This is a genomic window from Mycobacterium sp., assembly GCF_050701515.1.
In the GTDB taxonomy this organism is placed as follows: domain Bacteria; phylum Actinomycetota; class Actinomycetes; order Mycobacteriales; family Mycobacteriaceae; genus Mycobacterium.
In genome coordinates, this window is the sequence record NZ_JBOGDB010000045.1 from 1 (window position 1) to 56,601 (window position 56,601).

Genomic DNA, 56,601 nt, shown 5'->3' on the forward strand with positions numbered 1-56,601 from the left:
ACCATGCCGGTCGGGTGGAACTGCACGAACTCCATGTTGATCAGGTTGGCGCCCGCGCGCAGGGCGAGCGCGTGCCCGTCGCCGGTGTACTCCCAGGAGTTGGACGTCACTTTGTAGGACTTGCCGATGCCTCCGGTGGCCAGCACCACGGCGGGCGTCTCGAAGAGGATGAAATTGCCGTTCTCCCGCCAGTAGCCGAAGGCGCCGGCGATCCGGCTCTGCCCATCCGGGGCACCCGGACCCGAGCGATCCTTGATCAGGTCGGTGATGGTGCATTCGTGGAACACCCGGATACGGGCCTCGTAGTCGCCGAGCTCGGCCTTGTCCTCTTGCTGCAGCGAGACGATCTTCTGCTGCAGCGTGCGGATGATCTCCAGGCCGGTGCGGTCACCGACGTGGGCCAGCCGCGGGTACTCGTGGCCGCCGAAGTTGCGCTGCGAGATGCGGCCGTCCTTCGTACGGTCGAACAGCGCGCCATACGTCTCCAGCTCCCAGACCCGTTCCGGGGCCTCCTTGGCGTGCAGCTCGGCCATCCGGTAGTTGTTCAGGAACTTGCCGCCGCGCATGGTGTCGCGAAAGTGGACTTTCCAGTTGTCCTTCGGGTTGGTGTTGCCCATCGCCGCCGCGCAGCCGCCCTCGGCCATTACCGTGTGGGCCTTACCGAATAGTGACTTGCTGACGACAGCGACCTTCTGGCCGCGTTCGCGCGCCTCGATGACCGCCCGCAAACCAGCGCCGCCGGCACCGATGACGACGACGTCGTATTGGTGCCGTTCGACCTCAGCCATATACTCTCACTTGCCTTTTCACTAGAAGATTCGTTAACGGCCTTCTCAGCCAATGAATCTCAAGTCAGAGATGGTCCCGCTTGCCACCAGCATGATGTAGAAGTCGGTCAGCATCAGGGTGCCGAGCGTGATCCATGCCCACAGCATGTGCCGGGTGTTGAGCACGCTGACCTGCGTCCAGAACCAGTACTTGATGGGATGTTTGGAGAAGTGCTTGAGCCGTCCGCCGACGATGTGCCGGCAGGAGTGGCAGGACAGGGTGTAGATCCACAACAGGATGACGTTGACGGTCAATACGACGTTGCCCAGACCGAAGCCGAAGCCCGACGGCGAATGAAACGCCACTATGGCGTCGTAGGTGTTGATCACCGAAATGATGAGCGCGGCATAGAAGAAGTATCGATGGCTGTTCTGAATGATCAGAGGCAGCCGGGTTTCACCGGTATAGCGCGAATGTGGTTCGGCCACAGCGCATCCCGGTGGGGACTGCCACACCGAGCGGTAGTAGGCCTTGCGGTAGTAGTAACACGTCACACGGAACGCCAGCAGGAACGGCAGCGTGATGATCGCCAGTGGAATCAACGGCGGGAACTCGCCGAACCACACACCCAGGTGGCTGGACCCCGGTACGCAGGATGCGCTGATACAAGGCGAATAAAACGGCGTCAGGTAGTGGTAGTCCTCGACCCAATAGGCACTCTGCCAGGACGCCCGGACAAGGCCGTAGATCAGGAATGCGGCGAATCCGAGATTCGTCCAGACCGTTGGCGTCCACCACCGGTCGGTGCGAAGCGTGCGTTCGGGTATCCGTGGGCGGTTCGGGGCGAAAACGCCGTTGGCCTGACGGTCAGCGGTGGGTGCGCTCACAGTTCCCTTTCCTGTTGTGCTCCGGGCTGTGACAGAGACTAGATCACCCTCGGCTCTGGCCTCCCACGCCCTCGTCATCGACGTCTCGCCAGAAGTCGGTGTCGTACTGGGTGTCCGGGATCGGGATCTTCTCGCCCCCCTGCCGGTGCCGGGTCATCCCGCGGGTGAGTTCCAGCTCCTCGGCGTCGATGTCGAGGCGGTCGAGGTCATTCAGAATGCGCTCTGCATCATTGACAATTCGACGCATCGCGTAGGTGTCGCCGTACCTTGACGCCAGCGATGTCACGCACCGCCGGAGGCCACCGATCAGCTCGTGAAGCTCGGCAAATTCGGTAGTGCTGGACATCTGACCTCCTTGGGCTGAAGGTGTCTCGAATCACAGTACGACACCCGGTGCCAGCCACATCATGGAGTTCGAGGTGAGACAGATCACGTCAGGAAGAGGAGGCCCGAATTGGCCGAAAAGCAGGTACTTCAGGAGCGGGCCGCGGCGCTGCTCGCATTGCACCAACCCGGCAATCCGGTGGTGCTGCCGACGGTGTGGGACGCGTGGTCGGCCAGGCTGGCCGTCGACGCCGGATTCGGCGCGCTGACCGTGGGCAGCCATCCGGTCGCCGACTCGATCGGCAAACCGGACAACGAGGGCATGACGTTCGACGACCTGCTCACCCGGGTGGTACAGATCACCGACGCGGTGGACGTTCCGGTCTCGGTCGACATCGAATCCGGATATGGCGAGGCGCCCGGCCGCCTCATCGACGGCTTGTTGGGTGTCGGGGCGGTGGGCCTGAACATCGAGGACACCGTGCACGGCGAGGGCGGGCGGCTGCGCCCGTCGACCGAACATGCCGAACTGGTCGGCGCGTTGCGGGCCGCCGCCGACGCCGCCGGGGTGCACGTGGTGGTCAACGCCCGGACGGATCTGTTCCTGCGTCAGGACGGCGACGAAGCCGACCGCGTCGATCGGGCCATCGCGCGGTTGACCGAAGCGGCGAACGCCGGCGCCGATGTGCTGTATCCGGTCGGACGCCACGATCCGGATACGCTGCGGCGCCTGGCCGCCGAGTTGCCGCTGCCGATCAACGCGATCGCGCTGCCTGATCGGTCGGACCCCGGTTTGTACGGTCCGCTCGGGGTCGCGCGGATCAGCTTCGGGCCCTTCCTGCAGGCAGCCCTGGCGGCGCATGCTAAGGGGATCTTGGGGAGGTGGTCATGACCGAGGACATGTGGGGAACGGGCGACTACAAGGCCGTCGCGGACAAGGTGTCGTCCATCGGCGACGTCCTGGTGCCGACGGCCGGCATCGAACCGGGCGTGGAGGTACTCGACGTCGCCTGCGGAACAGGCAACGCAACGATCCCGGCCGCCAAACTGGGAGCGCGCGTGACCGGAGTGGACTTGTCCCCGGGCTTGGTCGCGATTGCGCGGGAACGCGGAGCCGAGGCCGGCGTCGATGTCAGCTGGCTCGAGGGTGATGCGCAGTCGCTCCCGTTCGAAGATGACACCTTCGACCGGGTCATCTCCGCGATCGGGCACATGTTCGCTCCCGACCACCAGCGAAGTGCGGGTGAGTTGCGCCGCGTCTGCCGCCCCGACGGGCGCATCGCTATCGCATGCTGGACCCCTGAGGGGGCCATCGGGAGCATGTTCGCGGCCCTGGGCGGAATCTCACCGGCGCCACCGGAGGGCTTCCAGTCGCCGCTGCTCTGGGGAACCGAAGAACATGTCCGCCGACTGCTCGGCGACGCCGTCGAATTCGAGCGACACAACGTCGAGTTCAACGAGCCATCGCCGCAGAGCTATGCAGATTTCATGTGTAGTCGCTTTCCCCCGCTGATCGCCGCCCGCGGAGAGCTCGGCGACGAGCTCGTCCATGAGACCTTCTTGCGCTGGGTCAACGACTCGAATGAGGCGGCCGACGGGACGTTGCGTTACCGCGGCGAGTATCTGGTCTCGGTGATCTGACGGAGGATCCTGGCGGCCCATGCCAACGAGATGCCACGCCCGAAGTTGCGATCGTCACTTATGGTGGTGGTAATGAGTATTTCGACGCGCTTCGTAACAGTCGTTATGGCCGCGGTATCGTTGATCGGCTTCGGCACCGGATCTGCCGCCGCCGAAGCCGGTAATGGCGACATGGTGCCGCTCAGCAGCATCTTGAGGGCCTGCGATTCCAGCGAGACGGAGTATGTATCGGCGACCGGCTTCGGTTCCGGCCAAGCGTTCATCGGCACCGGCGGCTCGAACACCGTGACCGCGGAGGTGCGCCTGGGGATAGGCAAGCCGAACACCCCGTACAACGTCAGGGTGATCCAGGTGCCCCGGCCAAGGTCGCAGCCGTGCAATGCCGGTGACCCCGGCGTCTTGGCGGGCGTGCTGAACACCGACGGCAACGGGACCGGCTCCGTGACCCTGCGGGGCAGTCTTCGTCCCGGCGCGACCGGCGCATGGGCGTTCGTCGAGGGATCACCGGATCCCGGCCAGATCCGCGGTGAGTTCTACACTTCAGACGTCGTCACCAGTCTGACGTAGCAGAAATCCGGTGGAATCCCAAGGGCTCCACCGGATTCGGTGTCGTGGGTGCCACTTGATGTCGATGCGCTGGGCCTCGGCGGCCGGCGGCCGCTAGCCGTTAAAACTTGAGTCGAGGGCACTTAAGTTCCACCCGCCGTTCGCCCTCGGTGAACGGCTCACAGGCGGCCGGCGGCGATGGTGAGCACACCGTCATGGGCGCTTCACACGACGCGACATTGCGGCAATATCGGCTTTCTAGCCTCGCAACATGCAGTCAGAACGGGCCAGGCATGTGGTGGTGGTGGGCCACGGCATGGTCGGTCACCGCTTCGTCGAAGCCCTGCGGGCCCGTGACACCGACGGAGCCTGGCGGGTCACGGTGCTGGCCGAGGAAGCCGACGCCGCCTATGACCGGGTCGGGCTCACCGGCTACACCACGCACTGGGATCGGGGCCGGCTCGCGCTGCCGGGCAATGACTACAGCGGTGACGACAAGGTTCGGCTGCGGCTGGGTGCCCGGGTCACCGAGATCGATCGGACCGCCAGGTGCGTGCTGACGGCCGACGGTGAGCGGTTGGCCTATGACGCGCTGGTGCTGGCCACCGGCTCGTACGCCTTCGTGCCGCCGGTGCCGGGGCACGACCTGCCGGCCTGCCATGTGTACCGCACCCTCGACGACCTCGACGCCATCCGGGCCGACGTGGCGCGCACCCTCGACGCCGGACAAGCACCGTCGGGCGTCGTCATCGGCGGCGGGCTGCTCGGCCTGGAGGCCGCCAACGCGCTGCGCGGTTTCGGATTGGCCACCCATGTCGTTGAACTGGCACCCCAGCTGATGGCCCAGCAGATCGACAAAGCCGGCGGTGCGCTGCTGGCCCGGATGATCGGCGATCTCGGCATCACCGTGCACACCGGCGTCGGCACCGACGCGATCCAGCCGGCACAACGCAATCGTCCCGTCCGGCGGTCCGCCGAGGACGACTCGGTGCGGGTGGCGCTGAGCGACGGGGCGTTCATCGATGCCGGGCTGGTGGTCTTCGCCACCGGCGTGCGGCCGCGGGACGAGCTGGCCGTGAGTGCGGGGCTGGCGACGACCCCGCGTGGCGGCGTGCTGACCGATCTGTCCTGCGCCACAGCGGATCCCAACATCTATGCGGTCGGTGAGGTCGCCGCGATCGAGGGACGATGCTACGGCCTCGTCGGCCCGGGCTACACCAGCGCCGAAGTGGTGGCGGACCGGCTGCTGGGCGGCGCCGCGGAATTCCCCGGCGCCGATATGTCCACCAAACTGAAGCTGCTCGGCGTGGACGTCGCGAGCTTCGGCGACGCGATGGGCACCACACCGGACTGCCTGGAAGTCGCGGTCAACGACGCGGTCAACCAGACTTACGCCAAGCTGGTGCTCTCCGACGACGCCAAGACGCTGCTCGGTGGCGTGCTGGTTGGCGATGCCTCCGCATACGGCGTGCTCCGGCCGATGGTCGGCGAGCCGCTGCCCGGTGACCCGCTGGCGCTCATCGCCCCGGCCGGACCGGACAACGGGGGCGCCTCGCTCGGAGTCGGCGCGCTGCCGGCAGGCGCGCAGATCTGCTCGTGCAACAACGTCACCAAGGGCGATCTCACCCACGCCATCGCGGACGGCTGCACCGATGTGCCCGCGCTGAAGGGCTGCACCGCCGCGGGCACGTCGTGCGGGTCCTGCGTGCCGCTGCTCAAGCAACTGCTCGAGGCAGAGGGCGTCGAGCAGTCCAAGGCGTTGTGTGAGCACTTCGCGCAGTCCCGGGCGGAGTTGTTCGAGATCGTCACCGCCACCTCGATCCGAACCTTCTCCGCTCTGCTTGAGCGCTTCGGCACCGGAAAGGGCTGCGACATCTGCAAACCCGCCGTCGCCTCGATCCTGGCGTCCACCAGTTCCGAGCACATCCTCGACGGCGAGCAGGCGTCGCTGCAGGACTCGAACGACCACTTTCTGGCCAACATCCAGCGCAACGGCAGTTACTCCGTGGTGCCACGGGTACCCGGCGGCGACATCACGCCCGAGCAGCTCATTCTGATCGGCGAGATCGCGCGCGACTTCAACCTGTACACCAAGATCACCGGCGGACAGCGCATCGACCTGTTCGGGGCGCGGGTCGATCAGCTGCCGGAGATCTGGCGACGGCTGGTCGAGGGTGGGATGGAGTCGGGTCACGCCTACGGCAAGGCGCTGCGGACGGTGAAGAGTTGTGTGGGCAGCGATTGGTGCCGCTACGGGCAGCAGGATTCGGTGCAGATGGCCATCAACCTCGAGCTGCGGTATCGCGGCCTACGGGCCCCGCACAAGATCAAGATGGCCGTCTCGGGGTGCGCCCGAGAATGCGCAGAGGCCCGTGGCAAGGACGTCGGTGTGATCGCCACCGAGAACGGCTGGAACCTCTACGTCGGCGGCAACGGCGGCATGACGCCCAAGCACGCGCAGCTGCTGGCCGGTGATCTCGACGACGAAACGCTGATCCGCTACATCGACCGGTTCCTGATGTTCTACATCCACACCGCCGACCGGCTGCAGCGCACCGCACCGTGGGTCGAGCAACTCGACGGCGGACTCGAGCACCTGCGCGACGTGGTGTGCAACGACTCGCTCGGGCTGGCGGCGGAGTTCGAGGAAACGATTGAGCGCCACGTCGCCGGCTATGCGTGCGAGTGGAAGGGCGTGCTGGAGGACCCGGACAAGCTGTCGCGGTTCGTATCGTTCGTCAACGCACCCGACGTCGCCGACCCGACCGTCACGTTCACCGAACGGTCCGGTCGCAAAGTCCCCGCCGCGCACGCGAGGAGCAAGACAGACATTGGTATGCCGAAGGTACGGGGGTAACCGAAACATGACTCTTCTCACCGACATCCGGGTGTGGACCACGGCGTGCGAATACGACCGCCTCATCCCCTGCCGAGGGGTCGGGGTGCTGCTTGCCGACGGTGCTCAAGTGGCGCTGTTCCGGCTCGACGACGGTTCATTGCGGGCGGTTGGCAATATCGATCCGTTTTCCGGTGCGGCGGTGATGTCCCGCGGGATCGTCGGCGACCGCGGTGGTAGGGCCACCGTGCAGTCACCGATCAAGAAGCAGGCGTTCGCCCTTGACGACGGCAGCTGCCTCGACGACCCGGCGGTCACCCTGCCGGTGTACCAGACGCGAATAACCGCCGAAGGCTACGTCGAAGTGGGTTGCTAGGCCGCGACGGGTAGGCGGGCCCGGCGGAACCGGTTGGCGATCAGGCGGACCGTGCCCGGGTGGCTGCCCAGCGGCGGGGTGACGACGTCGGCGCCGCTGGCCCGCAGACGATCGGCAAAAAGCCCGTCGGACAACAGGTACGACGCCACCACCACGCGACGAGCACCACGGCGTCGAAACGCGGACACCGCCTCGGCCACCCGCGGTCGCCCGGTCCCGGCGAATGCCAGCTCGACCCGTGAGCCCGTGATCGCCGAAAGCCACGTCGCAGCGGTGTGCAGATCGCGGAGGGCGACTGGGTCTGAGGTGCCCGCAGCGGCCAGGATCACCGAATCGTCACGCCGCCAACTGGATTCGACAAGTCGATGGACCAGCACCCGCATGATCTCCGGGCTGGGCCCCAGCGGCTGCGTGACGACGACGTCGGTGTGGCCGCTGGAGGTCACGTGCGCAGGGATGTCGACGTTGACGTGATAGCCACACGACAGGAACGCGGGCACGACGATCGTCGATCCGGCGCGGAGCACCTCCTTGGGCGTCGGGCCGAGCACGTCGACGAACGCGACAAGTACCTGCCTGTCGAGCAGTCCCGACACTCGCCGCGCCAGGTCGCCAACCATTGCGACTCCTTGCGGCTTGCGGGTGCCGTGTGCCACCAGCAGGTTCATTGGATGGCCAGCCGATAGCCGCGTTTCACCACGGTCGAAACAATGTTCTTGTCGCCCAATGCTGTTCGCAGCCGCAGCACCGCGGTTTCCACCGCATGGGTGTCGGTACCGCTGCCGGGAAGCGCGCGCAGCAGGTCGGCGCGTGACACCACGTCGCCGGGACGGTGTGCCAGCGCGCGGATCGTCGCCATTCCCGCCGGGGCCAGCTCTTTGACCGCACCGTCCACCAGCACGCAGGTGCCGCGGATCTCCAGCAGGCGTCCGGCCACATTCATGGTGCGCGACTGCAGCAGGGGCAGTTTGTCGGTGATGTGACGGGCCAACGCGCCCAACCGCATCCGCTCCGGCGCCGAGGTGGGCACGCCCAGCCGGACCAGCGGCCGCGCGGTCACCGGGCCGACACACATGGCGTGCACGCCGGTCCGCATCGCGGTGAGCACCCGGTCCTCGATGCCCATCTCCGAGGCTCGCATCAGCACCGCAGCGACCGCGGGTGCGGACGTGAAGCTGACCGCGTCGAACTTCTGCTCGGCGATGCCCGCCACCAGCTGGTCGAAATCCCCGTTTCGCTCGACCGGATGCCACCGGTACACCCGGATCGGCACCACGTCGGCGCCGGCGGCGCGCAGCTCGTCGAGGAACTCGGGGAAGGGATCCCACTCGGCGGTGGCGCCGTGCAGCTGGACCGCGATGCGCTGGCCGGCGATGCCGCCCTCGACGAGGTAGTGCAGCAGCTCGCGGGATGACTCGGAATCCGGCGACCATTCCTCCGGCAGGCCCGCGGCCCGCAACGCGCCCGTCGCCTTCGGGCCGCGTGACACGATGCGGGCCTTGCTCAGCGAGGAAATCAGGTCGTTGGCCAGACCCCAGCCGTCAGCGGCGGCCACCCAGCCGCGGAAGCCGATGCCTGTGGTGGCGATCACGATGTCGGGGTGCAGATCGGTCAGCGCTTCGGTGTGGGCGCGCAGCTCGTCGTCGTCGGGCAGCGGAACCATGGCGATGGCCGCCGCGCTGGTGACGCTGGCTCCGCGCCTGGTCAGCAGCGCAGCCAGCTCGTCGGCGCGGCGGGCGGAGGTCACCGCTACCCGGAACCCGGTGAGCGGCGCCGAGTCGGGCTCACTCATGACATCTGTGTATGCATTCCGTGTTTCAGAGCCATTAACCGACCATTGCCGCGACATATCGGTGCCGGTGTTCGCCGTGAACTTCGTCTCACCGGGTGGGCGTGTCCCTGTGAGATGGGCTTTTAGTCCACCCGATGCGCGTGCACGACGGTGAACGGCAGGTACACCCGGTCGTCATCGATCAGCTCCGCGACCCGGGCGAACCGGGCCGCGACCTCGCGCATCTGGTCCAGCGCCTCGGGTGGCAGCTGCTCGGCCATCATCTTCGGGATGTCGTCGGCGCCGCCGCCGAATCCGGCGGCATTGCCCAAATATGTGGTGGGCCCCAGGAACTCGATGCGCCAGCCGTTGGCGGTCAGCGTGTCGCGAATGTTCGACTCGGGTACGGAGCCCATCGGCGCGACGAGGCCGTTGACGTTGCCCTCGGAGAAGCAGTAGAGGTGCCATCGTGCGCCGGGGCGCGTCGCGCGATACAACCCGGCCGCATAGGCGACCCGGCCGTCGTCATCGAGGCAGTGATACAGCGCGCTGTCGACGACGGTGTCGAACCGGCCGTCGTAGCCGGTCAGGTTGGTGGCGTCGGCGACGTCGAACGTGACCGTCACTCCGGCCTGCGCGGCGCGGCTGCGGGCCTCTTCGATCGCCGCCGGAGAACCGTCGAGCCCGGTCACCGGGTGCCCGCGGGAGGCAAGGAAGATGCTGTTGTCGCCAAGCCCGCAGCCGATATCCAGCACGTCGCCGGTGATTCCGCCGAGCGCCTCGAGTTCCATCAGGCGGGGCTGCGCCTGGCGGACATCCCATGGGACCGCGGTGGGTGCCGGCCCGCCCTCGTACGTCGGCTCGCCACGATAGAGCTTGTCGAACGTTTCCGGCGCCGGCGTAAAGGGCTGAAAGGACTGCGGACTCGTCACCTGATCCAACGTACGCCGAGCGTCACCAGACGTCGCCGTCTCGCCAGTCGCAGGTGATCGATTCGTCGGCGTCGAGCTCGACGGAGATGGGCAGCACGAACACCGACCCGTCGTCGTCGGGGGTGGGCAGTACCCCGGTCGGCGCCAGCACCGACGTCGGCCCGCGCCAGGGCAGCCAGCCGCGCGAGGTGTACATGTGTCGGCCGGCTTCCGACGAGCTCAGCGCTCCGAGTTGATAGCCGCCACGCAGCACCTGTTCGACGGCGTCCATCAACGCGCGAGCCAACCCCTGGCCGCGCCAGTCCTCGTGCACCGCCAGCCCTTCGACGTAGCCGCAGCGCAGCGCGGCGTTGCGGTACAGCAGCCGACGTTGCACCACCGCGGCGTGCGCGATCAGAGCGCCGTGGTGGCTGATCATGGCATGCATCCCGCCGAGCGCATGCTCCCAGTCGGCATCGGTGAACTCGCCGCCGAATGCGTCGATGACCATTCGGCGCGCGTCTTCGCGGGTCTCGTTGTCGAGGTCGGCGGTGTGGACCAGGCGTGCGGTGTGAACCGCGCGCACGCGAGGAGCAGAAACGTCGTGCGTGTGCACACTGCCGTTCTACCAGCTTCAGGAACCGTTGTGGAAGGGCCTGCGGGGTCGCGACCAGTGCAGCCGTACCGTCTGTCCGGGCCGGATCTGCGCCAGCGTGTCGATATCGTCATCGATCACCACACCGATCACCGGATAGCCGCCGGTGACCGGGTGGTCCGGTCCGAGAATCACCGGAAACCCGTTCGGCGGCACCTGAATTGCGCCGCGAGTGGCCCCTTCGCTGGGCAGCTGGCGGTCTGGCCAGCGGTATTCCAGCGGCATGCCGACCAGCCGCATGCCGACCCGATCGCTGCGGTCGGTGACCAGCCAGTTGGTGCGGATCATAATGTCGGGGTCGGTGAACCAGTCGTCCCGCGGTCCCGGCACCACCGACAGCTCGACGACGTCGTCCTCGATCGCGGCCACCGGTGCCTGCTCGAGCTCGGGAAACTCCTCGGTGTGCTCGCCGATCGGCAGCACATCGCCCGGCTGCAGCGGCAGCGGGCCGATCGCCGACATCACGTCATAGCTACGGGAGCCGAGCACGGGTGCGACGTCGATGCCACCGCGCACGGCCAGATATGTCCGCAGCCCGGAATGCGGCGCGCCCAGCGAGATCACCTGGCCGTCGTGGGCATGGTGAATGCTGTTGGTGCCGAACGGGACTCCGTTCACAGCCGGATCGGTGTCGGCGCCCGTTACCGCGATCGCGATATCGCCGCCACGGACCCGCGCGGTGAACCCGCCGAACGTCACCTCGATGGCGGCCCGGTCACCGGGGTTGGCCACCAGCCGATTGGCCAGCGTGTGTGCGCTGCGGTCGGCGGCGCCGGACCGGGAGACCCCGAGGTGAGCGAGTCCGGCCCGGCCGAGGTCTTCGATCAGCGCCATCGGGCCGGTGCGCAGAACCTCCAATGTGGTGGTCACGACGACACCTCCCGGAACTGCACCCACAGGCCCGGCGTCAGCAGCGCGGGCGGGTCGCCGTCGACATCCCACAGCTCCGCGTCGGTATGACCGATCAGCTGCCATCCGCCCGGCGACTCCCGGGGATACACGCCGCTGAATTCGCCGGCAAGGCCGACCGAGCCGGCCGGCACCTTGGTTCGCGGCTCTTCCCGACGGGGAACATCGAGCCGTTCATCGCCTCCGATCAGGTACGCGAAACCCGGTGCGAAACCACCGAATCCGACGCGCCACGGAGTCTCGGTGTGGGCCGACACCACCTGCGCGGGCTGCAGGCCGGTGAGCCGCGCCACGTCATCGAGGTCGGCACCGTCGTAGACGACGTCGATCACGACGTCGGCGCGGCGGTCTAGTGGTGTGGTGGTGTCGGCGACAGCATCGGAGGCCAGGTGGAGCTTGCTCAGTCGTTGCCGGGTGGGCGCCTGGTACCGCGGATTGTCCAGCTTGATCAGCACCGTGCGTGATGCCGGGACGATGTCGACCACACCGAGCAGATCGGCCTCGTGCAAGGCATCGGTCCAGGCCAATACCTCAGCGGTGCCGTCGAACTGGAGCAGCAGCGCCTGATCGCCGTAGTCGAGGACGGAGCCGATCATGATCACATCCGGTGCCACGCTCATGAATCAAACCTACCGCCGAGTAGGTTGCCTGGGCACAGATCTATGAGCCTTGCCAGAGCTGCCTTACCGAAGGCTCAGACGACGGGCTGATAGGTGGGTTCGCGGCGTTTGAGGACCGCGATGACCCGGTAGGTGATGGGGAGCACCAGGACTTCGACCGCGGTCTTGTACAGCCAGCCCAGTGCCACGTAGGTGATAAAGTCGCCGACGGTGCTGATGCCGATCGCCGGCGCGGCGATGCTGCAGAACACCACGGTGTCGGCCAGCTGCCCGACGACGGTCGAGCCGAGCAGCCGGGCCCACAGGTGCTTCTCCTTGGTGTGCGCCTTGATCCGCACGACGGTCCACGCGTTGACGATCTGGCCGACGACGAATCCGGCCAACCCGGCGATGATGAGCTGGGTGAAGGGTTTGACCACCGCCTCGAAGGCGGCTTGATTGGTATAGAAGTCCGCCGCCGGCAGGTACGCCGTCACCCAGAACGCGATTGCCGCCAGCACCTCCATGGTGAACCCGATGAAGATGGCGCGGCGGGTGGCCGCGAAGCCGTACACCTCCGACAGCACGTCGCCGATCACATAGGTGAGTGGGAAGACGATGAATCCGCCGTCGGTGATGATCGACCAGTCCCCCATGATCGGTCCGAACGCGACGCCCTTGGTCGCGGTCACATTGGAGATCAGCACCAGCCCGGTGAAGACCGCGACCAGCGTCGGATAGTAGGGGGATCCGGTGGTCGCGAACCCGGGATGGGTCGCCCTCGAATCGGTGCTGGTCACCCGGTCATCAAACCGTCAGGCGAGCGCTTTGGCCAATGCGGGTGGCAGGTGGTCGGCCACCACCGGGTAGGACAGCGGCGACGCGAAGGCGATGGCGCCGGCCAGGTCCTTGCCGGTGAAGACGTTGCGTTCCGCCGCGGTCGCCTTCAACTCCTGGAACGTCGGATCCGCGACCAGCCGGCCCTCGTCCTCGTCGGACTCGGTGGTCCAGATCAGCACGTCGGCGGTGTCGAGTACCGACACCATCCGGTCGCGCGGGATATAGGCCCGGTGATCACGGGCGAAGGCGTTGATGGTGTCGGGCACCGCGAATCCCATCTGGGTGAGGAAGTCGGTGCGCCAGCCGGCCAGGGTGGCCACCGCGCGGTCGTCGACGAACGTGCCCCGCAGCAGGAGGACCTTCTTTCCGGAGAACTGCGGATTGTTCGTTCCCGCAGTGGCGAACCTGTCGTCGACGCCCTTGATCAGCGCCGTCATCTCGTCGAACTTGAACACCGCCGCGCCGATGGTGACGGCCTGCTCCTTCCACGGCTCGAAGAACGCGTCCTGTCCCGACTGCGGGATGGTCGGCGCGATCGCCGACAGCTTGGTGTAGGTGTCCTGGTCGACGCCGGCATTGGTGGCGACGATGAGGTCGGGTTTCAGCGCGCCGATCCGGTCGACCTGGATGCCGTCGGCGAGGCTGAGCACCTCCGGCTGCGCCGATCCGAGTCTCGGTTGTGCCCACGGCCATACGCCGAACGGCTGCTCGCCCCACCAGTCCGTCACCGCGATGGGCACGACGCCGAGCGCCAGCAGGTCGTCCTGCTCGGTGAATCCCGCGCTCACCACCCGCTTCGGTGGCGCCGGAACCTTGGTCTCGCCGAACGCGTGCTTGACGGTGACGGACCCGTCCTCGGCCACCGTCCCGGGCTGGTCGGAGCCGCAGGCGGCGACGAGCGCCACGCCCGCAGTCATGGCGAGAAAACTCCGCCGGGACCACCGGATGGTCATGTCAGGAGTGTGCCAGTCGCTTGTTGACCAACCGCGTCAGCCACGCGGGCGAGAATCGGGAACCGGCCGCCATCGCCTTGGTCTGGGACCCGACCGGGAAGTGCACCTGATGAAGGGCCCGGCGCAGCCAGGACGGCTCGACCGCCGCGACGATGGCGTCGGCGACGTCCTGGGCGGTCAGCCGGATGCCGAGTGACTCCGTCGTGCCGGTGCTGATGTTGTCGGTCATCGCGGTCTGCACGTACAGCGGCCATATCGCGATCACCCGGATGCCGTAGCGGTTCCATTCGATGTCCAGTGCTTCGGTGATGCCGCGCACGAAGAACTTGGTCGCGCTGTAGTTGGCGAGCTCGGCCTGACCGTAAATCGCCGACGCGGAAGCAAGGTTCACCACAACGGACTTCGGCGTGGATCGCAGGTAGGGGAATGCGGCGTGCAATCCGTTGACCACGCCCTTGGTGTTGATGTCGATCTCTTTGAGGTGCGTGCGGACGTCGATCTCCTCGAAGCGGCCGGCTCGCAGTATCCCCGCGTTGTTGATCATCACGTCGAGGCGGTCCCCCGCCGACTGCGCGAATTCCGTCACCCTGGTTGCCATTTCGTCGCTATCGGTGACGTCGAGATGTCCGGTGATGACCGTGCCGCCATGGTGGTCGATCTCGTCGGCCAGCGATTTGAGGCCGACCTCGTCGATGTCGTAGCCGCCGATCGTGTAACCCTTGGCGGCGAACGAGAGTGCGGTCGCGCGGCCGATCCCTGCGGCGGCGCCGGTAATGAACACGGTCTTGCTGTTAGCCATACACCATGATGGCTCACGCCACCAGCATGGCGCGAACTAGCTGGCAGGCTGCGAACGTGTTTCAAGAATCTAACGGTTGTGTCGTGTCTCGGCGTCGACGCTCGCAGAACCTAGATAGCCGCGGTCTGGTGGAATCTGATGTCGTCGAACGGGCTTTCGGCCAACCGCCTCGCTGCCGGCGCGGTGGTGTGTTCGGTGCTGCTCGCTTTCGGTGTGGCGTCGGCCAGCGCAGCGCCAGCGTCCGACGGCCAGGGTTACGTTAACTCCACCGCGCGGTGTGCCCCGCCGAACGCGGCTGTCGCTTTCGGCAGCACGGAGACCTCGCGCGTGGCGATCTGCAGGACTGCGGGCGATCAGTATGAGTACCGCGGCGTGCGGGTACGCGATGGCGCCAAACTGATCGTCCCCGCCACCCAGTCCGGCGACGGCGAATTCGTCGCGGACAACAATGGGATCGCTTACCCGGTGACGGCGAGCGCCTTGGTCGTCAGCGCAGGCGAGCAGGTGATCCGCGAGGAACGGATGCTGGACTTCCACGCGCCGCCGACGCCCCAAGCGCCCGAAGCGCCCGCTGCGCCGCCGACGACGTCGACGATGCCGTTGCCGCCTCCGTTGCCCGCCGAGGAGGGCGGTGGCGGCCGCTAGCTCGACCACACAGTTCAGATCTGTATGGTGATGCTCCGTCGTCCGATCAGGAGCAACTTAGTGACCCTCAGCACCATCGCCCTCGAGCTCGTGCCGCCGAACGTGGAACGCGGTCCGCAGTACGCGCGGGAGGAGGCGCACAAAGTGCTGCGCTTCTCCTCCGAATCGGGCCTGGACGGCCGCATCGGGCACGTGATGATCCCCGGGATGATCGCCGAGGAGGACGACCGGCCCGTCGAGATGAAGCCCAAGCTGGACGTGCTGGACTTCTGGTCGATCATCAAACCGGAGTTGCCCGGGGTGAGCGGGCTGTGCACCCAGGTCACCGCCTTTCTGGATGAGCCGGCACTGCGCCGGCGGCTGACCGAGCTGAACGCTGCCGGGTTCGAGGGCATGGTCTTCGTCGGCGTACCGCGCACCATGAACGACGGCGAAGGTACCGGCGTCGCGCCGACCGACGCCCTGTCGATCTATGACCAATTAGTGGAGAACCGCGGCGTGATCCTGATCCCCACCCGGGACGGTGAACGGGGGCGGTTCGAGTTCAAGTGCAATCGGGGTGCGACCTTCGGCATGACCCAGCTGTTGTACTCCGATGCAATCGTGGGATTCCTGACCGAATTCGCCAAGGACACCGATCATCGGCCCGAGCTCCTGCTGTCATTCGGATTCGTGCCGAAGGTCGAGAACCGAATTGGCTTGATCAACTGGCTAATCCAGGACCCGGGAAACGCCGCCGTCGCCGACGAGCAGGCATTCGTCAGAAAGTTGGCCGGTAGCGAAACAGAGCAGAAGCGCAAACTGATGGTCGACCTGTACAAGCGGGTGATCGATGGTGTCGCAGATCTCGGCTACCCGCTCAGCATCCATCTCGAGGCGACATACGGCGTGTCCGGGGCGGCGTTCGATACCTTCGCCGAAATGCTCGCCTACTGGTCGCCGGGGAGCGCGTCGAGTGGCTGACGGACCTTGTGCCGACCGTGCAGGAAGAATGCCAGCCATCGAACATCGATTAACACTTGTGGGTGGCCTTTCCGTTAGGCGGTCTTGGTGAGCAGCGGAAGCAGCCGACGGCGTTCGCCGATGCCGTCCGCGAAGTGGTGGAGGGCCTCGGGCACGGAGGCCACCGTCGGGAATGTGGCGCCGTCGCCGGCAACGCGCAGTGCCCGCAGCACGGGTTGACTGGCGATCAGAGACCACTCCACCCCGGCGTTGAAGCACGCTTCATCGACGCTGTACAGCAGCGAAACACACGGCGCGGAGAAAGCGTTCACACCGCTCAGATCGAGGACAAACGGCTTCTCCGCGAGGATGAAGCGCTTGGTATATGCGCTGATGCGATCCACGTTGTTGGCATCGACATCACCGCTGATGGTCACCACGGTGGCCAGCTGACGACACACCGCGCGCAGCTGAACGCCATCGCAGTCCAACGCCGGGTTGCCGTACATGACCTCAAAGCTAGGCCGCCGATTTAAGGCGGTCGGGAGTAACCGCTAATACTTCGCTAAGAACACCCTCATGGCGCTGCCAGCAAGCTCAGCCGCCGCGGAACTGCGCTCCGGAGTAGTTCTCCCACGGGTTGTAGTCAGCGAGCAACGGCTCTTGCGGCGGTCGCTGGGCTTCCGGCACGTGCTGCAGGTTGATTCGGATGCGATACCAGATGGAACTCGGGCCACGCATGCCGTCGACCAGAATATCGGCCGGCTCCAGCTTGTCGGCCGCCGTCGGGTGCTTGTCGCGCCAGCTGTCCAGCGCCGCCATCGCCTCGTCGTTGGTCTTGGTACGGGCGATTTCGATCAATGGCATCACCGATTGACGCCGGCCCGTTCCCTTCTTGGCCCCTTTCGGTGCCTTCTCCGCGGGGCCGAGCCGGTCGGCGAGGTCGAGCAGCTCGTCCAGGCTGCCGGCCGCGTCATCGATGCCCTCCCACGGGTCGCCGTGGTCGGAGAAGCGGTTGGGCACCGTCGCGATCGTGAAGGCTTCGGGGCGGCAGTCGGCTACCTCGTCCCAGAGCAGGGGTGTGGACACCCGAGCGTCGGGAGTGGCCCGCACCGAGTAGGCCGAGGCGACGGTCCGGTCCTTGGCGTTCTGATTGAAGTCCACGAACACGCCCTGCCGTTCCTCTTTCCACCAGCGCGCGGTGGCCAGGTCGGGAGCCCGGCGTTCCACCTCGCGGGCCACCGCCTCGGCCGCCAGCCGGACGAACCTGAACGGCCAGCGCGGATGGATGCGGGCATATATATGGAAGCCGCGTGACCCCGATGTCTTGGGCCACCCGGTCAGCCCGTGCTCTTCGAGCACTTCCCGGGCGACCAGCGCGACGTCGACGATCTGCCGCCACTCGACACCCGGCATCGGGTCCAGATCCACCCGCAGTTCGTCGGGGTGGTCGAGATCGTCCGCCCGCACCGGGTGCGGGTTGAGGTCGACGCAACCGAGGTTGATCGCCCAGACCAGGCCGGCGGCGTCGTGCAGGACCGCTTCCTTGGCCGACGTGCCGGACGCGTAGCGCAGTTCGGCGACGTCGACGAAGTCGGGCCGCTTCTCGGGTGCCCGCTTCTGGAAAACCGCCTCCTCGGTGATGCCCTTGACGAACCGCTTGAGGATCATCGGCCGGTCCGCCACCCCGCGCAGTGCTCCCTCGGCCACGGCCTGGTAATAGCGCATCAGGTCCAGCTTGGTGACGCCGATATCCGGGAAAACGACCTTGTCGGGATGGGTGATGGGCACCTGCCGCCCGTCCACCTCCAGGTGCTCGCCCTTGGAGCCGGATGCGGTCACACCGTCATGGTAATTTCCCGGCCGAAGTGCGACGGTCGTCACATATTGTGGGGCCATGCCGAAGCTAACTGATCTTCCCTTCCAGGCAGCGGCCAAAGCTCAGCAGTACGCCGAGCGCGGCGCGGCCGAACTGCACTATGCGCTCAAAATGTTTCAAGCGGGCGCATTGAAGATCGAGCCACCGCAGAACATCGCCGCGTTTGTCGCCGACATCCGGCGCTGGGGCGAGTTCGGCATGATCCCGGCGCTCAACGCCCGGCGCACCCCCGACCGCACCGCGGTCATCGATGACGACGGCGAGATCACGTTCGCCGAACTCGACAACGCCGCGCACGCCGTCGCCAACGGACTTCGCGCCATGGGCGTCAAGGGCGGCGACGGCGTCGCGATCCTGGCGCGCAACCACCGGTGGTTTCTGATCGCCGTCTACGGCGCCGCCCGGGCCGGCGCCCGCATCATCCTGCTCAACAGCGAGTTCTCCGGGCCGCAGATCAAAGAGGTCTCCGACCGCGAGGGCGCCAAGCTGATCATCTACGACGACGAGTACTGCGCCGCGGTTTCCAAGTCCGACCCGCCGCTGGGCAAGTTGCGCGCCCTCGACAAGAACCCCGACAAGGAAGAACCCTCCGGCAGCACCGACGAAACGCTCGCCGACGTGGTCGCGCGTAGCAGCAACAAGCCCGCACCGAAGGTGACGAAGCACTCGTCCATCATCATTTTGACCAGCGGCACCACCGGTACCCCGAAGGGCGCCAACCGCAGCACGCCGCCGACCCTGGCGCCGATCGGCGGGGTGCTCTCGCACGTGCCGTTCAAGGCCGGCGAAGTGACGTCGCTGCCGGCCCCGATGTTCCACGCGCTCGGCTTTCTGCACGCAACCGTCGCGATGATGCTCGGCTCGACGCTGGTGCTGCGCCGCCGGTTCAAGCCGGCCACCGTGCTGGCCGACATCGAGAAGAACAAGGTGACCGCGATGGTCGTGGTGCCGGTGATGTTGTCCCGCATCCTGGACCAGCTCGATAAGACCCAACCCAAGCCGGATCTGTCGTCGCTGCGGATCGTGTTCGTGTCCGGCTCACAGCTGGGGGCCGAGCTGGCCACCCGCGCGCTCAAGGAACTGGGGCCGGTCATCTACAACCTGTACGGGTCGACCGAGATTGCGTTCGCCACCATCGCGCGGCCCAGGGATCTGTCGATCAATCCGGCCACGGTCGGGCCCGTCGTCAAGGGCGTGAAGGTCAAGATCCTCGACGACAACGGCAGCGAGCTGCCGCAGGGCGAGGTCGGCCGGATCTTTGTCGGCAACTTTTTCCCGTTCGAGGGCTACACCGGCGGCGGCCACAAGCAGATCATCGACGGCCTGATGTCGTCGGGCGACGTCGGCTATTTCGACGAGCACAACCTGCTCTACGTCAGCGGCCGCGACGACGAGATGATCGTCTCCGGCGGCGAGAACGTCTACCCGGCCGAGGTCGAAGACCTCATCAGCGGTCACCCCGAGGTCGTCGAGGCCACCGCGCTCGGCGTCGAGGACAAGGAATGGGGACATCGGCTGCGGGCCTTCGTGGTCAAGACCGAAGGGGCGTCCGTCGGCGAGGACGACATCAAGGGTTACGTCCGCGATCACCTCGCCCGCTACAAGGTGCCGCGCGAGGTGGTCTTCCTCGACGAACTGCCGCGCAACCCGACCGGCAAGATTCTCAAGCGCGAGCTGCGCGAGATCGAGGTGGAGTAGTCCTCAGGCGAACGCGGCTGAGGACCAGGGGACGGCCAAGCACACCAGCATCAGGGTGAATAGGAACCATCCCGCGCCCTGCCAGATCACCCAGGTGCCTTCGGCGCGCCACGTGAGGTAGGCCTTGACGAACGCGCCGATGCCTCCGAGGAACAGAATCGCGGGCACGCTCGATGCGAGAAGCACCGATCCCTTGTCGACGACTGCATAAACGGCGAAGGCGATGCCGGCCACCACGATGACCGCTACGCCGTAGCCGACCGCCCGCCGAAATGTCGGCGGGTCGTGCCAGTTCTTCTCGACGTCTCTGGTCGACATTTACGGGTCTCGGGGCAGGCCCAGCAGCCGCTCGGCGATGATGTTGAGCTGCACCTCGGTGGTGCCGCCATAAATGGTGGTGGCCCGGCTGTAGAGCAGGTACTCCGCCCATTTCCCGGGCAGCTGCTTCCGATCGCCGATCGCGCCGTCGGTGCCGAACGTCGACACCGCGAACTCGGCGAAACCCTGGCCGGTGCGCATCGACAGCAGCTTGGAGATCGCCGCCGCCGGCATCGGGTCGCCGCCGGCCAGCGTCAGCAGCGTTGAGCGCATGTTGAGCACCTTGGCGGCATGACCCTCCGCGATCAGCCGCCCGGCCTGGTTCTGCCCGATCTGGTCGAACTGGCCGTCCCGGATGAACTCGACGAACCCGTCCAGGTTGGCCATGCCCGGGGGCTCGCTGCTGCCGATCGAAACCCGCTCGGCGGTCAGGGTGTTGCGGCTCACCTCCCAACCCCGGTTCACCTCGCCGAGCACGAACTCGTCCGGCACGAACACGTCGTCGATGAAGACGGTGTTGAACATCGCGTTGCCGGTCAGCTCGCGCAGCGGCTTCACCTCGACACCCTCGCTTTTCATGTCGAGCAGGAAGTAGGTGATGCCGTTGTGCTTCGGCGCGCTCGGATCGGTCCGAGCCAGCAGCGCGCCCCATTGGGAGTACTGCGCGGCGGTGGTCCAGATCTTCTGGCCGGTGATGCGCCAGCCGCCGTCGACCTTGGTGGCCTTGGTGGACAGGCCCGCCAGGTCGGATCCGGCGCCGGGCTCGGAAAACAGCTGGCACCAGATCATTTCGCCGCGGAAGGTGGGCGGCAGGAACCGCTGATGCTGCTCGTCGGTACCGAACGCCACGATGGACGGAATGATCCAGGCCGCGATGCCCATCTGCGGTCGCTTCACCCGGCCGGACAAGAACTCCTGGGCGATGATGATCTGTTCGACTGGGTTGGAAGCGCGGCCCCACGGCTTTGGTAGATGCGGCTGCACCCAGCCGCCTTCGGCGATCGCGGCGTTGCGCTCGTCGCGGGGAATCGCCTTGAGCGCGGCGACTTCTGCGCGGATCTCCTCGCGCAGCTTCTCGGTATCCGGGTCCAGGTCGATGTTGAGTTCGCGCATCCCGGTACTGGTGGCGATGTCGACCACCTGTTGCGGATAGTCCGCGGCGCGTCCGAAGCAGGCCGCCAGCACCAGCGCGCGGCGGTAGTAGACGTTGGTGTCGTGCTCCCAGGTGAAGCCGATGCCACCGTGCACTTGAATGCAGTCCTGGGTGCAGCGCTGCGCGGCGACCGGCGCCAAGGTGGCCGCCACTGCCGCGGCGAACTCGTAAGCGCTGTCGTCGGAACCGTTTTCGCGGGACTCGTCGATGGCGCGCGCGGCGTCCCAGACCGCCGCGGTGGCCCGCTCGGTGTCCGCGATCATCTCGGCGCACTTGTGCTTGATCGCCTGGAACTGGCCGATGGGCCGGCCGAACTGTTCGCGAATCTTTGCATACGCCGACGCGGTATCGGTCGCCCAGCGCGCGACGCCGATGGATTCGGCGGACAGCAGGGTGGACATCAGCGCACGGGCCAGGGTCCGGCTCAGATTGCTCAGCACCCGGTCGTCGCCGACCTCCACGGCGTTGGCGCGCACATGCGCCACCGGCCGCAGCGGATCCACGCTTGCGACGGGTTCGATTTCCAACTGGTCGACGTCGAGCACAACCCACTCTTCGCCGCTGTCGATCGCCACCGGCAGCACCAACACCGATGCTTGCGCCGCCGCGGGCACCGCCCGCACCTCGCCGCGGATGACCAGGCCATCGCCGTGCCGGGTGGCGGTCAGCCCGGAGTCGATGGCGTATGCGGCGATCACCTCGCCAGAGGCCAGGTCGTTCAGCAGCTTGGCGTCCGGGTCGTGCGCCGAGATCAGCGCGCTGGCGATCGCCGACGGGACGAACGGGCCGGGCACCGCGCCATATCCGAACTCGGCGAGCACAATCGCGAGCTCGAGAACGCCGAACCCTTGTCCGCCAACGGATTCGGCCAGATGCACAGCTTGCAGGCCCTGCTCGGCGGCGGCCTTCCAGTACGGCGGCGGGTTCGAGACAGGGGTCTCCAGCGCCTCGTGCAGAACCTCCGACGGCGCCACCCGCGCCACTAGGGACCGCACCGAATCGGCCAGGTCGTTGTGCTCAGTAGTGACTGCAATGGGCATGCCGCGTTGCCTTCCCCAATAACCGGTCGGTTGGGACCGAGCCTACCCGTTGACCACATTCGCCAGCTCACGGCCGTCCCGCAGCCGCCGGCAGTTGTCGACGGCTTCGGCCAGGTAGCGGCGCATCGTGTCGGCGGTGTACCAGGTGACGTGCGGGGTGAGCACGACGTTGTTCAGCCTCAGCAGAGGATTGTCGGCCGGTATCGGCTCGACCGCGAACACGTCCAGGCCGGCGGCCGCCAGCCGACCGTCCCGGAGCGCATCGACCAGCGCGCCCTCGTCGATGATCGGTCCGCGCGAGGTGTTGACGACCACGGCGCCCGGCTTCATCAGTGCCAGCGCGGCGTCGTCCAGCAGGCCGGTGGTGTCGGCGGTGAGCGGCAGGTGCAGCGACACGATGTCGCCTTTGGCCAGCAGGTCGGGCAGCCTCCGCCAGCCGCGCTGTCCGTCGTCGCGGGTGCTGGTGTGCAGCACCTCGGCACCCATCGCGGTCACGATGTCCTCGACGCGTTTGGCGATACTGCCGTAGCCGATCAGCCCGACGGTGCAGCTACCGATGTCTCGCACCGTTTCGCCGAGGCTGGGGTCCGACGGCCAGCCATTTCCCGCGCGGGTGGCCCGGTCCAATTCCGGAAGCCTGCGGAGCGCCGCCAGCATCAGCAGCACGGCGCCCTCCGCAACCGACGCCGCGTTGGCGCCGGGCATGTTGGCCACCGCGATGCCGAGCCGCGACGCGGCGTCGACGTCGATGGTGTTGACGCCCGCGCCCAGCTTGTGGACGAGCTTGCACCGTGGCGCTCGCTCGAGATCGGAATCCGACACGGGGCGCAGCACATGCCAGATCACTTCGGCATCGGGCAGCTCGCGGTAGAAGGTGTCGTCGTCGTCTTCGGCGCAGTATCGGACGTCCAGCCAATCCAGTTCTGGCGCAAGAAAACCCAGCACCCGCTCGCCGGGAACGAAGTGGGCCAGGACCCTCAGCGCCACCGCTTCGCGATCCACTTGGTGATCGTATCGGCCTGCTCACTGCGCGCTCCGGGCGTGGTGAAGTAGTGGTCGCTGTCGATGGCGCATTGCGACTTGTCCTCGCTCGCCAGTGCGTCGTAGATGCGTTGCGCGTCGGACGGGAAGACACCGGTGTCCTGTTCGGCGTTGATCACCAGGGCGGGACAGTCGATGCGGGTCAGGTGCGGCTCGGCCCGCGTCTGGGCATGGCGCAGGCTCCACATGCCGATCCAGCCGCGCAGCGTGCAGGCCGCGGCGATGCCGTGTGCCGACCGATTGGCCTTGACCGGGACGCCCGCATAGCACAGATTGGCCGGGCGCTTGCTGGGTTCCAGTGTCGGATCAACCATCCGAGGATCGGCCCAGGTGCGCATCACGGTGAACGGGCGATCGGAGAAGCCGGCGGCCCGGACCCGCTTCAGCTCCCGCTCCGCCCAATCGGTGATCGCATTGTTGCGGGCCACCTGCGCCGACCGGTAGCGGGTGATGAAGTCCTCGGAGTAGGGCGGGCCGTTGCCCGCGTCGAACAAGTCCAACTCGGGATCGGTTGCTATCGGGTCGTTTTCGTCGACCACCGACGCGTCCATCCAGGCGGTAAGGACATCGGGGCGGCCCGGGTGGGCGGCGCTGGCGACATAGCCGTCGGCGGGCAGCAGCTCGGTAAGCCCGGCCGCGGGCCGCATGCCGTCCAGCGGCGTTATGTGCCTGTCGACCGCCTGCGCCTGGTAGGCCGCCATCAGCGAACCTCCACCGGAGTTGCCCAGCAGCACAACGGTTTCCACGCCCTGTACCTCGCGCAGCCAGCGAACGCCGACAGCGATGTCGACCAGGGCGTGATCGAGCAGGAAGCTGCTCTCAAATCCGCGAAACCGGGTGTTCCAGCCCAGGAACCCGATGCCCCGGGTGGCGATGTAGTCGGCGAGATAGTGCTCCGAGAAGTCGATCTGGTAGTGCACCGCTATGATCGCCACCTTGGGCTTGCGTCCCACCCCGCGGTGATAAAGCCCTTGGCAGGGATGCCCGCCCGCCCCGGCCCGCCGCGCGGTGGGGGAGTCCAACCCGACGAACTCGCGGGTTACCCCCGGTGCGCCGGATGACGCCGTCGTTCTGGTCATGTCAGTCCGGTCTCCTTGTAATAGATCGTCCGGTAGAAGACGTTGGCCAGGGTGGTGATGCAGGCGTCGTCGTCGACCGGGCCAGAGGCGCCGTCGCCGGATAGTTGTGCGTAGCAGAACTGGTTGAGCATCGAAACCATCGCGACCGCGACCAGCTCGGGATCGTCGTCGGCGCAGAAGCCTTCCCGCTGAGCCTGTTTCACCATCGTCGTGATCATCGAGATCGGCAGCGAGCAGATATCGGCCCAGTATTCGGCGAAGTCGTCGTTGACCATGGCTAGCTGCGACACGCTGATGATCTCGGCCAGCCGGTTGCGGTAGGTGTTCCAGTGTGCGGCGGCCGCCTCATACGAGCGTTCGCGGTTGCTCAGGCCCGGCTTGCCGGCCGCCCGGGCACGGTCTCGCGCCTCGTCGCGGAACCGCAGCGCCCATTCGCGGACCATCGCCTCCTTGGAGTCGTAGTAGTTGTAGAAGGATGCGGTCGACCTGCCGGCCTCGGCGGCGATGTCGGAGATGGTGGTCGCCAGGATTCCGTTGCGCGCGACCACCGCTCGGGCGGCAGCGTCGATGGCGGCCTGTGTCTGCCGCCCACGCTGGGTGGGCAACTGCTCACGCGGGCTGACGGTCACGGTTCCCTTTCGCCGGGGATGCCCCGGGCATTGATTTGAACCTGAATCTGATGTTAGATTCAGATTTCGATCTTGGCAGGAGTTTCGCGACATGATCAAGCCCGACAATCCCAATTCCGAGTTCGAGCTCGGCGGCATTAACCATGTGGCACTGGTGTGTTCGGACATGGAGAAGACCGTCGACTTCTATTCGAATGTCCTCGGTATGCCGCTGATCAAATCGCTCGACCTGCCCGGCGGCATGGGCCAGCACTTCTTCTTCGACGCCGGCGACGGCGACTGCGTCGCGTTCTTCTGGTTCGCCGACGCCGCCGACAAGGTGGCGGGCATCTCGTCGCCCGCCGCGATTCCGGGCATCGGCGAGATCACCAGCTCGGTCAGCTCGATGAACCATCTGGCCTTCCACGTTCCCCGGGAGAAGTTCGACGAGTACCGGCAGCGGCTCAAGGACAAAGGGGTGCGCGTCGGCCCGGTGCTCAACCACGACGAGAGCGAAGCGCAAGTCTCGGCGACGGTGCACCCCGGCGTCTATGTGCGGTCGTTCTACTTCCACGACCCGGACGGGATCACGCTGGAATTCGCTTGTTGGACGAAGGAATTCACCGAGACCGACACTCAGACCCGGCCGAAGACCGCCGCCGACAGGCGGCCAGGGCCGCGACACGTAAACGTCAGCAACGACACGCCGACCGACGTCGCAAAGGTTTAAGTCTGGCGAAGGTGTCGGTGTCTGATGTCAGCATGTGGACATGGGGGACGTGTTCACCGGGAGTCACGCGGTGCGCTCCGGGCAGCTGAGTGCCTATCAACTGCGATCGCAGTATCGGGCGCTCTATCCCGACGTGTACGTCCCGGCCCTCATCGAGCCGTCGCTGATAACACGGACTGTCGGGGCGTGGCTCTGGTCGGAGAAGCGTGCCGTTGTCGCGGGCCTGGCGGCAGCAGCCCTGCACGGCGCGCAGTGGATCGACGACGATGAATGTGTCGAATTGGTATGGCGCAATCCGCATGCGCCAGAGGGAGTCCAGACCCGCAACGAGAGATTGGCGGACGACGAGATCACTCGCGTCGACGGGTTGGCAGTCACCACACCGGCTCGAACGGCTTACGACCTGGGGCGACGGCTGCCACGCAGTGAAGCAATCGCCCGCCTCGACGCGCTGATGTATGCGACGCCGTTCGCTTCTGAGGATGTCTTGCTACTTGCCAAGCGGCACCGCGGTGCGCGCGGCCTGCGCCGTCTGCGGACGGTGTTACCGCTGGTAGACGGCGGCGCGGCGTCACCGAGGGAAAGTTGGCTTCGCACCCTGTTCGTCGACGCAGGTCTGCCGCGGCCGACCACGCAGGTTCCCGTCGTGGAGGCCCGGGGTCGGCTGGTGCGCATGCTCGACATGGGGTGGGAGGACTTCATGGTGGCCGCGGAGTACGACGGCGACCAACATCGCACCAACCGCCAGCAGTACGTCAAGGACATCCGAACCCTCGCCAAGGTCGAACGTCTTGGCTGGCAAGTCGTGCGCGTCGTCAAAGAGGACCGCCCCGACGAGGTCGTGGCGAGGGCGCGGGCTGCGTTGATCCGCCGCGGCTATCGCGACATTTAACCGACAGCGATGACACGCCGGGAGACGTCGCAAAGGTTTAAGTCTCGGCGCTATCCGCGGTACACCTTCGGGTCGGCGAGCACATCGAGAATCGACGCCAGCTGGTCGACGAGTTGATCCGGCTGCAGCTCGACCGCGCCGCTCAGCCACGCGCTGATGGTCTGCCCGACGCCGCCGACCACGAAGTGCGTCGCGGCCTTGATCCGGTCATCCCCCCGGGCACGCAACGTGCTGCCCACATGTTCACCGAGCAACATCGTGAAGAACGCGGCCGACTCGACACGCTTGCGCGCCACCACCGGATTGGACAGCTGCGCACTGAACAGCAGCCGTCCTGCGCTGGGATCGTCGGCGATGATGCGCACGATGTTGGCCATGCCCGCTCGGCCCTGTTCCGTCGGCGGCGCCGCGGCAACGGCGGCCTGGGTGGTGGCGGCGATGTCGGCGATCACCCAGTCGAACACCGCGGCGACGAAGTCGTCCTTGTCGGTGAAGCTTTCGTAGAAGTACCGAACGCCGAGCCCGGCCCGCCGGCAGATCCCCCGGACGGTCAGCTCGGCCGGGTCCTGGTTGGGGGCACCCAACAAATCGAGGCCGGCGCGCAGCAATCGGCCGCGGCGCTGAGCGAGGCGGTCAGCCGCCTCGACTCCGCGGTACGGCCGGGCCTGGGTCATGGCGTCCATCTTGACATCAGCCCACCCGCCGGGCAATATCAGGAAACACATGTTCTCAGATTCAAGGTGAAGGCAATGACGATCAGTGCGAGTGGGCGTGCGATGTCCGGGCGGCATGGCGCGATGGATGACGGCCTGATGGGGATTGCCCTGCTGGCCGGGCCGGCCAACGTGATCATGCAGCTGGCGCGGCCCGGCGTGGGGTACGGCGTGCTGGAGAGCCGGGTCGAGAGCGGCCGGGTGGACCTGCATCCGATCAAGCGGGCCCGCACGACCTTCACCTACCTCGCGGTGGCGACCCGGGGGACCGACGAGCAGAAGGCGGCATTCCGCCGCGCGGTCGATGGGGCGCACGCCCAGGTGTATTCCACCGAGGAAAGTCCGATCGAATACAACGCCTTCGACAAAGACCTGCAGCTGTGGGTCGCGGCCTGTCTGTACCAGGGCGCGGTGGACGTGCACCGGATTTTCGTCGGTGAGATGGACGAAGAGACCGCGGAACGGCACTACCGCGAAGGCATGGCGCTCGGCACCACCCTGCAGGTGCCCGAGGAGATGTGGCCGGCCGACCGGGCCGCGTTCGACCGGTACTGGCAGGAGTCGCTGGACAAGGTGCACATCGACGACACCGTTCGCGAATACCTGCATCCGATAGCGGCGGCTCGGATGAAAGGGGTCAAGCTGCCGGGGCCGCTGCAGCGGTGGTCGGACAACTTCTCGCTGTTGATCACGGCCGGCTTTCTGCCGCAACGCTTCCGCGACGAGATGCGGCTGGAGTGGAACCCGCAGAAGCAACTCCGGTTCGACCGACTGATGGGCGTGCTCCGGTTCGTCACCAAGCTGATGCCGCGGTTCATCCGGCAGTTCCCGTTCAATGTGCTGCTGCGTGATCTGGACTGGCGGATCCGAACCGGTCGCCCGCTCGTCTAGCTGACCCGGTAGACGTCGACTTCCTCCGGAATGCCCTTGAGCCGTTGCGGCCCAAGGCTTTCAAAGGTCAGACCAGAGCCCGCGGACAGATCTCGCACGGTGCGGCTGGCGAGCACTTCGCAGGGTCCGGCCAGCGCACCGATGCGAGCACCGACGTGAACAGCCATCCCGCTCCACTCGTCGCCGCGTCGTTCGCATGCGCAAGCGACCGCCTTCGTCGGTCCGTCGAAGAGTGCGAACACGCCATCGCCCGTGTGCTTCGCGCGCCGACCCCCGTGCTTCGCCAACAGCGCGTCAACCACGCCGTCATGGACATCGAGCTGATGGCGCCAGTGATCGTCACCCGACGCACTGAGCTGCTCGGTCGAGCTCACGATATCGGTGAACAACACGGTGGCCAGTATTCGTTCACCCCTTGTGCCGACGGGTCTTTCGCAGAACTTCAGCAACGCTTCGGACAAGACGTCGATCACATCGAAGGCGTGGTGCTCGCCGGGCGGAAGCGCCATCAGCCGCGCATTCGGTATACCGGCCGCGAGCGCCGCGGATGCCTCGAACGCCACCATATGGTCGCCCGGCCTCGCCATCACAAGAGTGGGTGCCGACACTCGGTCGAGCAGGTCGCGGACGTCATCGGCCACATAGGCCCGCCAAAGAAGCTTGGCCATCGCCGGGCTGCCGAGGGAAGACTGAATCCGGCCCCACTGCTCCCGGACACCGGGCACGTCGGCCGAGGCGCCGAACAGCAACTCGGCCCCCGCCCCCTCGCCCCAATGGTTGTCGATATCTTCGAGTTGGGCGTCGACCTCTGCCTGGGTGAATCCCCATGGGAACTCCGGGGGATCCTGCGTGAAGCGGGCCGCCGTTCCGAGCAGGACGAGTGATCGCACCCGCGCCGGATACTTTGCGGCGAACATGATCGTCGGTGGGCCTCCAGTGAATGGGCCGAACAGCGAGGCTTGTGCCACTCCGGCGGCTTCGAGGACGCGCGACAGATCGTGGACGCGTTCATCGAGCGATGGAGCTCGCATGACGGGATCCGACAATCCGGTCCCACGCGCGTCCCACACCACGACGCGCATCTCGCGGGATAGCTGTTCGACAAGGGCGCCCCATGGAAAAGCGGGATCGTCGTAGCGATCGATGCTGCTCATAAAGGTGGGAACCCATACCAATGTGGCGTCGGCATCGCCGTACACCCGGTACGCCAGGCGCACGTCACCATCGCGGGCATAGCGCACGCGCCCATCGCTCACGTGAATAGTTTGGCGTTCCGCTGCTCGGCGGGTTGTCAGTTTGCGGGCGTATCACCGTCGTCATGCGTAGCGACAATGACACCTGGGACATCACCACGAGCGTCGATGCGGAATTCCAGGCCGCTCGCGACGAGGAGCGGGCCACCGGGAACGAGGACACGTTCTTCACGCTGGTCTATAACGAGCAACATGCCTCAGCCGTCGACTGGTTCGGCAGGCGGGGCCGGCAGGGTGCCGCGGTCCGATTGGCGGACTACTTCCGCCAGATCGGCCGGCCGGTCAACGGCAGCCTGGTCAGCGCCGTCAAGGAGTGATCCGGCTCACGGCCCTAGCCGTGCCCGTGCGTCTCGACAGTTAGCTTATGCAATGCTAACTTCGGCCAGAAGTTAGCTTAGGCATACATAAGGAGACGGCGGGCCCAGATGGGTAGTGACACGCTTGCGACTCGGGTCGACCGCGATGTCGTCAGCCGCTTCGCCACCTGCTGTCGCGCGCTCGGACTGTCCGTGCACGACCGGCAACGGCCCGCCGACCTCGCCGCCGCTCGCACCGGTTTCGCCGCACTGACCCACATCGCCCACGACCAGTGCGACGCGTGGGCCGGCCTTGCTGCGGCCGGTGGCGTCTCCGCCGAGGTAATCGAGTCGGTCTGGCGTACCTCGGCCACCGCCGGGTTGCTGGCACGGCAGATCGAACTGGCGCCGCGGGCGTTGGGCTTCAGCTATGACACCGGGCTGTATCTACAGTTCCGGGCCACAGATCCCGATGACTTCCAATTGGCGTATGCCGCAACCCTTTCCGAGGCTGAAGAGTATGCAGAGGCCGATCGGCTGGTCGGAGAGGTGATCGAGCGACGGCCCGGCTGGCTGGAGGCCCGATGGGTACGGATCGCGATCTGTCATCGGACCGAACGCTGGCCCGACGTCGTCCGGTTGCTCACCCCTATCGTCACGGACTCGACACTGGACGAGGTGTACGCCCACGCCGCGCGCGTGACATTGGGCATCGCGCTGGCCCGCCTCGGGATGTTCGCCCCGGCGCTGTCGTATCTGGAGGAGCCCGGCGGCCCGGTGACGGTGGCCGCCGTCGACGGCGCGCTGGCCAAGGCGCTGGCGCTGCGCGCACAGGGTGAGGACGACGACGCCGCCGACGTGCTGCAGGACCTGTATGCCGCCAACCCCGAGAACACCGACGTCTCCGATGCCCTGTCCGATCCCACCTTCGGGCTCGTCACCACCACCGCCGACCGCATCGACGCCCGCACCGACCCGTGGGACCCGGCCACCGAGCCCAGCGAAGCCGAATTCGTCGACCCCGGCGCCAAGGAGCGCAAGGCCCACCTGCTGATCGAGGCCGAAGCCGAGTTGGCCGAGTTCATCGGCCTGGAAGAGGTCAAGTTTCAGGTGGCCCGGCTGAAGAGCTCGGTGGCGATGGCACTGCGGCGCCAGGAACGCGGTCTGGTGGTCGCGGGCCGCACCAACCATCTGGTGTTCGCCGGTCCACCGGGCACCGGCAAGACCACGATCGCCCGCGTCGTCGCCAAGATCTACTGCGGCCTCGGCCTGTTGAAAAAGGAGACCGTGCGGGAGGTGCACCGCGCCGACCTGATCGGCCAGCACATCGGCGAAACCGAAGCCAAGACCAACGCCATCATCGACAGCGCCCTGGACGGCGTGCTGTTCCTGGACGAGGCATACGCATTGGTCGCCACCGGGGCGAAGAACGACTTCGGGTTGGTCGCGATCGACACGCTGCTGGCCCGGATGGAGAACGACAGAGACCGGCTGGTGGTCATCGTCGCGGGGTACCGCGCCGACCTCGATCAGTTTCTCGACACCAACGAGGGCCTGCGGTCGCGTTTTACCCGCAGCATCGACTTTCCGTCGTATTCGCCGGCCGAACTGGTCGCGATCGGCAAGCGGATGGCAGAAAAGCGGGACAGCGTGTTCGAACAGGCCGCGCTCGCCGACATGGAAACCCTGTTCGGCCATCTCGCCGAATCGTCATCACCGGACACCACCGGGGTAGCACGACGCAACCTGGACATCGCGGGCAACGGGCGGTTCGTCCGCAACCTCGTCGAGCGCTCCGAAGAGGAGCGCGAATACCGCCTCGATCATCCCCCGCAGGCGGGAGGTGCCCCCACCGAGGACCGCGACTTCACCGACGACGAGCTGATGACGATCACCGACGTCGACGTGCGCACTTCGATCACCCCGCTGCTGCGCGGGCTCGGTCTATCGGTGCCCGCGTGACCGGACCAGACCCGGACCGGCGTGCCTTCACTTCCCGGACCCCGGCCAACGAGAATCCGGACGGCGTGGTCTACCGGCGCGGCTTCGTCACCCGCCACCAAGTATCAGGATGGCGATTCGTCATGCGCCGCATTGCATCCGGTGTGGCACTGCATGACACCCGGATGCTGGTGGATCCGCTGCGCACGCAGACCCGGGCGGTGCTCGTCGGGGTGCTCATCCTGATCACCGGCCTGGCCGGGTGTTTCATCTTCTCGCTTATCCGTCCGTCCGGGGTGGCAGGCAACGATGGGGTGCTCGCCGACCGCTCCACCGCCGCGCTGTATGTGAAGGTCGGCGACCAGCTTCACCCGGTACTCAACCTCACCTCCGCGCGACTGATCGTCGGCCGGCCGGACAATCCCACCACCGTCAAGACCGCCGAAATCGACCGATTCGGTCGCGGAAACCTGCTCGGCATACCCGGCGCGCCGGAACGCATGGTGCAGAACACATCTCGCGACGCCGACTGGACCGTCTGCGACGCCGCGTCCGGACCGGCCGCCGGATTGACGGTGATCGCCGGCAGCCTTACCGGCGGCGGCGAGCGCGCGGTCCCGCTGCCGAGCAACTCCGCGGTCCTGGTCGAGAACGCCGGGCGAACCTGGCTGCTGTGGGACGGCCGCCGCAGCCCGATCGACCTGAACGACAGGGCGATTACCGACGCGCTCGGACTGGGTGCGCACAGTGCCACGCCGCGGCCCATCGCCACCGGCCTGTTCAACACCATTCCGGAGGCACCCGGGCTGACCGCGCCGGCCATCCCCGGGGCCGGCGAACCGCCGCGGTTCCCGCTGCCGGTGTCGGCACCCGTCGGGGCGGTGGTCGCGGCCTACGAGGCCGACAACACGATCCGCTACTACGCGCTGCTGCCCGACGGGCTACAGCCGGTGCCACCCGTGCTGGCGGCAATCCTGCGCAACACCAACTCCTTTGGCCTCGATCAACCGCCACGTTTGGGCGCTGACGAGGTGGCCCGAATGCCGGTTGCCCGGGGCATCGACACCGACGCCTATCCCCCCGATCCCGTCAGCCTCGTCAACGCGGCCGACGACCCGGTCACCTGCGCGCACTGGGCGAAACCGGAGGGGGCCAGCACCAGCACGATGAACGTGCTCTCCGGTGCCGCGCTACCGCTGGCCAACGGAACGCATACCGTCGATCTCGTCGGATCGGGCACCCGGGTGGCGCTACCGCCGGGCCGCGGTTACTTCGTCCAGACGGTCGGTCAGGAGCCAGGCTCACCGACCGCGGGCTCGCTGTTCTGGGTGAGCGACACCGGCGTCCGCTACGGCGTCGACACCACCGCTGATGACGGCAAGGCCGTTACGGCGCTGGGCCTCGGCGCACCGCCGCTGCCGATTCCATGGTCGGTGTTGTCCCTGTACGCCGCCGGCCCGGCCTTGTCGCGCGCCGACGCGCTGCTGGCACACGACGCACTGGAGGCCCGATGAGCAGGCTGATATTCGAGGCGCATCGGCGGCTGCCACGACCCGAGGTCCGCAAGGGCACCGTCACCATCGAACCGCCGCCCGAGCTGCCGCGCCTGGTGCCGCCGTCGTTGCTGCGCCGCGTGCTGCCGTACCTGATCGTGATACTGATCGTCGGGATGATCGTCGCGTTGGTGGCCACCGGGATGCGGCTGATTTCCCCGCAGATGCTGTTCTTCCCGTTCGTGTTGCTGCTGGCCGCCACCGCGCTCTATCGCGGCTCGGACAACAAGATGCGCACCGAGGAGGTCGACGCCGAACGGGCCGACTACCTGCGCTACCTGTCCGTACTGCGGGACAACGTGCGCGCCCACGCCGCCGAACAGCGCGCGGCACTGGACTGGTCGCATCCCGCCCCGGTGGCACTGGCCGCCATCCCGGGCACCCGTCGGCAATGGGAACGCGACCCGCACGACGACGACTTCCTGGTGCTGCGGGCAGGTCTGCACGACGCACCACTGACCACCACGCTGCGCGTCAAGGACACCGCCGACGAGATCGACCTGGAGCCGGTCTCGCACAGCACCCTGCGTGGGCTGCTGGACACCCAGCGAACCGTGCACGACGTGCCCACCGGCATCGGCGTGACCAAGGTGTCGCGGGTGACGCTGCTCGGCGAGCCCGACGAGGTGCGCGGCGCGCTACGGGCCTGGATCGCGCAGGCCGTGACGTGGCATGACCCAGAAGTGCTCGGTCTCGCGGTGGCCAGTCCGGAACTGGACGGCGACAACTGGGCATGGCTGAAATGGCTGCCGCACGTAGACATTCCCGGCGAGGCCGACGGTGTCGGTCCGGCCCGCTACCTGACCACCGACGCGTCCGAGCTAGGTAACCTGCTGGCGCCGGTACTGGCGGCCGAGACGGCCAAACATCTGCTGGTCGTGCTCGACGACCCGGACGCCGACCCCGACGACATCGTGCCGCCACCCGGTCTGGCGGGCGTTACCGTCGTGCACAGGTCGACGAAACCGCCGCACCGCGAGCAGTATTCGGATCCCGAACGGCCCGTGCTGCGGGTGGCGGAAGGCAGGATCGAGCGCTGGCAGAACGGCGGGTGGCAGCCCTACATCGGCACCGCCGACAGCATGGCCGCCGCGGACGTCCACCACATCGCGCGGCGGCTTTCCCGCTGGGACTCCAACCCGAGTCATGCCCGGTCGGCCGACACTCGTGGTGCCACCTTCACCACCCTGCTCGACATCCCCGACGCGTCGGCGTTGGACGTCGCGAGCCTGTGGGCGCCGCGAAACCGCGACGACGAGCTGCGGGTGCCGATCGGCGTGACCGCCACCGGCGAGCCGCTGATCTTCGACCTCAAGGACGAGGCCGAAGGGGGGATGGGTCCGCACGGCCTGATGATCGGCATGACGGGATCGGGCAAGTCCCAGATGCTGATGTCAATCCTGTTGTCCCTGTTGACCACTCAATCGGCAGACCGCCTGATCGTGATCTACGCCGATTTCAAGGGTGAGGCCGGAGCCGACATCTTCCGGAATTTCCCGCAGGTGGTGGCGGTGATCTCGAACATGGCCGAGAAGAAGTCCCTGGCCGACCGCTTCGCCGACACGCTTCGCGGCGAGGTGGCCCGCCGCGAGCTGCTGCTCAAGGAAGCCGGCCGCCGGGTTCAGGGCAGCGCCTTCAACTCCGTCACCGAATACGAGAACGCCATCGCAGCGGGCCACGACCTGCCGCCGCTTCCCACCCTGTTTGTGGTGGCCGACGAGTTCACCTTGATGCTGGCCGACCATCCGGAGTACGCCGAACTGTTCGATTACGTTGCGCGCAAAGGCCGCTCGTTTCGGATTCATATCCTGTTCGCCTCGCAGACACTGGACGTCGGCAAGATCAAGGACATCGACAAGAACACCTCATACCGGATCGGTTTGAAGGTGGCCAGCCCCAGCGTGTCCCGTCAGATCATCGGCGTCGAAGACGCGTATCACATCGAGTCCGGCCGCGAGCACAAGGGCGTCGGATTTCTGGTACCGGCGCCTGGCGCGGTGCCGATCAAGTTCCGCAGTACCTATGTCGACGGCATCTACCAACCGCCGCGCAAGGCGAAATCCATTGTCGTGCACGCGGTGCCGCAGCCGCAGTTGTTCCCCGCCTCGCGGGTGGCGCCCCCGCCGGAAACGGTCATCGCCGGAGCCGCCACCGACCTCGTCGAGCAGTCGCCCCGCAAGCTGATCGCCACCATCGGCGACCAGCTGGCGCGATACGGCCCGCACGCACCCGAGCTGTGGCTGCCGCCGCTCGACGAAAAACTCCCACTGCACGACGTGCTGGCACGCGCGGCGATGCCGGAACGCCAATGGCGTTGGCCGCTTGGTGAGATCGACAAGCCCTTCGAGATGCGGCGCGATCCGCTGGTGTTCGACGCCTCGTCGTCGGCCGGCAACATGGTGATCCACGGCGGACCCAAATCGGGTAAGTCGACGGCACTGCAGACGTTCATGCTCTCCGCGGCGGCGTTGCATTCGCCGCGGGATGTCACGTTCTACTGTCTGGATTACGGCGGCGGGCAGCTGGCCCAGCTGGCCGGCCTTGCTCACGTCGGCAGCGTGGCCACGCCGCTGGAGCCCGAGCGGATCCGCCGCACATTCGGGGAGTTGGAGCAGCTGCTGTGGTCACGTCAGCTGCGTGGGCCGGGCGATCGCGATGACGGCTACGGCGAGGTGTTCCTGGTCATCGACAACCTCTACGCGTTCAGTCGAGACAACACCGACGCGTTCAACACCCGGAACCCGTTACTGGCGAAGGTGACCGAACTGGCCAACTCTGGGTTGTCGTACGGCATTCACGTCGTGATCACCACACCGAACTGGATCGAGGTGCCGTTGGCCATGCGGGACGGCCTTGGGCTGCGGCTCGAACTCAAGCTGCACGATTCCCACGACAGCAATGTCCGCGTGGTCGGCGCCCTGCGCCGGCCCGCCGACAGCGTCCCCGCCGACCAACCCGGCCGCGGCCTCACCATGGCCGCCGAGCACTTCCTGTTCGCCGCTCCGTCGCTGGCAGACATCGACGCGATCAACGCCCGCTACCCGGATGTCACCGCGCCGCCGGTGCGGTTGCTGCCCACCGATCTGCGCCCCGAGGTGATGGCACCGCTGTACCCCGGACCCGAGCGGATCGTCATCGGCCAGCGCGAGGACGACCTGGCGCCGGTCACCCTCGACTTCACCGACAACCCGCTGCTGATGGTCTTCGGCGATGCCAAATCCGGCAAGACCACCCTGCTGCGCCACATCATCCGCACCATCCGGGAACACTCGCAGCCGGATGAGGTCGCGTTCACCGTGATCGACCGAAGGCTGCACCTGGTCGACGAGCCACTGTTTCCCGACAACGAGTACACCCCGAACATCGACCGGATCATCCCGGCCATGCAGGGCCTCTCGGCGATCATCGAGAAGCGCCGGCCGCCGCCGGGGCTCAGCCCGCAGCAGCTGAGCGGCTGGAAAGTGCAGGGCCGCACCCACTATCTGATCGTCGACGATGTCGACCAGATACCCGATGGACCGGCGATGAGCGGCCCCTACGTCGGGCAGCGTCCGTGGAACAATCTCATCGGTCTGCTCTCCGAGGCCGGCGACCTCGGACTGCGCGTCATCGTCACCGCACGAGCCACCGGCTCCGCCCACGCGGTGATGACCGCACCGCTGCTGCGCCGCCTCAACGACCTGCAGGCCAACACGCTGCTGCTGTCCGGCAACCCGCAGGACAGCGGAAAGATCCGCGGTCAACGCTTCAGCCGGTTGCCGGCCGGCCGGGCAGTCCTGTTGACCGACAGCGACTCCCCGACACATCTGCAACTCGTCAATCCGCTCGTCGCCGAACGCACCGCACCCGGAAAGGAATACAGCTGATGACTTTGCGAGTAACACCAGAAGGGCTGACGGCGGCCAGCGCGGCCGTCGAGGCGCTGACCGCGCGGCTGGCCGGTGCCCACGCCGGTGCCGCGCCGCTCGTCACCGCCGTGCTGCCGCCCGCGGCCGACGCGGTCTCATTGCAGACGGCCGCCGGCTTCAGCGCACAAGGCGCCCAGCACTCGGCCGCCGCCGCCCAGGGTGTCGAAGAACTGGGCCGCTCGGGTGCCGGCGTCGGTGAATCCGGAACCAGCTACGCCACCGGCGACGCCATGGCCGCGTCCTCCTACCTTGTCGCCCGCGGCTGACTGGGGCTTGGGATGACCGCCCCCATCTGGATGGCGCTTCCGCCGGAGGTGCATTCAACGCTGCTCAGCAGCGGACCCGGTCCGGGGTCGCTGCTTGCCGCCGCGGGGGGATGGCAATCGTTGAGCACCGAATACGCCTCGGCGGCAGCCGAACTGACCGGACTGCTCGGTGCCGTTCAGGCGGGATCGTGGCAAGGGCCGAGCGCCGAGCAGTACGTCGCCGCGCACGCGCCGTATTTGGCCTGGCTTGCCGAGGCGAGTGCCAACAGCGCGGCCGCGGCGGCGCAGCACGAAACCGCCGCCGCGGCCTACAGCACGGCGCTGGCCACCATGCCGACGATGGTCGAGCTCATCGCAAACCACACGATCCACGGCGTGCTGGTCGCCACCAACTTCCTTGGTATCAACACGATTCCGATCGCGCTCAACGAGGCCGACTACGTCCGGATGTGGATCCAGGCGGCCACCACGATGAGCACCTACCAAGCGGTGTCCGGTGCCGCTCTCGCCGCGACGCCGACGACGCCGCCGGCACCGTTCCTGCTGACACCCGGCGTCGGCGAGGCCGGCAGCGCCGCCGCGAGCACTCAACAGCTGGGCGCCCAAGCGCAGGCGACCGAATCGGGCTCGGCGCTGAACAGTTCGAACATCATCTCCGATCTGTTGCAGACCTACCTCGACTACACCAACCAATTGTTCGAACCGCTGATCAACTTCTTCCAGGATCCGCTGGGTAACTCCGTGCAGTTGCTGACCGACTTCCTGACAAATCCGGCGCAGGCGCTGGTGACTTGGGGGCCGCTGCTATTCGCCGTTGCCTGGCAGGTCTTCTCGTGGATCGGCGCATCCCTGACCTATCCCCAGCTGCTCCTGCAGCCGCTGCTGTGGATCACGATCGGCGTCGCGATCGGCGCGGCTGATCAGTTCCTCAACAAGGCCACGCCCCCGGCGGAGGTCCCCGCCGGGACCGAGGCCCCTGCCTCGGCACCGGTAACGCGCGCCGAGCCCGGCACCTGGCCGGTCGCCGGCATCGCCCCGATCGTAGTCAGTCCCGGTGCGGCGCCCGCCACCTCAGCGACCGGCACCGCACCCGGTACCGCGGCACCCACGGCGCCGCCACCCGGGCAAGCCATCGCCTACGCCGTGCGTGGCGATTACCCGGGTGCGGGTTTCACGCCCACGCTGCGCGAGGCCACCGGCGCCAAGGCACCAGCCGCCGATATCCCGGCCGCCGCTGCGCTGGCGGCTGCGGCGGCGGCCCGCGAGAAAAGGCGTGCCCGCCGCAAGCGCGGCGCGGCGATCAAGGAGCGCGGCTATCGCGACGAGTTCATGGACATGGGTTCCGGGACCGACTCGGGCGCACCACCTCCCGAGGAAGCACGCGCCTCGGCGTCAACCAAGGGTGCGGGTCCGCTCGGATTCACCGGCACGGCTACCAAGTCCGACCGCCCTGCCGCCGGATTGACCCAACTGCCCGACGACTCCTTTGGCGGCGGACCCGTCAGCCCGATGCTGCCGACGACATGGACATCCGACGATCAACCCACCACCGATGAAGATGAAAGGAAAGATCGATGAGCCTCCTTGATGCTCACATTCCGCAACTGGTTGCCTCCGAGGCGGCCTTCGGCGCCAAGGCGGCGTTGATGCGCAGCACCCTCGCACAGGCCGAGCAGGCCGCCACCTCTGCCCAGGCGTTCCACATGGGCGAATCCTCGGCGGCCTTCCAGGCTGCGCACGCCCGGTTCGTGGAGGTCTCCGCGAAGATCAACATGCTGCTCGACATCGCCCAGGCCAACCTCGGCGACGCCGCGGGCACCTATGTCGCCGAGGACGCCGCCGCGTCCAGCACCTACACCTCCATCTGACAAATCTGACAACCCCGCGCAACCGAAAGGGCGTAAGCGATGTCCCAGATCATGTACAACTACCCGGCGATGCTGGCCCACGCCGGTGAAATGTCCAGTTACGCCGCCGCTTTGCACGCCGTCGGCACCGATATCGCCAGCGAGCAGGCCGCGCTGGCCGGAGCCTGGCAGGGCGACACCGGAACCACCTACCAGGCCTGGCAAGCGCAATGGAACACCAGCCTCGAGGAATTGGTGCGCGCGTACCGTGCGATGGCGAGCACGCACGAGATGAACACGATGTCGATGAGCGCCAGGGATCAGGCCGAAGGCGCCAAATGGGGATAGATGCTGACTAATGCCGTCGAGCTGACCGTCGAACAGGCGTGGTACATCGCGGATGCCCTTGGAGCCGGCAGCTTTCCCTGGCTGCTGGCGATCACCCCGCCGTACTCTGAGCACAGCGAGCGCGCCGAGTTCGACGCGGATCAGATCGCCGAGCTGACCGAGATGGGCGTCATCACCGCCGAACAATCGATCGATCCGGGTGTCGCCCAATGGATCCGGTTGACCTGCCACGCATCGCAGTGGCTCGAGATGCGGTTCGTCACGGCGGACGGAGACCTGTTGCGCGGCATCATCGCGCGCCGCAACGACGCAACGGTGGTGGCGCTGCGCAACGCTGAACTCGTCACCTTCACCGAGATGGACATCGGTCACCCGCAGGCGCTCGTCCCGGTGTTGGCGGCCGGCTTGACGGCGCAACCGCCGGCTCGGTTCCCCGAGTTCTCCTTGCCGGCGCGCATCGGGGCGCGGGCCGACGAACAGATCCGCAACGGTACGCCGGTGCCGGAAGTCCTTGATTTTTTCGGCATTCCGGGCTCGGCGCGGCCGGTGGTGGAATCCGTGTACGGCGGCCGGCGCAGTTATGTCGAGATCGTCGCCGGTCAGCACCGTGATGGTCACCGCATCACCACCGATGTCGGCGTCGGGATCGTCGACACCCCGGCCGGCCGGGTGGTGGTCAGCCCGACGCGCGCCTTCGACGGGGAGTGGGTGTCGACCTTCGCCTCCGGTACGCCGTTTGCGATCGCCGCGGCCGTCGACCGGCTGACCGCCGCGCTCCCGGACGGCTCCTGGTTTCCCGACCTCAGGCTCACCCGTGACTTCGACGAAAGAACGGCAAACCAGGGAGAACAATGTCCGATACCACTGTGATACCGATCGTCCGGGTGGCCGTGCTGGCGGGCTCGGGGTCAGAAGCCCCCGGGCGGCTGACCGAGATGGCGTTGCCCGCCGAGCTGCCGCTGCGCGAGATCCTGCCCGCGGTGCAGCGCCTGGCGCTCCCGGGAGACGATGACGAAGACAACCCGGTTCTACTGAGCCTGGCCCCGATCGGCGGTGCGCCGTTCAGTCTGGATGCCACCCTGGATACCGTCGGTGTCGTCGACGGCGATCTGCTCGCGTTGCAGGCGGTGCCGGTCGGCTCGCCCGCCCCGCCAATTGTCGAAGACATCGCCGACGCCGCGGTGATCTTCTCTGCGGCTCGGGATCGGCCGTGGGGTGCTACCCACATCCAGCGCGCCGCTGCGCTCGCGGTCGTCGGCCTGGTCCTCGCCGCCACCGGCTTGGCGGTCGCGCATCGCGTCGTCACCGGCCAGCTGGTGGGATTGATCACGGTCAGCGCGGTTGCGGCGGTCACCGTCCTGGCCAGCCTGCTCGTCCGGAACCGCTCACCGAAATTGGCCGTTGCACTGTCCATTACGGCGCTGGCCCCGGTGGCGGCGGCCTTCGCATTTGCGGTACCGGGTGACTTCGGTGCCCCCCAGCTGCTGTTGGGTGCGGCGGGGGTGGCCGCGTGGTCGCTGATCAGCCTCATCGTCGCGGAACGCGCGATCGCCTTCTTCACCGGCGCTGCGGTGACGGGCTTCGGCGTGCTCCTCGCCGCGGCCGTTGCCACGCTGTGGCACCTGTCGATCCAGAGCGTCGGCTGCGGGCTGATCGTGCTGGCGCTGTTGGTGACCGTGCAAGCCGCCCAACTTTCGGCGCTGTGGGCGCGGTTCCCGCTGCCGGTGATTCCCGCGCCGGGCGATCCGACGCCGTCCGCGCAACCGCTGCGGGTGCTCGAAGACCTGCCCCGGCGAGTGCGGGTCGGCGAAGCGCACCAGACCGGATTCATCGCCGCCGGGGTACTCCTGGCGGTTGCGGGTTCACTGCTGGTCGTCGGCCTACCCAACCAATCGCCGAGCGTGTGGGTGTGGTACCTGGTGGTGGCCGCCGCCGCCGGAGCGACGCTGCGGGCGCGGGTCTGGGACACCGCCGCGTGCAAGGCGTGGCTGCTGAGTCATTCGTATCTACTGACCGTTGCACTGCTGGTGACGTTCGCGGTGACGGGTCGCTACCCCGCGGCATGGTGGACGCTCATCTCCCTAGCCGCATTGGTGGCGGCGTGGGCCCTCGTCGCATTGAACCCGAAGATCGCCGCGCCGGAGACCTACTCGCTGCCGATGCGGCGGCTGGTGGGCTTTGCCGCCGCCGGCATCGACGCCTCGCTGATCCCGGTGGTGGCGTATCTGGTCGGACTGTTCGCCTGGGTGCTGAATCGGTGATCAGAGCCGGAATCTGTTCCCTGGCAGCCACTCTGGTGGTGCTACTGATCGCATGTCCGAATGCGGTCGCGATCAGCCCGCCGGCCCTGGACCCGCAGGTAACGCCCCCGGCCGGAAACACGGGTCCGCCGCAGCCGATGGCGCAGCGCAGCCCGTGCACGACGGCCGCTGTGCTGCCGAACACCGATCCGGAAGCCGTCAGCCCAAACCAGTTGGCGCTGAACCTTTCCGATGCCTGGCAGCACTCTCGGGGCGAAGGCCAGGCCGTTGCGGTCATCGACACCGGGGTGCAGCCCGGCCCACGCTTGCCGAACGTCGATCCCGGCGGCGATTACGTCGAGTCAACCGACGGATTGACCGATTGCGACGGTCACGGCACATTGGTCGCCGGCCTGATCGCCGGTCAACCCGGCGACGACGGCTTCTCCGGGGTTGCGCCGGCCGCGCGGCTGATCGCCATCCGGCAGACATCGGCGAAGTTCGCACCGCGCACACCGGGAAGCGATCCCGCGTTGGCGCGCGCGGCGCTGGATGTCAGCAGCCTCGCGCGGGCGATCGTGCGCGCGGCGGACCTCGGTGCCCGCGTCATCAACATATCGGTGGTGACCTGCGTGCCGGCCAACAAGACCATCGAGCAAGCGGAGCTCGGCGCGGCACTGGAATACGCTGCGGTACAAAAGGATGCCGTCGTCGTGGCCGCCGCGGGCAACAACCGCTCCGGCGTGGGAAGCGGATCGGCGTGCGAATCGAATGCGGTCCCCGACTGGCCGGGTGTCACGTCGATATCGATCCCGTCGTGGTGGCAGCCCTATGTACTCTCCGTCGGTTCACTTACCGCGGCCGGCCAGCCCTCGGACTTCACCATGGCCGGGCCGTGGCTGCGTATCGCGGCGCCCGGTGAGAACGTCGCCTCGGTGAGCAATGGCGGCGGCCTGGCCAATGCACTGCCCAACGACCGCCAAGAGCTCTTCCCGATCAGTGGTACCAGCTATGCCGCGGCCTATGTGTCCGGTGTTGCGGCGTTGGTACGCAGCAAGTTTCCCGATCTGACCGCCGCACAGGTGGTGCGCCGGATCACCGCGACCGCGCACGGCGCGGCCAGGTCGCCGTCGAGCCTCGTCGGAGCCGGAAGTGTCGATCCGGTGGCCGCACTCACCTGGGAGGTGCCTCTCGAGGAGCCCGCACTTGCGCAGACCAGGCAGATAGCCGCGCCTCCGCCGCCGCCCGCCGAGAATCCCACACCGCGCATCGTCGCGTTCGCCGGCAGCGGCGCACTCGCATTGGTCGTGCTGGCCACCGCGGCGATCGCAGCGCACCGACGGAAGGACACCACCGCATGACCGTCCGGATCACCCTGGCGTTGTTGTTCATTGTGCCGGCGGCCATGGCCTACCCATGGCCATCCACCACCGACCGGTGGCTATTGGGTATCGCCGTGGCAGCGGTGATCATCCTGTTCGCCAGGTGGCGCGGATCGTTCTTCACCACGCTGCTTGCCCGCCGCCTAGCGGTCTGGCGCCGCAACCAATCCGGAGGCCGGCGCCGGTCGACGCCCCGTACCCGCACCACCGCCCTGCTGCGGGTTGCCCCGGAGTCCGCTGAGCAGGATCTGCCGCTCGCGGTCATTGCCGGATACCTGGACCGCTACGGCATCCGCGCAGATTCGGTTCGGATCACCGGCTGGGATGCCGGCCCAGCGCGCGCCAAGTGGATCGGGCTGACGCTGGATGCGGCCGACAACCTGGCCGCGCTGCAGGCGCGATCGCCCGATATCCCGTTGCGCGAGACCGCCGAGGTCGCGGTACGACGGCTCGCCGACCACCTTCGCGAGATCGGTTGCAGCGCGCGGATTGCCGACGTGAGCGAGGTTCCGGCGTTGCCGGCCGGGAAGGAGACGTGGCGCGGCGTGCGCACCGAATCGGGGTACGTCGCCGCCTACCGCGTCGCGGCAGACGATAGTCTGGACCAGACGCTGTCGGCGGTACGCTCGCATGAGTCACGTGAGATATGGACCGCACTGGAATTCTCCGGCACCGCAACGAAGCCCACGGTCGTAGCCGGCTGTGCCATTCGCACCGACGAGCGGCCGGCGAGCGCACCGCTGCCTGGACTGACACCGCAGCGTGGACGGCAGCGGCCAGCCTTGGAAGCGTTGCATCCGCTTTCGGTCCAACGCCTCGGCTAACCGGACCAGCTTGCCGCGCCCTCATGACCAATCGTCCACCGGACCGACACCACCCGGGGATCCACGCTGAGCGTCGCGACGGCCTCCTCCAAGGCTTTGTCGTCGCGCTTGGCTGCGGACAGTTCCGCCCGCAGCCCCACTTCGTCGGGCGACTTCGTCGGGAACGACTGCAATGACCTCAACACAATGCCGGGTTGGGGCACGGTGTGCACGATGAGTGATCGCAGTGCGCCCTCGACCTCGGCCTTGCCGATCAGTTCGAAAACGTAGTCGGCGGGCGGGGTTTCCCGACCTGCTAGCGTCTTGCGGTCCATCACCCCGCCCAACGGCTGCAGGAAACCGTTGGCGGCGACGATGATCACCGCGCCGGCGATGGCCTCCCGCCACATCCACGCGCCGGCCAGCGCGCCGACGGCCGCGGTGGACCACAGCGTGGCGGCGGTGTTGAGGCCGGTGACCGACAGTCCCTGCTTCATGATGACGCCGGCGCCGAGAAAGCCGATGCCCGTGACGATCTGTGCGGCCACCCGCAACCGGTCTTCTTCTTCGAAGCTGTAGGCGCTCAGGATCAGGAACAGCGCCGAACCCATGCTGACCAGTGCCATCGTCTGCAGCCCGGCCATCCGGGACCGCCACTGGCGTTCGGCGCCGATCGCGATGCCGAGCGCGGTGGCGAGTCCCACCCGGGCCATCAAATCGATTGCGATCATGCCCATGATCATCCCGCCGCCCACGCACAGTGCACGGCCAGACACGCGCTATCCGAACATGAAATCGCGCATGAAGCGCGTCATTCTGCGCAGGTAGTCCGGCTGGCTGACGTGCAGTATGTGGTTGCCGGGGAACCAGTGGAACGCGCAGCGGTCCCAGTGCTCCCACAGCAGCTCGGCCTGCTCCGGCGGGGCCAGTCGATCGCCCAGGCCGGCGATGATCAGCCGCCGGTCCTTTGCCACCAACGGCGGGTAGTTCAGCGGCGAGTGGTACATCGACGCGCCGGTCAACAGTTCACGGTCCGTGCGGGTTATCCGGTTGCCCAGGGCCACCAGCTTATTGGCTGGCCACCACTCGTCGAACGCGGACTCCGGGGTGACCACCGGAACGTTGGGGATGACGGCCTGGATCCGGTCGTCGACGCCGGCGATCAACGCCGAGGTGTAGCCGCCCAACGACATTCCGGTCAGCGCGATCCGGTCGACGCCGGTGAACTCCAGATAGTCGATCAGCGACCGGAAGTCGTGCACGGCCTGGGCCATCGCCTCGGCGAAACCCGCGAACCCGTTGGCGAAGAAGCCGTAACCGCTGAACGGCGAATACTTTTCGGCACGACGGCCATGGAACGGCAAGGTGTAGAGCAGCACGTCGTAGCCCGACCGGTAGAACCACGGCAGTGAGAAGAACAAGCCGTTGAAGAGATACGCCGAACCCATGAAGCCGTGGATCAGACACAGCGTCGGGTGGGGGCCGTCGTCGTGTCGCCAGTGCTGGGCGTGCACGACGTTGTTGCGCTGATACGAGCGGCCTCGGTCCCGCAGGGCCGGGTTGACCGTCTCGAAACTGCTGTTGAACCGGATGTTGTGCACCCGGCCGCGGGCCATCCATTCCGCGATCGGGTTGGCTGGGCGCGACGACACCCGTGGCACCTCGGTGGGCGCGGGGAACGACGCCGCGGGATCCCGCGCGGCGCCCAGCTCGGCGTAGAACCGCAGCGCATCACGCTGTGCCGTCGCCCCCGACCCGTTCAGTGCGGCCCGGGCGACCTGCGGCAACATCGCGACGCCGACCAGCGACGCGATCGCGGTTCGCAGGCCGAGGTCGGCGATGGCCGAGGAATCCACGATGAGCCGTTGCCGCAGCGTGAGGTCCACGCGTCGAGGCAGTCCCCGCGCGGTGGCGTCGGCACCGAGGACGTCGGGAACGGGGATGGGCGGATCGACCGGGGCAGCGTCGGGCGGCCGCGAACTTGACACCGCCCGATGGTATCCCGGGCCGTCTGGCTGGAACACTGTCGACATGTGGAATCCTGACGTGTACCTGGCTTTCGCGGATCAGCGCGGCCGTCCGTTCTTCGACCTGATGTCGCGGGTGGGCGCCGAGAAGCCGCGCCGGGTGGTCGATCTGGGTTGCGGGCCGGGCAATCTCACGCTCGCCCTCGCCGAGCGCTGGCCCGACGCGGTGATCGAGGCATGGGACAGCTCAGCGGAGATGGTCGAATCCGCCCGGGAGCGCGGCGTGGACGCACAGGTCGGTGATGTGCGGGCCTGGGAACCCAAGCCGGACACCGACGTGGCGCTGAGCAACGCCACCCTGCAGTGGGTGCCCGAACACGCCGAGCTGCTGGTCCGGTGGGCCGGCGCGCTGGCCCCAGGTTCGTGGATCGCTATGCAGGTGCCCGGCAATTTCGAGGCGCCTTCACATGAAGCGGTGCGTGCGGTCGCCCGGCGGGAGCCCTTCGCAAACAGGCTGCGCGACATGCCGTTTCGGGACGGCAAGGTGGTCAACACGGCGGTCGAGTACGCGAACCTGCTTACCGACGCCGGCTGCCAGGTCGACGCCTGGGAAACCGTCTACACCCACGAGTTGACCGGCGAGCATCCGGTGCTGGACTGGATCACCGGCACCGCACTGCGGCCGGTCATCGATCGGCTGTCCGAGGAAGCGTGGCAGCAGTTCCGCCAGCAGCTCATCCCGATGCTCGACGAGGCCTACCCGACGCGGCCGGACGGCCGGACGTTCTTTCCGTTCCGCCGCGTCTTCGTGGTCGCCCAGGTGAGCTGATCAGCCGCGGGCGGGTACTCCCACGGCGCGCAACACGTACTCCGGTGGCACGTCGAAGGCCAACGACCGGCGTGGCAGTCGCATCAGGACGTCGTCGGGGATGGCGTCCTTGTAGTGCAGGGAAAGTTGACCGTTGAACCTCGGGTCGACCTCGGCGATGTTGACCTCAAGGTGCAGCCCGGTATTGGAGATGTCCGCTTTGACGGTTCCGGTCTGCTCGGCGTCCCAGCGTTGGTCGATGGTCCGGCTGGCCAGCTTTGGCACCGATGACAATGTGCCGAGCACGCGCTGTGGTGTGAACACCAGCGAGCCCACGTAGCTGGCGACATTGCCGACCGACCTCTTGCCGGGAACCGACCCGGTGAACCGGCGAGTGACCGGGAGGTACTCGGCGAGATGGATGATGCCCTCCGTTTCGACTTCGGCGCGCAGTTCAGCGGGCAACCCACCGATGCGGAGCAGCTTTCGCAGAAACACGGCCATAAGGGCACCGTAGCGGCAGCGGTAAATAAAAGCCCCGTGTTGCCATCTGAGTCGGGTTTTGACGCAACACGGGGCTACACGAGATATCGACCCGCATGTGGGTGGTGTTACACGTGGTACTGGTAGTGCGTGGCACTGCGGAAAGCGTGGATCGTCGGTCTGGCGGCCGCGGCACTGGCGGTGTATGCGCTGATGTGGATCGGCTATGCGATGCACTGGCACTGGCTCGATGCCATCGACACGTTCGTGCTGGACGGCCTGCATCGCTACGGGGTTGCCCACCCCGGTTGGGTCACGTTCTGGGATGTGTTCTGCACCGTTGCGGGCCCGGCCGCGTTCCGATTGCTCGCCGTGGTGCTCATCGTGATTGCATTGGTGCACCGCAATCTTCGCGCCGCACTGTTCCTGGTGATCACGGTCGAACTCGGCGGGCTCCTCACCGAGGTCGCCAAATCCGCCGCCAACCGTCCACGACCTCCCGAGGCGCTGGTGTACGCATGGTCGACGTCGTTTCCGTCCGGCCATGCGATTGGCGTGATGATCGGCGTGTTGGCGTTGTTGACCGTGGTCCTGCCGATTGTGCGGCGTCCGCTACGCGGCTGGCTGATCGCTCTCGGTGCGATAGTCGTGGTGGCGATCGGCATCGGCCGGGTGGTGCTGAACGTGCATTACGTTTCCGACGTGGTGGCCGGATGGGCGCTCGGCTACCTGTACTTCGCGGTTTGCCTGTTGGTACTGGCCCCGCCGAGGCTCACTTCTCCGGACAAAACACCGGAAGCACCCGATAGCGCACGCTGAAACTCGCTTTCTCGCATTCGATTCCAACTTCGCCGTCGCGGGCCAGCGGTGTGGGTCCGTCGACGGCCGTGAAGCTGAACTCCGGGACGCGCAGCTCGTGGTAGAGCGGGCTGCGTTCCAGCCGGCCCAGCGCCAGCGCCGTCAGGACGCGCAGCCTCGAGAGGTGACGGCCGGTCTCGAGGATCCGGACGTCGATCAGGCCGTCGTCAATCCGGGTCCGGATCGACGGAGCGAATCCCGACGGCAGATACGTCGAGTTGCCCAAGAAGAACAGGGAGGTCTGCAGGGTTTTGTTGTCGTAGGAGATTCGCACCGGCTCATCGCGCCGCAACGTGTGGAACATGGCGTAGATTCCGGCCAGCGGCTTGCTGATTCGGTGTTCCAGTTTCTCCCGGGTGCGGACGAATTGCGGATAGGCGCCGATGCTCGCGGTGTTGACCACTATCTGGTCTTCGTTGAGGCAGACAAGGTCCACGCACGCGACGCTGCCGCTGCGGATCGCCGCTATTGTCTTGGCGACGGTGTCGCAGCCGACGTCCTTGGCGAAGTGGTTGAAGGTTCCCGTTGGCAACACCGCGAGCGGAACGCCGGCCTCGACGGCGATCTCGGCGGCGCCGGACACCGTGCCGTCGCCGCCGCCGACGGCCAGCACCTCGGCCCGCTCGGCCGCCGAGCGCAGCACTTGCTTGATGTCGTCATCGTCGCGGAGTTCAACGACCTCGGTCCTGGGCAGTGCTTGCCGAACGTCGTCGATGACCTGGGCACCCGTTCCGCTGCCCGATGTCGGGTTGATGACCAGCACAACGCCGGCTCCATCCGGGCGTTCCGGAGTGTCCACCCGAAGCGGATCGGCCGCGGGCAACCTGGTTCGCACCATCGGCGGCACCAACCGCGAACCGAGCACGGCGATCGACGCGCCAAAACCGAAGCCGGCCAACACGTCGCCGGGATAGTGCGCTCCGGTGGCGACGCGGGACAGGCCGACGAGGCCGGCCAGTAGCGCCAGCAGAAGGCCCAGCGGGGCGCTTTCCAACCCGACGCCGACCGCGAAGGCGGCGGCACTGGCCGAATGCCCAGAGGGCAATGAGTTGGATGTCGGGCGTCGCCGGGTGCGGCGCCGCAGCGGCACAGAATCGAATGTCGGCCTCGGCCGTTGGCTGATTCGCTTGGCCACCTGGTTGGTGAACAGGCTGGTCGCGGCCAGGGTGATCACTCCCCGTACCGCACCGCGCCGGGCGGTTGACTTACCGGTGGCCGCCAGGCCCGCCGCAATGGCGAGCCACAGTTTCGAATGGTCGGCGGCGCGAGTCAGCGGCGGCATCATCGTGTCGAGCAGCGGCGTCGGGGACTCCGCAATAGCCTCGAAGATCTCGCGATCGAGTGCTCCGAGGCCCTGCGTGATGCGCCGCAGGCCCTTTCGATTACCCAACTGCCCAACGTCCATGGACCCAACATATCCGCCGCGAACTCTTGACAATATTTCTTGTCAAGCCCAGCATGGGGACATGCTCGACGTCGAGGTCATCACGGATCCGGATGCGGCGACCAGCGCACTGGATCCGATTCGGAGTCGGCTGCTGGCCGAACTCTGCGAGCCGGCCTCCGCGGCGACCCTCGCCACCCGCGTGGGCATCCCGCGCCAAAAGGTGAACTATCACCTGCGTGCTCTGGAGGCGCACGACCTCGTGTCGGTGGCCGGCGAACGGCGGTGGGGCGGCCTGACGGAGCGCCTTCTGGTCGCCAACGCGGCGATGTATGTGGTTTCGCCAAGTGCGCTGGGGCCGGTGGCCGCGGACCCGGGTCGCGCCAGCGATCGACTGTCGGCGAGCTATCTCATCGCCGTCGCCGCACGCGCGGTCCGCGAAGTCGGCGAGCTATGGCGGACGTCCCGGGAGAAGAACAAGCGATTAACGACGCTGTCGATCGATACCGCGGTCCGCTTCCGGTCGCCCGCCGAGCGCGCCGATTTCACCCGCGAGCTCTCCGAAGCGATCACCTCGCTGGTCGCCCGCTATCACGACGAAACGACTCCCCGTGGCCGTCCGCACCGTTTGGTGCTGGCGGCGTACCCGATGCCCGTAGAAACCTAGGAGGATAACGAAATGCCCCTGAAGAAAGACGATTCCGGCCGCCGCTGGGTCGAGATGGAGTTCCTGGTGCCGGGCACGCCGGAGCAGGTTTGGCACGCGATCGCAACGGGTCCGGGAATGAGCGCGTGGTTCACCCCGACAACAGTGGACGAACGCGTTGGTGGCGCGATCGCTTTCGACTTCGGCGACGAGAATTGCGGTGAGGCCTCATCTTCCGGATCGGTCACCGCGTGGGAGCCGCCGTATCGGTTCGCCTACGAAGAGACCGGCTGGAGCGGAGATGCTCCGCCGGTGGCCACCGAAGTCGTCATCACCAGCCACTCGGGCGACCGATGCGTCGTGCGTATGGTGCACAGCCTATTCACCTCCCGCGATGACTGGGACGACGAACTGGAGAGCTTCGAAACCGGCTGGCCCGGATTCTTCGAGGTGCTCCGGGTGTATCTGAGGAACTTCGCCGGCAAGCCCGCCGCCGCCGTCCGCGCGATTATGCGTCATCGCGGTGATCAGGCCGAGGCGTGGTCGACGCTCACCACCGCCTTGAACATGGCAGGCGCAAACGTCGGCGAGCGCCGCGAGACCCCGTCTGCGGCCCCACGTTTGGCGGGCGTCATCGAGCGGGTGCACCAGGACATGCAGTCACGAGAGCTGATGATCCGCATCGACGAGCCCGCCGAGGGCGTCGCGGTGATCGGCACCTGCCAGATGGGTGACGAGGCAAGCGGCATCGTCAGTGCCTTCTTCTACGGCGCCGCCGCCGCCCAGACCGCCGCCTCCGAACAGCCGAAGTGGAGTGGATGGCTCGCCGAACTTCGCCCACGTGACACGGTGAAGACCTGATCGTGTGCAACCATTAGCGCGTGCGCCGCTGGCTGGTACCGCTGTTAGCGATGACATTGTTGGGGCTTGCAGCCGTCGCGGCGCCCGCGGGCCACGCCGATTACACACCGTGGTTCGCCCCCAAGGTGGGCAACGCCACCCAGGTGATTTCGGTTGTGGGAGCGGGTGGTTCGTCGGCGAAGGTCGATGTCTTCCAACGCACCGCCGCCGGATGGCAACCGATCCGCGTCGGTATTCCCGCGTTCATCGGTGCGAACGGCATGGCCCCGGAAACCCACGACGGCGAAATGAAGACCCCGATGGGCATCTTCACGCTTGACTTCGCCTTCGGCACTGCTTCGAATCCCGGCGGTGGTCTGCAGTACGTGCAGGTCGGGCCCGACCACTGGTGGGACGGCGATATGAAGAGCCCGACCTACAACACCATGCAGGTGTGCGAGAAGGCGCAGTGCCCGTTCAACACCGATCCCGCGAGCGGGACCGAGAACCTCGAGATTCCGCAGTACGTGCATGCGGTGGTGATGGGCGTCAACAAGCAACGCGTACCCGGCAACGGCGGTGCGTTCTTCCTGCACGCTACCGACGGCGGCCCGACCGCCGGCTGCGTCGCGATCGACGATGGCACCCTGGTCGAAATCATCCGCTGGCTGCGACCGGGCGCGTTGATCGCAGTAACCCAGTGATGCTCAGATATTCAGCGCCTCACCAGGTTTCACCTTGAACTTGGTGATGGACTCGGTGGACATATTTATCTCGTACGTACGCTCATATCCGGTGGCGCTGATCCGCCACCCGTCGGGAGTGCGCCGGTATCGGTCGTGGTAGAAGGCCGCGCCGAAGAGCATGAAGTTGAATTCGGCCACGATGACCCGGTCCTGCAGGTACCAGGTGCCGGTGGCCTCGTCGCCGTCGACGTCGATCTCGGGGTGCGTCACCCGGTGCTCGGTGATGACGTTGGCCGGCATCGCCGTGCGCATGAACTCGACCAATGAGTCCCGGTCGGTGAAGTGGTGCTCCTCGCCGAGCGAGGTTCCGTAGTCACCGACGATGTCCTCGGTGAGCGTTTCCGCGAACTCGTCCCAGTGCTTGGTGTCCAGCGCCCGCAGGTAGCGGTACTTCACCCGTTTGATCTCGTCGATGTCACCCATGCCCGACATTGCAACACACGGCCGATTTGCCGCATAGAGTCCGGCTACCGGTACCTGAGCATGGACGACGATGGGGCCGGCCACCCCGCCCGACCGAGTCCCGCCGCCATCATTATCGTCGGGGTTGCGATGCGAGCGAATACCACTGCAAAACCCGCTGCCAAAGCCGTCCAAAAGCATGCTGGCGGAACGCTGTTCAAACGCCGTTATGACGGAGTGTCGGACGAACTTATGCCCGTGCTGGGGCTATCGTGTGGGCCGTTATGAGCGACCCTTTGGGGTTGTCGGTCGGGACAACGAACCTGGTCGCGGCGCGTGTCGGCAATCAACCAGTTACGCGCCGCTCGGTGCTGACCCTGGGCCAAGCGGGCGTCACGATGACCGGCTTCGTCGAGCGCGTTGGCGACCCGATCCCGCTGGTCACCCCCGACGGGACCAGCTACCTCGCCGAGGCGCTGCTGGTCGAGGCCCTCGACTTGATGGTGCACGCCGCCGGTGGACCCTCGACGTCGTCCGAGGTGGCAATAGCGGTCCCGGCGCACTGGGGATCGGCGACGCTGTGGGCATTCCGGAACGCCCTGGGCACCAGCTCGAACCTGTCGCAGAACGGTGTGCCGGCACGGCTGGTCTCGGACGCCGTCGCCGCGTTGACCGCCCTGCAGGCAAACCCCGGATTGACGGTGCGCGGTGTGGTGGCATTACTCGATTTCGGTGGCAGTGGCACCGGCATCACTCTGGCCGACGCCGCGTCGTCGTTCGAACCCATCGACGAGACTCTGCGGTATACCGAGTTCTCCGGGGACCAGATTGACCAGGCGTTGCTGGCTCACGTCCTGGACAGCATCGCCGAATCGGGTGACGTCGATCCGGCCGGCACCGCCGCGGTCGGGTCTCTCACCCGGCTCCGTGAGGAGTGCCGGCTGGCCAAGGAGCGACTGTCCGCCGAAACGGCCACCCAGCTGGTCGCCGAACTGCCGGGGTACCGCACTGACATTCGGCTGACCCGAAGTGATCTCGAGAATCTGATCCGGGTACCGCTGGAGGGTGTCATCACAACGCTGGGCCAGATGAGCGAGCGCAACGGGATGGCCCCGGCCGATCTGGCCTGCCTTGCCATCGTGGGTGGCGGTGCCGGCATTCCCCTTGTTACTCAACGTCTTTCCGAGCACACCGGAGTCCCGGTGGTCGCCACGCCGAAACCTGCGCTGAACGCCGCGGTGGGTGCCGCGCTATTCGCGGCCTTCGGGCCGGACGCAGACGCACCGACCGGCGTCGCCACCGCAGCGCCGGTGTTCGACGAGACGCCCGACGCTGTCGGTTCTGCGACATTCCGCGCTTTGGCTTGGTCGCAGGAAGACGGCTCGGAGGAGGAGCCGGTGCCCTACACCGGCGAAAATCCCTACCAGCTCACCGATTCCGGGGGCCGGCCGCCGATTCAGTACGTAGAACCGACCGGGCCGATCGAGGCCGAGTCGAGGCCGTGGCACCGGCTGCCCCAGCTCGCGATCGGGGTGGCCGCGGTTATCGCCATCATCGCCGTCGGCGGTGTGGCATACGCGCTGACCAGCGCCACCGACAGCACACGGGCAACCGAATCGCCGGGCGTCGAACCGCCGTCGCCGAAGCCCATCGAACCGCCGCCGCCGAACACCGGCGCCGAGTCGCCGCCACCTGCTTCGGTGCCCCCACCCAGCGAAGAGACCGTTACCAGCGCCGCGCCACCACCGTCGCCGTCGCCCACCCCGACCACGACCGAGCCGACCAGCACCACCACGAGAACCACCACCACAACGACATCGCCGACCACCACCACGACATCGCCGACCACCACCACGACGACGAGCACCACCACAACCACCACCACGACGACGACGCCGACTATGACCACGACCTACGTGAATGTCCCGTTCGTGCCGGTGCCGATCCCGATCCAGGTCCCTAACCAGGCGCCGCCCAATCAGCCGCCGCCTTTCCGGTAGCAGGTGGCACACTGGATGGATGAGTAGTAATGGGCCGTTCGGGTTCGACCCGGACGACTTCGATCGAGTTATCCGTGAGGCCGGCGAGGGACTGCGCGACGCGTTCGGCAAGCTCCTCGACGTGACCGGTGAACGGGCCGGGTGGAGCACTCTCTTCGACGAGTTCACCCGCCGCGGTAGGCATGAGCCGGAGACCACCGGCGAGACCGGCGACGGTGTGTGGGCGATCTACACCGTCGACGGGGACGGCGGCGCTCACGTCGAAGAGGTGTATGCCACCGAACTCGACGCGCTGCGCGCCAACAAGAACAACACCGATGCCGCGCGCAAGGTGCGTTTCCTGCCGTACGGGATCGCGGTGAGCGTGCTGGACACTTCGCCGGACGATTCACCGGACGACTCGCCGGACGACGCGCAAGACGACTCGCAAGACGCGTCCGAATAGCCTCGTCGGTTAACCGGCCGAGCGCTACACCTTGCTCAGGTCGGTGCGCATCGTCTTCACCTGGTAGTCACCCCAGGTCGACAGGTTCCAGTAGAGATACTGCCTGTCCGCCTCCGGGACGTTTTCGGTCGACGACCAGGGATGGATCATCGGCGCATACAGTCCGGGCATCTGCGCGGACGTCACCAACGTGGTCGGCGGCGACCACGGCCCCTGCGGCGCGTCCGCTTTCCGCATGACGACGTTGTTGTTCTGGTCGGTGTAGAGCATCACGTACTTCCCTTCGTACGAGTTGTACTGCACCGACATCTCGCCGGCGGTGGGGTACGTCGTGCGCCTGAAGAAGCCGAAGAAACTGGTTGTCGTCCCCGGCAGGATCGGGGTCGCCGCGGACGGCCTGTTGGCCACCCACGTCGACCCGTTCCAATACTGGTACTTGGTCTGATCCAGGATCTGATCCTGCTTGACCCGGGATAGGTAGACGGTGCCGCCGCGGCCCGACGGCGTGCCGTACGAGTAGACCCAGCCCGCCGCGGCGTCCGGTGAACCCGCCGGTGGCTTGACGAAGGCACCCTGCTGGAAATTCTGGTTGCCGGAGACGAACCGCTTGGTGGACCTGCCCGCCGCGGCCGCGCGAATGCTCTCCGGCGCGACGTGCCAGGTTTCGCCGTTGTCGTCGGAGAATGCGATGCCCGAGTAGTTCGTCGTCCACCGGCCAGGGGTGTCCCAGGATCGAACGGACATGAAGTTCGCATACTGCCTCGAGCCGTAGGCGTTCGGGTAGGGAGCGGAGATGCCGGAAGTCGGGATGATCGTAATGTCGGGTCCGACCGCATAGCGTTCATTGGCGATGACCTGCTTGAAGATGTATCGCTGCAGTTCTTGGTTGAAAACCAATGGTGCGCCGGCGAAGTCGTCCGTCGGGTGGCCGTCCCGAACGTAAATCCCGTTGGACAGAACATTGTCCGAGCTGCGGAACAGCGTGTTGTTCCGCCACACCCCGGTACGTACCGGCACGTCGTTGTAGAAGGTATCGCCGAACGCGATGAGCACCTGATGCTCGCTGACTTCGGTGGTGACGTTGTCCTGAATGCCGTTGTCCCACATGATCCCGAGATCAGTGCCTCCGACGCCGAAGCGTTCCCTTGTGTCGTTGAGTCCGCCCGGGCCGGTGAGGCTGGTGATGAAGTCCGTATTCGGGCTCACGGCTACCGGGGTCACGATGTAGCCGGTCGCCGGGTCAGGCGGTGCAATGACGGCTGCGGTCGGCGCACCCGTCATGGTCAGCGCGGCGACGGGGGCACCGCTCGTGGCGGTCCTCGCGAGGGCGGCGGCCATCTGCTCGGACTCCCGGCGGACTCCGAGCGCAAGCAGCGCGAGCCCGATCGGCGACCCGATAGGAACGCCTGGTGTATTGGAGGACAATGCGCCAACCCCGAAGACGGACAACAGATTGGTCAGCAAGCGCGGCAGTGTCGGCTGCGTAATCGGGGCGTCCGACGCCGCCATCATGACGGGCGCGGCCTCCTGAGTCGTCGTGCCGGCGGCCAGCGCCTGGAAGGTCGTTGGAGCGAAATCGACAGCGGTGCGTTGCAATACCGAGTTGACCGGCTCGCCGGTGGTGACGACTTTGTCGGCGATGTCATGTGCGGTGCGCATATCGCCCGTCGACTTGAGCGTCGAGAGTTGACTGGCCGCGTTCTCGGCGAACTTCTTCGCCGGTCCACCGGACGACTTCTTC

The 56,601-nt window shown here is 66.9% G+C and carries 57 protein-coding genes (1 of these 57 only partly in view); 30 read left to right on the forward strand and 27 right to left on the reverse strand.

Annotated elements, in window-relative coordinates; genetic code table 11:
* From ACRDU5_RS03435 to ACRDU5_RS03445, 3 genes are all read right to left on the reverse strand, one after another.
* Positions 1-788 (reverse strand): FAD-binding protein (locus tag ACRDU5_RS03435; RefSeq protein ID WP_526612832.1); only part of this gene is annotated, 788 nt, incomplete at its 3' end.
* A 45-nt stretch (positions 789-833) separates the two neighbouring features.
* On the reverse strand, positions 834-1,655 hold the full coding sequence (gene sdhC, locus ACRDU5_RS03440) for a succinate dehydrogenase subunit SdhC (RefSeq protein ID WP_526612834.1): 822 nt from the start codon (positions 1,653-1,655) through the stop codon (positions 834-836).
* A gap of 43 nt (positions 1,656-1,698) precedes the next feature.
* Positions 1,699-2,001 (reverse strand): Rv0250c family protein, encoded by a 303-nt coding sequence (locus tag ACRDU5_RS03445; RefSeq protein WP_526612835.1) that lies wholly within the window; start codon positions 1,999-2,001, stop codon positions 1,699-1,701.
* A 108-nt stretch (positions 2,002-2,109) separates the two neighbouring features.
* Between ACRDU5_RS03445 and ACRDU5_RS03450 the strand changes: the two genes are divergently transcribed.
* The 5 genes from ACRDU5_RS03450 (at position 2,110) to nirD (ending at position 7,378) form a co-directional block, all read left to right on the forward strand.
* Positions 2,110-2,871: an isocitrate lyase/PEP mutase family protein gene (locus ACRDU5_RS03450; RefSeq protein WP_526612837.1), complete on the forward strand. Its 762-nt coding sequence runs from the start codon at positions 2,110-2,112 to the stop codon at positions 2,869-2,871.
* Positions 2,868-3,620, forward strand: a complete 753-nt coding sequence (locus tag ACRDU5_RS03455; RefSeq protein WP_526612838.1) for a class I SAM-dependent methyltransferase — start codon at positions 2,868-2,870, stop codon at positions 3,618-3,620. Before ACRDU5_RS03450 ends, ACRDU5_RS03455 begins: the two co-directional genes overlap by 4 nt.
* A gap of 72 nt (positions 3,621-3,692) precedes the next feature.
* Positions 3,693-4,187 (forward strand): hypothetical protein, encoded by a 495-nt coding sequence (locus ACRDU5_RS03460; protein WP_526612840.1) that lies wholly within the window; start codon positions 3,693-3,695, stop codon positions 4,185-4,187.
* Between the two features lie 250 nt (positions 4,188-4,437).
* On the forward strand, positions 4,438-7,023 hold the full coding sequence (gene nirB / locus ACRDU5_RS03465; RefSeq protein WP_526612841.1) for a nitrite reductase large subunit NirB: 2,586 nt from the start codon (positions 4,438-4,440) through the stop codon (positions 7,021-7,023).
* Positions 7,024-7,030: 7 nt separating this feature from the next.
* Positions 7,031-7,378, forward strand: coding sequence for a nitrite reductase small subunit NirD (gene nirD, locus ACRDU5_RS03470; protein WP_526612843.1), 348 nt, complete (start codon positions 7,031-7,033; stop codon positions 7,376-7,378).
* On the opposite strand, the gene ACRDU5_RS03475 is transcribed toward nirD, so the two are convergent.
* The 9 genes from ACRDU5_RS03475 to ACRDU5_RS03515 all read right to left on the reverse strand — a co-directional run bounded on the left by ACRDU5_RS03475 (position 7,375) and on the right by ACRDU5_RS03515 (position 14,815).
* Positions 7,375-8,046, reverse strand: a complete 672-nt coding sequence (locus tag ACRDU5_RS03475) for a sirohydrochlorin chelatase (RefSeq protein WP_526612845.1) — start codon at positions 8,044-8,046, stop codon at positions 7,375-7,377. The genes nirD and ACRDU5_RS03475 overlap by 4 nt on opposite strands.
* Positions 8,043-9,170, reverse strand: coding sequence for a uroporphyrinogen-III synthase (locus tag ACRDU5_RS03480; protein ID WP_526612846.1), 1,128 nt, complete (start codon positions 9,168-9,170; stop codon positions 8,043-8,045). The genes ACRDU5_RS03475 and ACRDU5_RS03480 overlap by 4 nt, the downstream gene beginning before the upstream one ends.
* A 122-nt stretch (positions 9,171-9,292) precedes the next feature.
* Positions 9,293-10,081 (reverse strand): SAM-dependent methyltransferase, encoded by a 789-nt coding sequence (locus ACRDU5_RS03485; RefSeq protein WP_526612847.1) that lies wholly within the window; start codon positions 10,079-10,081, stop codon positions 9,293-9,295.
* A gap of 22 nt (positions 10,082-10,103) precedes the next feature.
* Positions 10,104-10,676, reverse strand: a complete 573-nt coding sequence (locus ACRDU5_RS03490) for a GNAT family N-acetyltransferase (RefSeq protein ID WP_526612849.1) — start codon at positions 10,674-10,676, stop codon at positions 10,104-10,106.
* An 18-nt stretch (positions 10,677-10,694) separates the two neighbouring features.
* Positions 10,695-11,585, reverse strand: coding sequence for a 5-oxoprolinase/urea amidolyase family protein (locus ACRDU5_RS03495; RefSeq protein WP_526612850.1), 891 nt, complete (start codon positions 11,583-11,585; stop codon positions 10,695-10,697).
* Positions 11,582-12,244 carry a 5-oxoprolinase subunit B family protein gene (locus ACRDU5_RS03500; RefSeq protein WP_526612852.1) on the reverse strand — a complete coding sequence of 221 codons (663 nt, stop codon included), beginning with the start codon at positions 12,242-12,244 and terminating at the stop codon, positions 11,582-11,584. Before ACRDU5_RS03500 ends, ACRDU5_RS03495 begins: the two co-directional genes overlap by 4 nt.
* A gap of 74 nt (positions 12,245-12,318) precedes the next feature.
* Positions 12,319-13,023, reverse strand: coding sequence for a queuosine precursor transporter (locus ACRDU5_RS03505; RefSeq protein WP_526612853.1), 705 nt, complete (start codon positions 13,021-13,023; stop codon positions 12,319-12,321).
* Positions 13,024-13,038: 15 nt separating this feature from the next.
* A complete protein-coding gene (locus ACRDU5_RS03510) occupies positions 13,039-14,016 on the reverse strand; it encodes an ABC transporter substrate-binding protein (RefSeq protein ID WP_526612855.1) in 978 nt (325 codons plus the stop codon).
* Between the two features lies 1 nt (position 14,017).
* Positions 14,018-14,815, reverse strand: coding sequence for an SDR family oxidoreductase (locus tag ACRDU5_RS03515; protein ID WP_526612856.1), 798 nt, complete (start codon positions 14,813-14,815; stop codon positions 14,018-14,020).
* 138 nt (positions 14,816-14,953) lie between these two features.
* Between ACRDU5_RS03515 and ACRDU5_RS03520 the strand changes: the two genes are divergently transcribed.
* Together ACRDU5_RS03520 and ACRDU5_RS03525 are read left to right on the forward strand one after the other, a co-directional pair.
* Entirely contained in the window at positions 14,954-15,460 is a 507-nt protein-coding gene (locus tag ACRDU5_RS03520; RefSeq protein ID WP_526612857.1) for a hypothetical protein, read from the forward strand.
* Between the two features lie 60 nt (positions 15,461-15,520).
* Positions 15,521-16,423, forward strand: coding sequence for a mycobacterial-type methylenetetrahydrofolate reductase (locus ACRDU5_RS03525; protein ID WP_526612859.1), 903 nt, complete (start codon positions 15,521-15,523; stop codon positions 16,421-16,423).
* Positions 16,424-16,497: 74 nt separating this feature from the next.
* Here the strand turns inward: ACRDU5_RS03525 and ACRDU5_RS03530 are convergent, their stop codons facing one another.
* Together ACRDU5_RS03530 and ligD are read right to left on the reverse strand one after the other, a co-directional pair.
* Complete coding sequence (locus tag ACRDU5_RS03530) at positions 16,498-16,911, reverse strand: STAS domain-containing protein (protein ID WP_526612860.1); 414 nt, start codon at positions 16,909-16,911, stop codon at positions 16,498-16,500.
* Positions 16,912-16,999: 88 nt separating this feature from the next.
* A complete protein-coding gene (ligD, locus tag ACRDU5_RS03535; RefSeq protein ID WP_526612862.1) occupies positions 17,000-18,301 on the reverse strand; it encodes a non-homologous end-joining DNA ligase in 1,302 nt (433 codons plus the stop codon).
* On the opposite strand from ligD, the gene fadD2 reads away from it, so the two are divergent.
* Entirely contained in the window at positions 18,300-19,979 is a 1,680-nt protein-coding gene (fadD2, locus tag ACRDU5_RS03540) for a long-chain-fatty-acid--CoA ligase FadD2 (protein ID WP_526612863.1), read from the forward strand. The genes ligD and fadD2 overlap by 2 nt on opposite strands.
* A gap of 3 nt (positions 19,980-19,982) precedes the next feature.
* On the opposite strand, the gene ACRDU5_RS03545 is transcribed toward fadD2, so the two are convergent.
* Genes ACRDU5_RS03545 through ACRDU5_RS03565 form a run of 5 tightly spaced genes read right to left on the reverse strand, consistent with a single transcriptional unit; the run spans position 19,983 to position 25,239 of the window.
* Complete coding sequence (locus tag ACRDU5_RS03545; RefSeq protein ID WP_526612865.1) at positions 19,983-20,297, reverse strand: hypothetical protein; 315 nt, start codon at positions 20,295-20,297, stop codon at positions 19,983-19,985.
* Positions 20,298-22,490 carry an acyl-CoA dehydrogenase family protein gene (locus ACRDU5_RS03550; RefSeq protein WP_526612867.1) on the reverse strand — a complete coding sequence of 731 codons (2,193 nt, stop codon included), beginning with the start codon at positions 22,488-22,490 and terminating at the stop codon, positions 20,298-20,300.
* A gap of 42 nt (positions 22,491-22,532) precedes the next feature.
* Complete coding sequence (locus ACRDU5_RS03555; protein WP_526612916.1) at positions 22,533-23,471, reverse strand: 2-hydroxyacid dehydrogenase; 939 nt, start codon at positions 23,469-23,471, stop codon at positions 22,533-22,535.
* Positions 23,468-24,610 carry an alpha/beta hydrolase family protein gene (locus tag ACRDU5_RS03560; protein WP_526612869.1) on the reverse strand — a complete coding sequence of 381 codons (1,143 nt, stop codon included), beginning with the start codon at positions 24,608-24,610 and terminating at the stop codon, positions 23,468-23,470. The genes ACRDU5_RS03555 and ACRDU5_RS03560 overlap by 4 nt, the downstream gene beginning before the upstream one ends.
* Complete coding sequence (locus tag ACRDU5_RS03565) at positions 24,607-25,239, reverse strand: TetR/AcrR family transcriptional regulator (RefSeq protein WP_526612870.1); 633 nt, start codon at positions 25,237-25,239, stop codon at positions 24,607-24,609. Before ACRDU5_RS03565 ends, ACRDU5_RS03560 begins: the two co-directional genes overlap by 4 nt.
* Before the next feature lie 91 nt (positions 25,240-25,330).
* Between ACRDU5_RS03565 and ACRDU5_RS03570 the strand changes: the two genes are divergently transcribed.
* Together ACRDU5_RS03570 and ACRDU5_RS03575 are read left to right on the forward strand one after the other, a co-directional pair.
* The gene (locus ACRDU5_RS03570; RefSeq protein WP_526612872.1) at positions 25,331-25,948 is read left to right on the forward strand and encodes a VOC family protein; all 618 of its coding nucleotides are present in this window, start codon (positions 25,331-25,333) and stop codon (positions 25,946-25,948) included.
* A gap of 40 nt (positions 25,949-25,988) precedes the next feature.
* The gene (locus ACRDU5_RS03575) at positions 25,989-26,840 is read left to right on the forward strand and encodes a type IV toxin-antitoxin system AbiEi family antitoxin (protein WP_526612874.1); all 852 of its coding nucleotides are present in this window, start codon (positions 25,989-25,991) and stop codon (positions 26,838-26,840) included.
* A gap of 50 nt (positions 26,841-26,890) precedes the next feature.
* Here ACRDU5_RS03575 and ACRDU5_RS03580 read toward each other — a convergent pair whose 3' ends face one another.
* Complete coding sequence (locus ACRDU5_RS03580) at positions 26,891-27,514, reverse strand: TetR/AcrR family transcriptional regulator (RefSeq protein ID WP_526612875.1); 624 nt, start codon at positions 27,512-27,514, stop codon at positions 26,891-26,893.
* Positions 27,515-27,589: 75 nt separating this feature from the next.
* Between ACRDU5_RS03580 and ACRDU5_RS03585 the strand changes: the two genes are divergently transcribed.
* Positions 27,590-28,444: an oxygenase MpaB family protein gene (locus ACRDU5_RS03585; protein ID WP_526612877.1), complete on the forward strand. Its 855-nt coding sequence runs from the start codon at positions 27,590-27,592 to the stop codon at positions 28,442-28,444.
* Here the strand turns inward: ACRDU5_RS03585 and ACRDU5_RS03590 are convergent.
* Complete coding sequence (locus tag ACRDU5_RS03590) at positions 28,441-29,700, reverse strand: adenylate/guanylate cyclase domain-containing protein (protein WP_526612879.1); 1,260 nt, start codon at positions 29,698-29,700, stop codon at positions 28,441-28,443. The genes ACRDU5_RS03585 and ACRDU5_RS03590 overlap by 4 nt on opposite strands.
* 62 nt (positions 29,701-29,762) lie before the next feature.
* Here ACRDU5_RS03590 and ACRDU5_RS03595 point away from each other — a divergent pair, with 62 nt between their 5' ends.
* From ACRDU5_RS03595 to eccE, 12 genes are all read left to right on the forward strand, one after another.
* Entirely contained in the window at positions 29,763-30,014 is a 252-nt protein-coding gene (locus ACRDU5_RS03595) for a hypothetical protein (protein WP_526612880.1), read from the forward strand.
* 108 nt (positions 30,015-30,122) lie between these two features.
* Complete coding sequence (gene eccA / locus ACRDU5_RS03600; RefSeq protein ID WP_526612881.1) at positions 30,123-31,955, forward strand: type VII secretion AAA-ATPase EccA; 1,833 nt, start codon at positions 30,123-30,125, stop codon at positions 31,953-31,955.
* Positions 31,952-33,448: a type VII secretion protein EccB gene (eccB, locus tag ACRDU5_RS03605; RefSeq protein ID WP_526612883.1), complete on the forward strand. Its 1,497-nt coding sequence runs from the start codon at positions 31,952-31,954 to the stop codon at positions 33,446-33,448. The genes eccA and eccB overlap by 4 nt, the downstream gene beginning before the upstream one ends.
* Positions 33,445-37,353, forward strand: a complete 3,909-nt coding sequence (gene eccCa / locus ACRDU5_RS03610) for a type VII secretion protein EccCa (protein WP_526612884.1) — start codon at positions 33,445-33,447, stop codon at positions 37,351-37,353. The genes eccB and eccCa overlap by 4 nt, the downstream gene beginning before the upstream one ends.
* Positions 37,353-37,661: a PE domain-containing protein gene (locus ACRDU5_RS03615; protein ID WP_526612886.1), complete on the forward strand. Its 309-nt coding sequence runs from the start codon at positions 37,353-37,355 to the stop codon at positions 37,659-37,661. Before eccCa ends, ACRDU5_RS03615 begins: the two co-directional genes overlap by 1 nt.
* Positions 37,662-37,673: 12 nt before the next feature.
* Positions 37,674-39,239 (forward strand): PPE family protein, encoded by a 1,566-nt coding sequence (locus ACRDU5_RS03620; RefSeq protein ID WP_526612887.1) that lies wholly within the window; start codon positions 37,674-37,676, stop codon positions 39,237-39,239.
* Entirely contained in the window at positions 39,236-39,529 is a 294-nt protein-coding gene (locus ACRDU5_RS03625; RefSeq protein WP_526612889.1) for a type VII secretion protein EsxS, read from the forward strand. The genes ACRDU5_RS03620 and ACRDU5_RS03625 overlap by 4 nt, the downstream gene beginning before the upstream one ends.
* A 39-nt stretch (positions 39,530-39,568) precedes the next feature.
* On the forward strand, positions 39,569-39,856 hold the full coding sequence (locus ACRDU5_RS03630) for a WXG100 family type VII secretion target (protein ID WP_526612891.1): 288 nt from the start codon (positions 39,569-39,571) through the stop codon (positions 39,854-39,856).
* Positions 39,857-40,726, forward strand: a complete 870-nt coding sequence (locus ACRDU5_RS03635) for an ESX secretion-associated protein EspG (RefSeq protein WP_526612892.1) — start codon at positions 39,857-39,859, stop codon at positions 40,724-40,726.
* The gene (gene eccD, locus ACRDU5_RS03640; protein ID WP_526612894.1) at positions 40,708-42,117 is read left to right on the forward strand and encodes a type VII secretion integral membrane protein EccD; all 1,410 of its coding nucleotides are present in this window, start codon (positions 40,708-40,710) and stop codon (positions 42,115-42,117) included. Before ACRDU5_RS03635 ends, eccD begins: the two co-directional genes overlap by 19 nt.
* The gene (gene mycP / locus ACRDU5_RS03645) at positions 42,114-43,457 is read left to right on the forward strand and encodes a type VII secretion-associated serine protease mycosin (RefSeq protein ID WP_526612895.1); all 1,344 of its coding nucleotides are present in this window, start codon (positions 42,114-42,116) and stop codon (positions 43,455-43,457) included. Before eccD ends, mycP begins: the two co-directional genes overlap by 4 nt.
* Entirely contained in the window at positions 43,454-44,302 is an 849-nt protein-coding gene (gene eccE, locus ACRDU5_RS03650; protein ID WP_526612896.1) for a type VII secretion protein EccE, read from the forward strand. The genes mycP and eccE overlap by 4 nt, the downstream gene beginning before the upstream one ends.
* Here the strand turns inward: eccE and ACRDU5_RS03655 are convergent.
* Both ACRDU5_RS03655 and ACRDU5_RS03660 read right to left on the reverse strand, forming a co-directional pair.
* Positions 44,299-45,012 (reverse strand): MgtC/SapB family protein, encoded by a 714-nt coding sequence (locus ACRDU5_RS03655; RefSeq protein ID WP_526612898.1) that lies wholly within the window; start codon positions 45,010-45,012, stop codon positions 44,299-44,301. The genes eccE and ACRDU5_RS03655 overlap by 4 nt on opposite strands.
* A 48-nt stretch (positions 45,013-45,060) precedes the next feature.
* Positions 45,061-46,269: an alpha/beta hydrolase family protein gene (locus ACRDU5_RS03660; RefSeq protein ID WP_526612899.1), complete on the reverse strand. Its 1,209-nt coding sequence runs from the start codon at positions 46,267-46,269 to the stop codon at positions 45,061-45,063.
* Between the two features lie 43 nt (positions 46,270-46,312).
* Between ACRDU5_RS03660 and ACRDU5_RS03665 the strand changes: the two genes are divergently transcribed.
* Positions 46,313-47,077, forward strand: coding sequence for a trans-aconitate 2-methyltransferase (locus ACRDU5_RS03665; RefSeq protein WP_526612901.1), 765 nt, complete (start codon positions 46,313-46,315; stop codon positions 47,075-47,077).
* On the opposite strand, the gene ACRDU5_RS03670 is transcribed toward ACRDU5_RS03665, so the two are convergent.
* Positions 47,078-47,560 (reverse strand): hypothetical protein, encoded by a 483-nt coding sequence (locus ACRDU5_RS03670; RefSeq protein WP_526612902.1) that lies wholly within the window; start codon positions 47,558-47,560, stop codon positions 47,078-47,080.
* A 129-nt stretch (positions 47,561-47,689) separates the two neighbouring features.
* Between ACRDU5_RS03670 and ACRDU5_RS03675 the strand changes: the two genes are divergently transcribed.
* A complete protein-coding gene (locus tag ACRDU5_RS03675; RefSeq protein ID WP_526612904.1) occupies positions 47,690-48,358 on the forward strand; it encodes a phosphatase PAP2 family protein in 669 nt (222 codons plus the stop codon).
* Here the strand turns inward: ACRDU5_RS03675 and ACRDU5_RS03680 are convergent.
* Complete coding sequence (locus ACRDU5_RS03680) at positions 48,312-49,802, reverse strand: bifunctional phosphatase PAP2/diacylglycerol kinase family protein (RefSeq protein WP_526612905.1); 1,491 nt, start codon at positions 49,800-49,802, stop codon at positions 48,312-48,314. The two genes, ACRDU5_RS03675 and ACRDU5_RS03680, sit on opposite strands and share 47 nt — an antisense overlap.
* A gap of 61 nt (positions 49,803-49,863) precedes the next feature.
* Between ACRDU5_RS03680 and ACRDU5_RS03685 the strand changes: the two genes are divergently transcribed.
* From ACRDU5_RS03685 to ACRDU5_RS03695, 3 genes are read left to right on the forward strand one after another with little or no spacing between them, the layout of a single operon-like run.
* A complete protein-coding gene (locus tag ACRDU5_RS03685; protein ID WP_526612906.1) occupies positions 49,864-50,448 on the forward strand; it encodes an ArsR/SmtB family transcription factor in 585 nt (194 codons plus the stop codon).
* A gap of 12 nt (positions 50,449-50,460) precedes the next feature.
* Positions 50,461-51,288 carry an SRPBCC family protein gene (locus ACRDU5_RS03690; protein ID WP_526612908.1) on the forward strand — a complete coding sequence of 276 codons (828 nt, stop codon included), beginning with the start codon at positions 50,461-50,463 and terminating at the stop codon, positions 51,286-51,288.
* 20 nt (positions 51,289-51,308) lie between these two features.
* Entirely contained in the window at positions 51,309-51,971 is a 663-nt protein-coding gene (locus ACRDU5_RS03695; RefSeq protein ID WP_526612909.1) for a L,D-transpeptidase family protein, read from the forward strand.
* A gap of 3 nt (positions 51,972-51,974) precedes the next feature.
* On the opposite strand, the gene ACRDU5_RS03700 is transcribed toward ACRDU5_RS03695, so the two are convergent.
* Positions 51,975-52,436, reverse strand: a complete 462-nt coding sequence (locus ACRDU5_RS03700) for a nuclear transport factor 2 family protein (RefSeq protein ID WP_526612911.1) — start codon at positions 52,434-52,436, stop codon at positions 51,975-51,977.
* A gap of 263 nt (positions 52,437-52,699) precedes the next feature.
* Between ACRDU5_RS03700 and ACRDU5_RS03705 the strand changes: the two genes are divergently transcribed.
* A complete protein-coding gene (locus ACRDU5_RS03705; RefSeq protein ID WP_526612912.1) occupies positions 52,700-54,415 on the forward strand; it encodes an Hsp70 family protein in 1,716 nt (571 codons plus the stop codon).
* A 19-nt stretch (positions 54,416-54,434) separates the two neighbouring features.
* On the forward strand, positions 54,435-54,860 hold the full coding sequence (locus ACRDU5_RS03710; RefSeq protein ID WP_526612913.1) for an Rv0313 family protein: 426 nt from the start codon (positions 54,435-54,437) through the stop codon (positions 54,858-54,860).
* Between the two features lie 24 nt (positions 54,861-54,884).
* Here ACRDU5_RS03710 and ACRDU5_RS03715 read toward each other — a convergent pair whose 3' ends face one another.
* Positions 54,885-56,601 carry the 3' portion of a DUF4185 domain-containing protein gene (locus ACRDU5_RS03715; RefSeq protein ID WP_526612915.1) on the reverse strand. 473 nt of this gene lie beyond the right edge of the window, so 1,717 of the gene's 2,190 nt are visible here — the last part of the coding sequence; its start codon lies off the right edge, out of view; its stop codon occupies positions 54,885-54,887.

Bases quoted from the DNA above. Each gene is read 5' to 3' on its own strand.
- ACRDU5_RS03460 (WP_526612840.1), top strand. From the start codon at position 3,693: ATGAGTATTTCGACGCGCTTCGTAACAGTCGTTATGGCCGCGGTATCG.
- ACRDU5_RS03550 (WP_526612867.1), bottom strand. From the start codon at position 22,490: ATGCCCATTGCAGTCACTACTGAGCACAACGACCTGGCCGATTCGGTG.
- ACRDU5_RS03680 (WP_526612905.1), bottom strand. From the start codon at position 49,802: ATGGACGTTGGGCAGTTGGGTAATCGAAAGGGCCTGCGGCGCATCACG.
- eccE (WP_526612896.1), top strand. From the start codon at position 43,454: ATGACCGTCCGGATCACCCTGGCGTTGTTGTTCATTGTGCCGGCGGCC.
- eccCa (WP_526612884.1), top strand. From the start codon at position 33,445: ATGAGCAGGCTGATATTCGAGGCGCATCGGCGGCTGCCACGACCCGAG.
- ACRDU5_RS03705 (WP_526612912.1), top strand. From the start codon at position 52,700: ATGAGCGACCCTTTGGGGTTGTCGGTCGGGACAACGAACCTGGTCGCG.
- ACRDU5_RS03595 (WP_526612880.1), top strand. From the start codon at position 29,763: ATGCGTAGCGACAATGACACCTGGGACATCACCACGAGCGTCGATGCG.
- ACRDU5_RS03515 (WP_526612856.1), bottom strand. From the start codon at position 14,815: ATGGCTAACAGCAAGACCGTGTTCATTACCGGCGCCGCCGCAGGGATC.
- ACRDU5_RS03530 (WP_526612860.1), bottom strand. From the start codon at position 16,911: ATGTACGGCAACCCGGCGTTGGACTGCGATGGCGTTCAGCTGCGCGCG.
- ACRDU5_RS03615 (WP_526612886.1), top strand. From the start codon at position 37,353: ATGACTTTGCGAGTAACACCAGAAGGGCTGACGGCGGCCAGCGCGGCC.
- ACRDU5_RS03670 (WP_526612902.1), bottom strand. From the start codon at position 47,560: ATGGCCGTGTTTCTGCGAAAGCTGCTCCGCATCGGTGGGTTGCCCGCT.
- nirB (WP_526612841.1), top strand. From the start codon at position 4,438: ATGCAGTCAGAACGGGCCAGGCATGTGGTGGTGGTGGGCCACGGCATG.
- fadD2 (WP_526612863.1), top strand. From the start codon at position 18,300: ATGCCGAAGCTAACTGATCTTCCCTTCCAGGCAGCGGCCAAAGCTCAG.
- ACRDU5_RS03690 (WP_526612908.1), top strand. From the start codon at position 50,461: ATGCCCCTGAAGAAAGACGATTCCGGCCGCCGCTGGGTCGAGATGGAG.
- ACRDU5_RS03475 (WP_526612845.1), bottom strand. From the start codon at position 8,046: ATGAACCTGCTGGTGGCACACGGCACCCGCAAGCCGCAAGGAGTCGCA.
- ACRDU5_RS03665 (WP_526612901.1), top strand. From the start codon at position 46,313: ATGTGGAATCCTGACGTGTACCTGGCTTTCGCGGATCAGCGCGGCCGT.
- ACRDU5_RS03700 (WP_526612911.1), bottom strand. From the start codon at position 52,436: ATGGGTGACATCGACGAGATCAAACGGGTGAAGTACCGCTACCTGCGG.
- ACRDU5_RS03455 (WP_526612838.1), top strand. From the start codon at position 2,868: ATGACCGAGGACATGTGGGGAACGGGCGACTACAAGGCCGTCGCGGAC.
- nirD (WP_526612843.1), top strand. From the start codon at position 7,031: ATGACTCTTCTCACCGACATCCGGGTGTGGACCACGGCGTGCGAATAC.
- ACRDU5_RS03480 (WP_526612846.1), bottom strand. From the start codon at position 9,170: ATGAGTGAGCCCGACTCGGCGCCGCTCACCGGGTTCCGGGTAGCGGTG.
- eccA (WP_526612881.1), top strand. From the start codon at position 30,123: ATGGGTAGTGACACGCTTGCGACTCGGGTCGACCGCGATGTCGTCAGC.
- ACRDU5_RS03585 (WP_526612877.1), top strand. From the start codon at position 27,590: ATGACGATCAGTGCGAGTGGGCGTGCGATGTCCGGGCGGCATGGCGCG.
- eccD (WP_526612894.1), top strand. From the start codon at position 40,708: ATGTCCGATACCACTGTGATACCGATCGTCCGGGTGGCCGTGCTGGCG.
- ACRDU5_RS03635 (WP_526612892.1), top strand. From the start codon at position 39,857: ATGCTGACTAATGCCGTCGAGCTGACCGTCGAACAGGCGTGGTACATC.
- ACRDU5_RS03570 (WP_526612872.1), top strand. From the start codon at position 25,331: ATGATCAAGCCCGACAATCCCAATTCCGAGTTCGAGCTCGGCGGCATT.
- ACRDU5_RS03575 (WP_526612874.1), top strand. From the start codon at position 25,989: ATGGGGGACGTGTTCACCGGGAGTCACGCGGTGCGCTCCGGGCAGCTG.
- ACRDU5_RS03710 (WP_526612913.1), top strand. From the start codon at position 54,435: ATGAGTAGTAATGGGCCGTTCGGGTTCGACCCGGACGACTTCGATCGA.
- ligD (WP_526612862.1), bottom strand. From the start codon at position 18,301: ATGGCCCCACAATATGTGACGACCGTCGCACTTCGGCCGGGAAATTAC.
- ACRDU5_RS03445 (WP_526612835.1), bottom strand. From the start codon at position 2,001: ATGTCCAGCACTACCGAATTTGCCGAGCTTCACGAGCTGATCGGTGGC.
- ACRDU5_RS03510 (WP_526612855.1), bottom strand. From the start codon at position 14,016: ATGACCATCCGGTGGTCCCGGCGGAGTTTTCTCGCCATGACTGCGGGC.
- ACRDU5_RS03520 (WP_526612857.1), top strand. From the start codon at position 14,954: ATGTCGTCGAACGGGCTTTCGGCCAACCGCCTCGCTGCCGGCGCGGTG.
- ACRDU5_RS03625 (WP_526612889.1), top strand. From the start codon at position 39,236: ATGAGCCTCCTTGATGCTCACATTCCGCAACTGGTTGCCTCCGAGGCG.
- ACRDU5_RS03630 (WP_526612891.1), top strand. From the start codon at position 39,569: ATGTCCCAGATCATGTACAACTACCCGGCGATGCTGGCCCACGCCGGT.
- ACRDU5_RS03560 (WP_526612869.1), bottom strand. From the start codon at position 24,610: ATGACCAGAACGACGGCGTCATCCGGCGCACCGGGGGTAACCCGCGAG.
- ACRDU5_RS03620 (WP_526612887.1), top strand. From the start codon at position 37,674: ATGACCGCCCCCATCTGGATGGCGCTTCCGCCGGAGGTGCATTCAACG.
- ACRDU5_RS03500 (WP_526612852.1), bottom strand. From the start codon at position 12,244: ATGAGCGTGGCACCGGATGTGATCATGATCGGCTCCGTCCTCGACTAC.
- ACRDU5_RS03685 (WP_526612906.1), top strand. From the start codon at position 49,864: ATGCTCGACGTCGAGGTCATCACGGATCCGGATGCGGCGACCAGCGCA.
- ACRDU5_RS03580 (WP_526612875.1), bottom strand. From the start codon at position 27,514: ATGACCCAGGCCCGGCCGTACCGCGGAGTCGAGGCGGCTGACCGCCTC.
- ACRDU5_RS03655 (WP_526612898.1), bottom strand. From the start codon at position 45,012: ATGATCGCAATCGATTTGATGGCCCGGGTGGGACTCGCCACCGCGCTC.
- ACRDU5_RS03545 (WP_526612865.1), bottom strand. From the start codon at position 20,297: ATGTCGACCAGAGACGTCGAGAAGAACTGGCACGACCCGCCGACATTT.